The organism is Mycobacterium lehmannii (assembly GCF_001499925.1).
Taxonomy (GTDB): domain Bacteria; phylum Actinomycetota; class Actinomycetes; order Mycobacteriales; family Mycobacteriaceae; genus Mycobacterium; species Mycobacterium lehmannii.
The window spans coordinates 1-56036 of sequence record NZ_LQIR01000005.1; the positions used below are offsets into that span (position 1 = coordinate 1).

Here is a 56036-nt window from a genome sequence, read left to right on the forward strand (position 1 = left end):
GTGCGGGGGTTGTTGAGGGGGGGGGTCATGGCCTACACCGTCAGGTTGAAGTTCGGGTCGACGCCGTAGAGCGCCAACGAGGCGAACAGGACCACGCAGACGATCGCCACCAGCGAGGCGCGCATCGAGCGACCGACGGCCTCGCCGACGCCCACTGGGCCGCCGCTGGCGAAGTAGCCGTAATAGCAGTGGTTGAGCATCACGATGACCGAAATGATCACTGCCTGGATGAACGACCAGAAGACGTCGTCGGGACGCAGGAACGTTCGGAAGTAGTGCTCGTATGTGCCGATCGACTGGCCGTAGAAGATGGTCGTGGTCACCTGGGCGGACAAAAAGCTCATGATGATCGCCATCGCGTACAGCGGGATGATCACGATGAAGCCCGCCATGATCCGCGTCGACACCAGATACGAGATCGACTTGATGCCCATCACCTCGAGCGCGTCGATCTCCTCGCTGATGCGCATGGCGCCCAGCTCGGCGGTCGCGCCCGCGCCCACCGTGGCGGCCAGCGCCTGACCCGCGACGACCGGAGCGGCGATACGCACGTTGATCAATGCGGCGAAGAAGCCGGTGAACGCCTCGACACCGATGTTGCCCAGCGAGGCGAAGCCCTGGATCGCGACCAGCGACGAACCGGACAAGGTCACGAAGCCGACGATCGCGACCGTGCCGCCGATCACGGCCATCGCGCCCGTGCCCATGCCGATCTCGGCGATCAGGCGCAGTGTCTCCTTGCGGTAGTAGCGCAGTGCGTGGCCGATCGACCCGACAGAGGTGATGACGAACCACGCGACGTGCCCGACGCTGTCGAGGAACCGCGCCGGTGCACTGGCGACGCTTTGGGCACGGCTGAACCCCCGCGGAAACCGAGAACGCAGGACCGTTGTCGTCGACACGTCAGCTCCCTGTTCCGAACCGGACACCGATCGTGGTCAGGACCACGTTGACCGCGAACAGCGCGATGACGCAGAGCACCAGGGTCTCGTTGACCGCGGTGCCGACGCCCTTCGCGCCACCGGCGACCGTCAGGCCGCGGTAGCAGCCGACCAGGCCGGCGATCAGGCCGAACGTCATGGCCTTCACGATCGAGATGACGACCTCGGGCAGGCCGGTGATCAGGGTCAGCGTCGAGACGTACGCGCCCGCCGAGACGTTCTGCAGGTAGACGCCGAAGATGAAACCGCCGACCAGACCGACCGTGATCACCGCGCCGTTGAGCAACAAGGCGACGAAGGTGGAGGCGACCACGCGGGGCACCACCAGCCGGTGAATCGGGTCGATCCCGAGCACCTCGAGCGCGTCGATCTCCTCGCGGATGGTGCGCGCTCCCAGGTCCGCGCAGATGGCGGTCGAGCCCGCCCCGGCGACCACGAGCACCGTCACCAGTGGGCCGAGCTGCGTGACGGCGCCGATCGCCGCCCCCGCACCGGAGACGTCGGCGGCGCCGAACTCGGCCAAGAGAATGTTGAGCGTGAAGATCAGCAGCACGGTCAGCGGGATGGACACCGCCAGCGTCGGCAGGAACGCCACCCGCATCAAAAACCAGCTCTGCAGGATGAACTCGCGCCACTGGAACGGCGGCTTGAACAGTGCTTTACCGACGAGAACGCACATGCGCACGAAGCCGCCGACCGCCTCCAGGCCGGGTCTGACCTGATCGCGTACGTAACCGACAACGCCGGTCGACGCCGTCACCAGTGTGCTCCCGTGGCGCAACGGCGACTGTCGCGGTGCACCGGCAGCCCCTGTCGCACGACCCCTCCTTGCCCCGACCTGATCGTTGTTATCCCCGTCTCGCTACCAGTCGGTAGTAAGACAGACCACAGGAATGTACCCGATGCGATTCCCGCCGTGCAGGGCATCGGGCGGATTGTGCCCGTAACCGTTAGCAAACCCGATTCCGTTCTCTAATTCGGCTGTGGCGCAGCAGAAACCGTTCCCTCCGAGCTACTTTCAGCGGCGTCAACCGGCCTGTCGGCCCCAAACCGCGCGCGCAGTTCGGTTTTCAGGACTTTGCCGGCGGGGTTGCGCGGCAACGCATCAACGACCTCGACGGCTTTCGGATGCTTGTACCTGGCGAGCCGTTCGTCGAGGAACGCGTCGAGCTCGCGCAGGTCAAGATCGGTCTGCTCGGCCGCGCCGAGGGCGACGACCGCGACGGGGACCTCGCCCCATTTCTCGTCCGGGCGCCCGATGACGGCGACCTCCGCGATCGCCGGGTGGGCGGCGAGCGCGTTCTCGACTTCGGCGCAGTAGATGTTCTCTCCGCCGGAGATGATCATGTCCTTCTTGCGGTCGACCACCCAGACGTAACCCTCCTCGTCCTGGCGCACGAGATCGCCGGAGTGAAACCACCCGCCAGCAAACGCTTCGGCGGTGGCCTGGGGGTTGTTCCAGTAGCCGGCCATGAGAGTCGGTGCGCGGTAGACGATCTCGCCGACCTGACCGATCGGCACATCGTTCATGTCCTCGTCGACCACACGCGCCGCGACAGTGGGGATCACCTTGCCGACCGATCCGAGTTTGCGGATCGCGTCCTCGCCCAACAACATGCACGTCACCGGCGACATCTCCGTCTGCCCGAACGCGGCCAGGATCTGGGTGCCGGGGAATGTCTCGGCCATCTGGCGCAGCAGGGTGTCCGACGCCGGCGCGGCGCCCCAGGACAACACCCGCAGCCGCAGCTGACGCGGCCGTGACTTCTGCGCGGCGCACACCGCCTGCCACTGTGCGGGCACGAGGAAGATCCCGGTCACCTGCTCGGCTTCGAGGACGTCGAGCAGCTCATCGGGATTGAAGGCGCCCAGCGGATAGATGACCGTCGGTCGGCCCAGCAGCAGGCCGGGGATCATGTTGCCGATGCCGGCGATGTGGAACATGGGCACGCCGATGAACCCGACGTCGTTGTTGATGTCGGCGCCGTTGGTGAACAGGAACGTCAGCGCCTGGCCGGCGATGTTGGTGTGGGTGAGCACCGCGCCTTTGGGCCGGCCCGTCGTGCCGGAGGTGTACATGATCAGCGCAGGGGAGTCGTTGGGGATGTCGACGACCGTCGCCGGCTCACCGGGCTCGGCGATCAGGTCGTCGTAGCCGATCACGTCGTTTTCGGTGGCGCCGCCGGCCACGATGACGGTGGTCAGCGTCGAGTCGATGTCGCGGACCGCGGTGGCGACGGTGGCCAGTACCGCCTCGGTGATGACGACCGTGGCTTGGCAGTCACTGACCAGGTACGCGATCTCGGGCGGGGTCATGCGGAAGTTGACCGGTACCGCAACCGCTCCGAGCTTGTTGACCGCGAGGAACGCCTCGACGTACTCGGTGCGGTTGAGCATCAGGATCAGCACCCGGTCGCCGAAGCTCACCCCGCGGCGGCTCAATGCGCCGGCCAGCGCGTTCACCCGCTCGTCGAGCTCACGCCAGGTCGTGGTCTTGCCGAGGTGGCGCAAAGCGGTGGCGTCGGGCTGCATCAGCGCATGGCGGGCCAGCTGGTTCGTCCAGTTCTGCCTGCGGGCGAGGTACGGCTGTGTAGTGGGGTCGGGGTCCGGCGGGGGAAGGGAACTCACCTGCTGCTGCTCCATCGGATCTCGGGGTTGCGCGCGTTTGACATTTGATCAAACATGGTGTTGCCCCGGTCACACTATGGCCTCGGCCGCTCGGGTACAAGACCCCGTCATTTCCTCGTCGTTGATGGCCAGAACGCACCGGAGAACACAGTGAACGCACCCACCGCCCGGCTTCCCAGGCCGCCGCGGGGAGTGCGGCGTGAACAACTGTCCGACGAGGTCGCGGCGCGTCTGCGCGCCGACATCATGACCGGTGTGCTGCGGCCGGGCACCTTCATCAGGCTCGACGAGACCGCCGCGGCGCTCGGGGTGAGCATCACCCCGGTGCGCGAGGCGCTGCGCACGCTGCGCGGTGAGGGCATGGTGCAGCTCGAACCGCACCGCGGCCACGTGGTGGTGCCACTGACCCGCGCCGACGTCGAGGACATCTTCTGGCTGCAGGCGACGATCGCGCGGGAGCTCGCGGCCACCGCCACCGAACGCATCACCACCGACGAGATCGACGAGTTGGACCGGCTCAACGACGAGCTCGAAGCCACGGTCACCCGCCACGACATCGCCGAGATCGCCGCCGCGGAGTTCGCGTTCCACCGCGCGTTCAACCGGTCGACCGGCCGGATCAAGCTGGCCTGGTTCCTTCTGCACGTCGCGCGCTATCTGCCCGGGCAGATCTACGCGGGCGACCCGCAGTGGGGGGGTTCGGCGGTGGCGATCCACCGCGAGCTCATCGCGGCGCTGCGCCGACGCGACGTCGACACCGCCGTCGCGCTGACTGCCGGCGAGTTCACCGACGGGGCCCAGCGGCTGATCGCGCGCCTCGACGAGACGGGGTTGTGGGGCTGAGGCTAGCGGCGCTTCGCGCCGGCACCCGTTTGAAACCGACCCGCTGCCCGACCACCTGGACCGGTGCCCGGCTATCAGCGAATAATTCGCTGCCAGCGACTTTTTCGCTGCGAGGTGGGCACCTTCCCGAATGGTCGGCAGCGACGCCTGGGGCCGCCTGGGGATCGCGTGGGGCCGCCTGTGGATGATGTGACGCGGTGGACGGGAACTGTCGGATGCCCGCGGCACATTCGTCGCCATGACCAGGAAGCGACACATCTACGGCGTCGAACTGCGGTACGTGCTGACGTTCCATCTGTCCCAGCACGGCCCCACGACGATTCCCGACTTGATCGACGCACTCGACTACTACAACTTCGCACTCCCCGGACCGGCCCCCAAGTGGGTCTCCGACGCCTTGCGCTGGGAGATGGCACACGGCCGGGTGCGGCGGCTGCGGCGCGGACTTTACGGCCCGGGTGACACCCCGCGCTCAACCGCAGACCGGATTCGCAAGCGGGAGCTCGACCTGCGGGCCGAAGCCGACATGCTCGCGGGCCGCGACTTCGAAAAGTGGCTGGATGCGCTGCCCGACTGACGGACCGCCCCTACGTCGAGGCCAGCTGTTCGGCGCGAGCCTTGAGGTTGTCGGCCAGGTAGTCCAGCGTGTCCCCGATCGCCTTCTTCACCATCGGCTTCGGGATGGGCAGCTTGGTCTCGACGTCGAGGTCGACGGTCAGCAGCGAGGTGGGGCCCATCGGAACCACCGAGAACTTCTGCTCCTGCTTGTCGAAATGATCGCCCTGCTGCAGCACCGTGAAGATCTGGTTCTCGCCCGGGTAGTAGACCGCGGTGATGAACGTGCCCGCCTGCCCCTGCACGACGACGTCGAGACGTAACTGACTGGGCCGCCCGTCGTCGTACCGGGCCAGCACCCAGCACCCTTTGATTTCTTCGTTCCACTGGGGGTAGGCCTCGAAGTCGGCGACGATTCCCATGATCGCCTCGGCGGAGGCCGCCACCTCGACGGTTTTGCTCACGAGCGGCATCCGACGAGCATATCGACTACTCCTGATGGTCGAAGCGCGCCTTTTCCAGCAGCTCGCGGATCGACGCCGGGATCGGCACCGGCCGCCGGCCGTCCCGGTCCACATAGACGTGCACCCAGTGCCCGACCGCCGCGGTCGGGCCGTCGTGTTGCCACAGCCCCAGTTGGTAGGTGACGCTGCTGGTGCCGAGCCGGGTGACCGCCAGGCCGACGGTCAGCGGATCCGGGAACCGCAGTTCGGCCAGGTACCGGCATCCCGATTCCGCGACCACGCCCAGCCATGGCACGGTCAGCGGGTCGATCCCGAGACTCGTGTTGATCCAGCCGTTGATCGCCGAGTCGAACAACGCGTAGTACACCGCGTTGTTGAGGTGTCCGAACATGTCGTTGTCGGCCCACCTGGTGGTCACCGGCCAGTGCACGGGGAAGTCGGCTGCGGTCGGCACCTGCGCGCGATCGGTCATGACGGAAGTGTCTCAGTCAAGCTGGAGACCGCCGCCTGTCGCCCCGCTCGTTAGCAGGGTGAGCTCGCGTAAGCCTCGGCTGCGCGGGAGTAGTTACTGGAAGCCTGGATGGTTAGCGCGTCGTTGGGACCGTACCTCTTGTGGTAGTCCCGATAGATCCGCGCGGTCGTTTCGTAATCCTTGACTATTTTGGCGCAATATCTTTGATGTTCGCGTTCCATTGGCTTGGCGTCGGCGACGCCGACGCCGAGACCGATTCCGACCAACGTGCACGACAATGCGACTGCCGCTATCGACATTCCTTCGATTCCACGGATTTTCATGCTTACCCTTCGGACTCATGCTCGACCGATGCAGTGACGGTGCGCGTTGCACGTCCGATGGCGAGCGGGTGGACGATCGCCGGCATACCGCGCCAAACGACGTTCTGGGCCGCGACCGTGTAGCCGCAGGCGCGCAGGCGCCCGACGGTGTCGCGGTTGCAACGGCAGCCTGCTGCGAAGTGGCGCCACGGTTCGACGAGTTTGTCCTGGCACGCCGCCAGCAGCCGCGAGCTTGCGCGCACATGCTCGATGAACAGCAGCTGCCCGCCGGGCCGGAGCACACGAGCGATCTCGCGCAGTGCACGTTCGGGCTCGTCGACCGTGCACAGGGCGAGCGTCGAGACGACCGTGTCCACCGACGCGTCGGCAAGTGGCAGCCGCTCTGCTGTAGCGTCGACAATCCGTGTGGCAGACCCGCATTGGCGTACCCGACGCGAGAGCTTCTTGCGCATTCCCGGCTCGGGCTCGGTGAGCACCAGCTCCGTGACCGCCTCTGGATAGTGCGCGACGTTCAACCCCGTGCCGGCGCCGATCTCGACGACACGACCGTAGGCATCGGCCAGCAGCGCGGCGCGCCTGCGGCGCATGCCTGCGATCTCACCCAGCCACAGCAAGGGGTCGTACGCGAGAGCGAAGATCCGCAGCCACGCAGCCGATTGCGGCTTTGCGCCCGGTTCGCTGCTCGCCTTCACATCGACGATTTCGGTCATGGCGTAAACGTAGGAGTGGGCGCGGGGCACGCGCATCGCCCGATGCGGCCATCTTTCGCAGATGGCCCTTTTCGGCTATCTCACAGGAGTCCCCGTCGCGCGGCTTCGGCGACGGCGGCGGTTCGTGAGGTGCGGCCCAGCTTGCGGCGGATGTTCGCGACGTGCCGGTGCACGGTGTGCGGGCTCAGCACAAGGTCTTCGGCGATTTCGCGATCACTGAGACCTCGCGCGATACACGCCAGAATTTCATGCTCGCGCGACGACAGGACGTGCTCCTCGCCATTCGCGTGACGCGATGACCTCTGCGGCGTCGCCGCCAGCGCTTCGCGGCACGCACGAACGACCGCGTCGGCATCACCGTGCCACGGGAAGTGCGCGTCTCCTGTCAGCGGAATGAATCGGGCGCCCGGAATCGCGGCCGCGACCTCGCGCCCGAGCCGGTACGGCACGGCACGGTCGTCTCTGCGATGCACCACCAGTGTTGGGGCGCGGACGCGCTCGAGATGGTCACGAACGTCGAGGCGGTAGACGAGAGCCAACACGGCGGCGGCGGTTTCGGCCGTCGCCGCCTCACGCTGTAGCCGGGCGAAACGCTCGTGCTCGTCGGCGTCGGCCCTGCCGAGGAAGATGTCGCCGAGAAGGCGCGACCCCAGACCCCAATGTGCTTGTATCGCAGCCAATATCGCTCCACCGACACCCGGCGTCGTGAGTTCCGTTCCGTCCGCATATGACCCGTACAACACCAACCGCTCTAGACGCTCGGGGAATGCCGCGGCAAACGCCACTGCCGTGCAACTCCCCGACGAGCCGCCGATGAGCGAAACGCGTTCGAGTCCCAGCTCGTCGGCGAGCGAGCGCAGCGTCGCGACCTCGTCGTCGAGACTCAGATCGGAGTCCTGCAGCGTGCGGTCGGACATACCGACCCCGAGCCGGTCGTAGCGGATCAAGGTGTATCCGTCGGCGATTCCCTCCCAGAATCGACGGAAGTCGGGGTTCTGCCAGTCGAGTTCGAGGTGGCTGACCCACCACGCCGGAGCGATCAGCGGAGGGCCGCTGCCGCGCACCTCGTACGCGATGCGGCGTCCGCCGACGGGCAGGAACCGAATCTCGGACCTTTCCAGCACGTCAGCAGCGTAATGCGAACCCGGTCGGGGGATTGCCGCCTTGACCACGCAAGCGGATTGTCGGCGCCACCGACGGGACGGCAAGCTGTAGAGATGAGAATCCGCGGCGCCGTACTCCAACAGATCGGCCTGCCGAGGCCGTATGCGGAGTCGAAACCCTTGGCGGTCGGCGAACTCGACCTCGCCACGCCCGGCCCTGGGGAACTGCTGGTGCGGGTGGAGGCCGCGGGTCTGTGTCACTCCGACCTGTCGGTGGTCGACGGCAACCGTGTGCGGCCCGTGCCCATGCTTCTCGGCCATGAGGCGGCCGGGGTCGTCGAGGAGATCGGCGCAGGCGGCTCCGACCTGGAGGTCGGCGCCCGCGTGGTGATGACGTTCCTGCCCCGGTGCGGTGAGTGTCCGGCGTGTGCGACCGACGGTCTCACGCCCTGCGAGCCGGGTTCGGCGGCCAACGGGGCGGGCACGCTGATGACCGGTGAGCGCCGGTTGTCGCGCGACGGCGAGCCGGTCCATCACCATCTCGGCGTCTCCGGTTTCGCAACCCACGCGGTCGTCGACCGCCGTTCGGTCGTGCCGGTGCCCGACGACGTGCCCGCGGCGGTGGCGTCGCTACTGGGCTGCGCGGTGCTGACCGGGGGCGGTGCGGTGATCAACGCCGGCCGACCGCGAGCGGGCGACACCGTGGCCGTCGTCGGCCTCGGCGGTGTCGGGATGGCCGCGGTGCTCACCGCACTGGCTGCCGACGACGTCCGTGTGGTCGGCATCGACCAACTGCCCGACAAACTCGAGCGGGCCCGCGGCCTCGGGGTGCACGAGGCCTACACCCCGGAAGATGCTCAGGACAAGGGGTGCAAAGCGGCCGTCGTGATCGAGGCGGTCGGACATCCGAGCGCCCTGGAAACCGCGGTGGCGCTCACCGCCGCGGGCGGGCGCACGGTCACGGTCGGCCTGCCTCCACCCGATGCGCGGGTGTCCTTGTCGCCGTTGGGTTTTGTCGCCGAGGGGCGCTCGCTGATCGGCAGCTACCTCGGTTCGGCGGTGCCTTCGCGCGAGATCCCCCACTTCGTCGGCCTGTGGCGTGCGGGACGGTTGCCGGTCGAGTCGCTGGTGTCGTCGACGATCACGCTCGACGAAATCAATTCCGGCATGGACGAACTGGCCGATGGCCGGGCGGTACGCCAGGTCATCCGGTTCGACTAGGCGTCAGAACCAGCCGTCGCGCATCTCCAGCGTCGTGCGGTCGAGGCTGGCGAGCAGGTCGAGTTGCGGTGCGGTCTTGGGCAGTTCGTACCGGAAGAAGTAGCGGGCGGCTTGGCGCTTGCCGTCATAGAACTCCCCGCTGCGGCCGTGCGCGGCGATCTCCTGCTGCAGCCACATCCAGGCCACGACGATGTGGCCGAACGCCTCGAGGTAGATCACGCTGTTGGCCATCGCGGCCTCGACGTCGCCGGAGCCGAACATCTCGGCAGTGACGGCGGCCAGGCGCTGCCATGCGGCGTCCAACAGGCTTGCGTGTTCGGCGATCCGACCGCCGAGCGGACCGGCCTCGGTCACCGTCGCCCCGATGGCCGCACCCAGCGCCGCCAGCCCGGCACCTCCGCGCGCAGGGACCTTGCGGCCCAACAGGTCCAGGCTCTGGATGCCGTGTGTCCCTTCGTGGATCGGGTTGAGCCGGTTGTCGCGGTAGTGCTGTTCGACGTCGTATTCGCGGGTGTAGCCGTAGCCGCCGTGCACCTGAATCGCCAGGCTGTTGGCCTCCAGACACCATTGCGAGGGCCAACTCTTGCCGACCGGTGTCAGCATCTCGAGCAGCAACGTGGTGCTGTTGCGCTCCTCACCGGAGGCCGCGCTGTGCTGGAGGTCCACGAGCTTGGCGCAGTACAGCAGCAACGCCAACCCGCCTTCGGCATAGGCCTTCTGGGCCAACAGCATCCGCTTGACATCGGCGTGCTCGATGATCGGCACCTGGGGCGTCGACGGGTCCTTGTCGCTGACCGGTCGCCCCTGTGGGCGCTCGCGGGCGTATTGAACCGACTTGAGATAGCCGGTGTAACCGAGCGCCACCGCACCCATCCCGACGCCGAGGCGCGCCTCGTTCATCATCGTGAACATGTAGGCGATCCCGCGGTGCGGCTCACCGACGAGGTATCCGACCGCGCCGGATTTCCCGCCGGGTGTGTACGCGCCCTCGCCGAGGTTGAGCACCGTGTTCGTGATGCCACGTTGACCCATCTTGTGGTTCAGCCCGGCCAGCACGACGTCGTTGCGTTCACCGATCGCACCGTCGGCGCCGGGCAGGTACTTGGGCACGATGAACAACGAGATGCCCTTGGTTCCCGGTGGGCCGCCGGGGATCTTGGCGAGCACCAGGTTGACGATGTTGTCGGTCAGTTCGTGTTCGGCGCCCGAGATCCACATCTTCGATCCGAACAGCCGGTGGGTGCCGTCGTCGGCCGGTTCGGCGCGGGTGACGATGTCGGCCAGCGACGAACCCGCCTGGGTCTCCGACAACGCCATGGTGCCCGAGAACCGCCCGGCCAGCATCGGTTTGACGAACTCCTCGACCTGCTCGTCGGTGCCGAAGCGGGCCAGCAGGTTGGCGTTGGCCATCGTCAACATCAGATAGCCCGTCGTACTCAGGTTGGCCGCCGAGAACCAGGCGAACGCGGCCTGCGCCACGGCCGCGGGCAGCTGCGCGCCGCCGAGACGGTGTTCCATCGACATCGCGATGAGGTCGGCCTCGGCGAACGCATCCCAGGCCTCCTTGACCTCGGGGATGACGGTCACCTTCTCGCCGTCGAAGGTGGGCTCGTTGGCGTCGCTCTTCTTGTTGTGCGGCGCGAAGTACCGCGTCGCCAATTGCTCGCACAAGTCGAGCACCGCGTCGAAGGTCTCGCGCGAGTGTTCGGCGAACCGCTCGCGCTCGGTCAACTCCTCGACCGACAGCCACTCGTAGAGCAGGAATTCAAGGTCACGGCGGGACAGCAGAAGCGATTTCACGGTGCGGTCGCGGTGTCGGGTTCCCCGGGCAACGCGTCGACCTCGATGCCCAGCGGCGACTCGGTGCGCACGGTCTCGTCACGGATCAGACCGCGCAGCAGCGCCGTGCTGAACTCGACCGCGATCTCCTGTGCGGTGCGCCTGCCGTGCGGCCGCAGCCAGCGGTAGGCGCCCAGTGTCATGCCGATGTAGCCGAGCGCGAGGACGTGCGAATCGCAGTCGTAGAACTCGCCGCTGGCGATGCCACGATCGATGACGTCGCGGACGTGTTCGTAGACCTGCGTCTCCTTCTCCCGGATATAGGCCACCTGGTCTTCGGTGAACCACTCGCCGATGTAGGGGCCCTCCTGGAAGTAGACGGCGGCGCGTTCGATGTCGCTGGCGATGCCGACGAGCAACCGGCGGGTGAAGTGGTAGATCGTTTCGCGCGCGGACGCCGACGGGTCGTCGTGCAGCGCATCGACGGTGAAGTCGGCGGCACCCTTGTAGATGTCGTAGAGGATCAGCGACTTGCTGGCGTAGTAGTGGTAGACGGTCGCCTTGTTCAGGCCGACCGCGTCGGCGACGTCGTCCATCCGGGTGCCGTGGTAGCCGCGCGCGGCGAAGAGCTTGGTCGCGACGGCCAACAACTCGTCGCGACGGGTCCTCCCGTTCGGGGTGGCGGCGTCCACAGAGGGCATGGCGACTCACTATATGCAGGCCGGAACGTCGTCCGGGGGTCAATCAACTGGTTGGAAGTGTAGGTGTTGGGGGTGTCGCCGACCGCAGGGCGGGTCTAGACTTCGTTCATAACCGGCCCGTACTCGAGAGGTGACCCCATGGATCCGAATCCGGACTATGACGCGAGCGACGAGCTGGAATACGGCATCAACTGGTTCGCCTGGATTCTCCGCGGGGTTTACCCGCCACCGGCCTATCCGCCGGTTTAACCCGTCAACTGCCAGCGGTGCACGCCCGCGCCCTGGGCGTAGGACAGATGTCCGCCGAGCGCGCCGCCCACTGAGACCGCGGTCAACCCGAGGACGCTGAACGCGCGCGCCGCACCCACCTTCCCGCGCTTGTACTTCCGATAGGCCACCCAGAACGACACTGCCGCGACGGTGTTGCCCGCCGCGTGCAAAAGCCCGACCCGCCTCTGCCGCTTCCCGAGCGTGGGGAACTCCGCCAGCCCGGCCAGCACCGCGGGCGGTGTCGCGGCCAACCCGATCGCGATCAGCTGCCGCGCGGCGTCGCGGTCCTTGAACACCAGATCCAGCACCATCGACGACATCCACGCGCCGATCGGCAGGGTGACCATCAGCGGATGTGTGGGGTGACCCAGCCACGAGCCGCGGAGTCCCCGTGCCAACGCGCCGTCACCGAGCATCCGGTCGACGGCATCGGCCGTCCGGTCCGCGACCGCGTCGAGTGAGTCGGCCGATTCGGGCATCTGAAGAAGCGCGTGCATGTCCATGCCGTCCGGTTACCCGACCGGCGCCGGCTGAATCGCCCGCTGTCAGGCAGCGCGTGGCAGCGTGCGCAGCGCCGTGCGGATCGCGAGGCCGCCCGCACGGGCCAGCAGGACCTCGACCGGCGAACGTCGCTCCGTCACCCGCTTGAGCTTACGGCTCGCAGGTGGCGCTAGAGCGCCTTGAGTTCCTCGATCACCGAGGTGACCGACTTCTTGGCGTCGCCGAACAGCATCGAGGTCTGGTCGAGGAAGAACAGCGGGTTCTCGATACCCGCGTAGCCCGCGTTCATCGACCGCTTGAGCACGATCACCGACCGCGACTCGTCGACGTTGAGGATCGGCATACCGTGAATCGGGCTCGACGGGTCGTTACGCGCGGCCGGATTGGTGACGTCGTTGGCGCCGATGACCAAAGTGACGTCGGTGCGGCCGAATTCGCCGTTGACGTCGTCCATCTCCTTCATCGAGTCGTACTCGACATCGGCCTCGGCCAGCAGCACGTTCATGTGCCCGGGCATACGGCCCGCGACGGGATGGATGGCGTACTTCACCTCGACGCCTTTGCTTTCCAACAGGTCGGCCATCTCTTTGACGGTGTGCTGGGCCTGCGCGACGGCCAGGCCGTAACCCGGGACGACGATCACCTGGTTGGCGTAGGCCATCTGGATCGCGGCGTCCGCGGCCGAGGTGGTCTTGACCGTGCCTTGGTCGCCGCCCGGCCCGGCCACCGCCTCGGCGCCGCCGCCGAAGGAGCCGAACACGATCGCCGGGATCGACCGGTTCATCGCCACGGCCATCAGGTTGGTCAGGATCGAACCCGATGCGCCGACGATCATGCCCGCGACGATCATCGCGGTGTTGTCCAGCGCCAGACCCGCTGCGGCCGCGGACAATCCAGTCAGCGCGTTGAGCAACGAGATGACGACCGGCATGTCCGCACCGCCGATCGGGAACACCACGAACAGGCCCATCAGGCCGGCGAACACCAGGACCAACGCGATTGCCCACCCGGGGCTACCCGTGCCGGCGTTGAGCCCGATGTAGATCGCGGCGGCGGTCGCACCGAGCAGCAGCACCACATTGGCGGCCTGGAACACCTTCGCGGAAGCGACAAGTCGCTTCTCGACGTTTTTGGGGATCGACTCCTGCAGTTTGAGGAACGCCACCAGCGAACCCCAGAACGACACCGATCCGATGATCGCGGCCAGCAGCGACCCCGCCACCAACGCCACCGTCGGATGCTGGTCGGGCGTGAAATGCGCAAAGCCGTCGGTCTCGATGAACTCCGCCCACGCGATCAACGCGACCGTGCCGCCGCCGACGCCGTTGAACAGCGCCACCAACTGCGGCATCGCGGTCATCTTGGTCTTCTTGGCCGGTGGCACACCGAGAATCACACCGAGCGCCAATCCGGCCGCGATCAGCACCCAGTTGATCGGCGCGGTGTCGCGCACCTTGATCAGCGTGGCGATCACGGCGATGGCCATACCGGTCGCGGCGATCCAGTTGCCCCGCACCGCGGTCTTGGGCCCGGTCAGCCCGGACAGGCCGAGGATGAACAGGGAGAACGCGACGATATAGAGGACGGTGACGAGATAGTTCACTTGTCAGCCGCCTCAACAGCTTTGGGCTCGGTGTTCTGGGCGGGCCTCCGCCCTTTGAACATCCCCAGCATCCGGTCGGTGACCAGGAAGCCGCCGATCACGTTGAGGGTGCCGAAGATCAGCGCCACGAACGCGATCGTCCGCACACCCCATGGCGCGTCTGCGGGCAGATCACCCAGCACGATCAGCGCACCGAGCACCACGATGCCGTGGATGGCGTTGGTGCCCGACATCAGCGGTGTGTGCAAGGTGTTGGGCACCTTGGAGATCACGGCGAACCCGACGAACCCGGCGAGCACCAGGATCGCGAGATTGGCCAGCAGGTTGTCGTACATCAGTTTTCTCCCCGGGTGACGCAGGAGGCCGCCACCACCTCGTCATCGAAATCGGGCATGAGCTTGCCGTCGCTGATCAGGAGCTCCAGCAGCGAGGTCAGGTTCTTCGAGTACAGCTCGCTGGCGTGTTCGGGCATGGTGGCCGGAAGGTTCAGCGGTGCGGCGATCGTGACGCCGTGGCGGACCACGGTCTGCCCCGGCTCGGTGAGCTCGCAGTTGCCGCCCGTCTCGCCGGCGAGGTCGACGACCACGCTGCCCGGCTTCATCCCCTCGACCGCGGTGGCGGTCACCAGTCGGGGCGCCGGCCTGCCGGGCACCAGCGCGGTGGTGATCACGACGTCGAAGCCGGTGATCGCCTGCTCCAGTTCCTTCTGCTGTTGCGCGCGTTCCTCGTCGGACAGCTGGCGGGCGTAGCCGCCCTCCCCGGCCGCCTCGATGCCGAGCTCGAGCCACTGCGCGCCGACCGAGCGGACCTGATCGGCCACCTCGGGACGCACGTCGTAGCCGGTGGTGCGTGCGCCGAGCCGCTTGGCGGTGGCCAGCGCCTGCAGACCCGCCACGCCGACACCGAGCACCAGCACCGAGGCCGGTTTCACGGTGCCTGCGGCCGTGGTGAGCATCGGGAAGAACCGCGTCGACTCCGAAGCCGCCAGCAGCACGGCCTTGTAGCCCGCGACGTTGGCCTGTGACGACAGCGCGTCCATCACCTGGGCGCGCGAGATGCGCGGGATCGCCTCGACGGCGAAGGCCTGCACACCTGCGGCCTTCAGGGCGGCGATCTGGTTGTCGTCGTTGCGTGGGGCGAGGAAACCGATCAGGGTCTGCCCGCTCGTGAGCTTGGCGACCTCTTCGGCGGTCGGCGGCGCAACTTTGACCACGACGTCGGTGCTCCATGCGTCACCGATCGTCGCGCCCGCTGCGGTGTAGAGGTCGTCGGGCAGAAGGGCCCGCTCGCCCGCGCCGGATTCCACGACGACGGCCACACCACTCTTCACCAGCGACGCGACGGCCTTCGGCACCAGTGCGACGCGGCGCTCGTCGGCTTCTGATTCGCGTACCACCCCGACCGTCGGGGCTGCCCCGCCGGCGACATCAGCATGCGTCTGCTCTGTCATGACGGAACACCTTAACCGCTACCGCTGGTCACATCTAAATCGGTACGGCCAGTCGCGGATTTCCACCGGCACGGCGCACCGGAAACGGTGCCCGCGCGAACTAGCATCCCGAAGGTGCCGGAAGACTCGTCGCCGAAGTCCCGCAATCGCCGACGCGCACGGCTGGCCGACATCGCCACGGTGCTGATCATCCTGGTCGTCTACATCGCGTCGCTCGTGGGTTATCACTATCTCTCCGGTGAGCCCGTCTCCTTGGGTCCTCCCGACCTCGGCGACAGCGGCGACAACATCGTCCAGGTCACCCTGTCGGAACTGCACACGGTCGCCAACCAGATCGACGTCAAGGTCGTGGTCTTCCCGTCGGACAACCACATGAACGACGACCTCAACGTGGTCAACACCGATATCGCGGTGCGGCTGTTCATCAACGAGATCAACATCGACATCGAAGACCTGCAGACGCCGAAGGGGCAGTTGCCTGCCCAGATCAACGCCACGCTGTCCGCGAAGGGCGACCCGGACAAGTGGCCCTTCGACTCGTACACGGTCGGCGCTCTGGGGGCCGACATCATCGTCGGAAGCGGTGACGACCGCACGTTCGAGCCCGCCCGGGTGGTGGTGACCGGCGGACTCGACGGGTGGGACATCACCAGCACGCGAAGCGGGCCGGCCACCCAGTCGGCTGACGACGGCGACTACGAGACGCTGACGTTGAAGCGGGCGAAGGGACCGCTCGCCTTCGATGTGGGCCTGTGCCTGGTGTTGATCACCCTGCCCGCGCTGGCTCTCTTCGTATCGATCGAGATGCTGCGTGGGCGGCGCAACTTCCTCCCGCCCTTCGGCACGTGGTACGCCGCATCGCTGTTCGCGATCATCCCCATCCGCAACTTCATGCCCGGCGCGCCGCCGCCGGGCGCGTGGATCGACCAGATCCTCGTGCTGTGGGTGCTGCTCGCGTTGACCGGGGCGATGGTGCTGTACTTCGCCGCCTGGTGGCGACGCAGCGACTGACGGCGCGGTGGCCGCCGGCCGGGCCCGCCTATGGTGGTCTCGACCAGTACAACCACGGGAGGCCATCGGATGGCTGTCGACCGGCTGCTGCCCACCCCGGACGCCGATGATCTGATCGCGCTGACGCGCGACATCGCCGACAAGGTGCTCGACCCGATCGTCGACGACCACGAGAAGGCCGAGCGCTATCCCGAAGGCGTGATGGCGCAACTGGGTGCGGCCGGACTGCTGAGCCTGCCCCAGCCCGAGGAGTGGGGCGGCGGTGGCCAACCCTACGAGGTCTACCTGCAGGTCCTCGAGGAGCTGGCGGCTCGGTGGGCGGCTGTCGCGGTGGCGGTCAGCGTGCACAGCCTGTCGTCACATCCGCTGTTGATGTTCGGCTCCGACGAGCAGAAGCGGCGCTGGCTGCCCGGCATGCTGTCCGGTGAGCAGATCGGCGCCTACAGCCTGTCGGAGCCACAGGCCGGTTCGGATGCCGCGGCGCTGCGCTGCGCGGCGGCCAAAGCCGAAGACGGCTATGTCATCAACGGCTCCAAGTCCTGGATCACCCACGGCGGGCGTGCCGATTTCTACACGTTGTTCGCGCGCACGGGCGAAGGCTCGAAGGGCATTTCGTGCTTCCTGGTACCCGGCGGCCTGCCCGGGCTGAGCTTCGGAAAGCCCGAGGAGAAAATGGGCCTGCACGCGATCCCGACCACGTCGGCGTTCTACTCCGACGCCCACATCGACGCCGACCGGCTGATCGGAGCCGAGGGCCAAGGCCTGCAGATCGCTTTCTCCGCACTGGATTCCGGGCGGTTGGGCATCGCCGCGGTCGCCACCGGGCTGGCCCAGGCCGCGCTCGACGAGGCCGTCGCCTACGCCAACGAGCGAACGACGTTCGGGCGCAAGATCATCGACCATCAGGGGCTCGGCTTCCTGGTGGCCGACATGGCCGCCGCGGTCGCCAGTGCGCGGGCTACGTACCTGGACGCGGCGCGTCGACGCGACCAAGGCCGGCCGTACTCACAGCAGGCCAGCGTCGCCAAGCTGATCGCCACCGACGCCGCGATGAAGGTGACCACCGACGCGGTGCAGGTGTTCGGCGGTGCCGGTTACACCCGCGACTACCGCGTCGAGCGCTACATGCGGGAAGCGAAGATCACCCAGATCTTCGAGGGCACCAACCAGATTCAGCGCCTCGTCATCGCCCGCGGCCTCACGTCCTGATCTCGGCCGGTTCACCGAGCGACGGTTCGGGCGGCGAGGTGACCGTGACCCGTGTGCCATGCCCTTCCTCCGAACTCACCTCCAGCGACCCGCCCATGGCGTCGAACCGGGCCAGCAGCGAGCCCAGTCCGATATGACCGTCGGCGACGTACTGCTCGATGATCGCCGGGTCGAACCCCTTGCCGTCGTCGGAGACCGTCAGCACGACCCGGTCGTCTTCGCGCGAGAGCCCCACCCGCACCATCGTCGCGTCGGCGTGCTTGTGGATGTTGGCCAGCAGTTCGCGGGCCGCCCGGTGGAGCAACTGCTGCGATTCGGGCTTGCCGACGTCGTCGAGGTCCGCCTCGATCTCATAGTGAGTCCGAGATTCAAACTGGCGCAACAGCTCTCGTAGCGCCGGGGTGAGGCCCAGTTGAGCCAGCACCTGTGGATGCAGTTGGGTCACCGTCGAACGCAGCGCCGCGGCGGTCTGTTGCAACGCGTCGCGAAGCGCCTCCAGCGCGGGATCGTCGTTGTTCTCCTGAAGTTCGTCGAGGTCCAGACGCGCCGCGAGCAGTGTCTGCAGTGGTCCGTCGTGCAGGTTCTCGGCGACCTCCCGGTTGTGGCGCTCGTCGGCCTGCATCGCCTCGGAGACCAGTTGGCGCCGCACCGCCTGCAGCTTCGCCACCCGCGCCTGGCGACGGACCAGCACGACGCACAGTGCCGTCATCGCCACCGCACCCCACAGCAGGAAGCCGAAGTGGGTGTAGACGACATTCGGCAACCCGACCGAGTCGTCGCGTTTCGAGTACACCACCCATGCCCCGAGATAGGCCGTCGCCGTGCCGATTCCGAGCAGCGCGGTCAGCATGGGCCGGTCCTGGAACGCGACCGCGATGGGCAGCAGGAAAAAGACGGGGAGCAGCGCGGCGGTGGCGCCACCGGAGACCAGGCACAGCACCAGGATCATCAGGACGTCCACGCCGGTGGACGCCCAGCCTGCCCACCAGGGCACCGGGCCGCGCAACACCGCGACGAGCCACAGCACGGCCGCGACCGCCCATATCCCGAGCACCACCGCGTACAGCCCGGGAAGCCAGTGGTCGACCTCCCAGATCACCACCAGCACCCCGATCAGCGCGAGCAGCGGTAGCCGCAGGACCGCGGAAACGCGCACGGGCTCCGCGGCGAAGAAGCTCGCGATCCGGTTCAGCACGACGGTGTCAGTCCAGCAGCTTGCGGCGCATCGCCTCGGCGACCGCCGCGCCGCGGTCGTTGACGCCGAGCTTCTCATAGAGCCGCTGCACGTGGGTCTTCACCGTCGATGGCGCCAGGAACAGCTGCTTTGCCATCGCCGGGATGCTGGTCCCGGACGCGATCAGTCGGAGCACCTCGCGTTCCCTCGGGCTCAGCGTCGGACCGTTGGATTCAGAGCGCTTGCGGATCTCACCAGCCAGGCCGGCGGCCAGGCTCGGTGCGACGACATCTCGGCCCTTGGCGCAATCGAGCACCGCATTGACAAGCTCCGCCCGAGTGGACTCCTTGGGCAGGAATCCCGCTGCACCGTTCTGCAGTGCCTGATAGACGATCGCGGACTCGTCGTGCGCGGAGATGAGCAACACCCGCGTGGGCAGTTCGTCCCGTATGACAGCGGCCGCCACCTCGGACCCGTCCATGCCGGGCATCCGGTAGTCCAGCAGGGCCACCTGCGGGGAATGTGAGCGGATCGCTTCGAGAGCGGTCGCGCCGTCGTCGGCCTCCGCCACCACCTCGATCTGGCCGCTGGACACCAGCGCTCGGACCACTCCGTCGCGAAACATCGGATGGTCGTCTCCCACCACCACCCGGACCTTGTCACCGGTCGTACCGCTCGCCACGGGTGTCAGCTTGGCATAGCGGGGCGTCCGCTTCCCCTATTTGGGGGACACGAGATTCATCCCGATCGCCCACCGGTTTCCCGACATACAGCGCGATTGTGTTGCAGCACTCTTGAGTCATCGCCGGAACAAGCCGGTGGTCAGAACAAGAACAGCAAGGATCAAAGGAGATTCGAAATGACCACCAACACCAATCGCCGCCTCGCCCGCTTCGTCGCGCTGCCGGTCCTCGGGGCCGGAATCCTCGCCGGGGCACTCGGTTTCGCCGGAGCCGCCAGCGCGGGTACCTACTCCCCCGACAACACGCCGCGGCCGGGCATCGTCGCGACGCCCAGCGTCCACGCTCCGTCGGTTCAGAACGGAACGCACGGCCACCGGATCGACCACATCCAGGTCGAGGAGCCGGGCTACTACCGTTGAGGCGAGACACCAGAGCGGGGGCACCGAGATTCGGTGCCCCCGCTTTAATGTGTTCGATCAGACCGAGGTCAGCACCTCGGCGGTCTGCAGCGCCTGGCCCACGCCGGAGACGATCGAGGCCAACCGGATCGCCTCGAAGATGACCGTGCGGGAGACGTCAGCGTCGCGCAGGGTCTTCTCGTGCGCTGCGACGCAATGGCCGCATCCGTTCATCGCCGACACCGCCAGCGACCACAGCTCGAAGTCCTCCTTGGCCACACCGGGATTGCCGATGATGTTCATCCGCAGCCCGGCCCGCAGGTCGTCATAGGCGCCGTCGAGCTGGCCCTTGGTGCGGTAGAAGACGTTGTTCATCCCCATGATCGCGGCCGCACCGAGGGCGGCGTTGTAGGCCTCCTGGCTCAGGATGTCCAGCGCGTCCTCGGCGATCTCACGCAGCAGTCGCTCGTTCTTGGTCGCCGCGGCGGTCGCCACCAGGGCGCCCCACAACTGCTCCTCGGACAGCTCGGTCGTCTTGACGATGCTGCCGAAGTTGAGCTTCAGGTCCTTGGCGTACTCCGGAAGCGCTTCCTTGATGTTGTCGATGCTCATGGTTACACCGCCTCTGCCAGCAGCTCAGCCGGCTTGATCGTGGGATCACCCTTCTTCCAGTTGCAGGCGCACAGCTCGTCGGACTGCAGCGCATCGAGCACGCGCAGCACCTCGTCGACGTTGCGGCCCACGGACCCGGCCGTCACCGACACGAACTGGATCTCGTTGTTCGGGTCGATGATGAACGTCGCCCGGTCGGCCACGCCGTCGGCGTTGAGCACACCGGTCGCCAGCGACAACTCGCGCTTGAGGTCCGAAGCCATCGGGAACGGCAGCTTCTTGAGGTCCTCGTGCTGGGCGCGCCACTGGAAGTGGACGAACTCGTTGTCGACGGACACGCCGATGACCTTCGCGTCGCGGTCCTCGAAGTCGTCGTTGAGCTTGCCGAACGTGGCGATCTCCGTCGGGCACACGAAGGTGAAGTCCTTCGGCCAGAAGAAGACGATCCGCCACTTGCCCTCGTGGTCCTCGCTGGTCACGCGGGTGAAATAGTCGTCGGGCTGCTTGGCATCGACCTCGGAGAGGTCACCGCCGACCACCGCCGCCATGTCGTACCTGGGGAACTGGTCACCGATTGTCAACAATGCCATTCGCGAGCACCATCCTTATCGCTTAGTTTGGATTCAGTCCAGATTACGTATTCGATCCTCGGCCTTTCTCGGTGCGAAGGCAAGCTAAACGAACGTGATTGTGGCCACACCGGCGCCGTGAAATGGGTTCGCTGTCAGCATATTTCGGGGTCCAGCCAGACGGAGGCATCGGAGAGTGCGCGAACCGTCGCGCCCGCGGCGTTGCTACGGTCGTCAGATGTCGAACATCTCCGAGAACGACCGCATCGAGGACGTCACGCCCGGCGACATCGTCCTCGTCGACCGCGGCGCTGAACCCGTCCCATCCAAGGTGGTGCACAAGGACGTCAACGACGGCACGGCCGTCATCACCTACGAGCTCGACGACGGTACGACCTTCCAGGTCGAATACGCCGCGGGCGCCCGGGTGACCCGCAGCCTGCAGGCCAAGTGGGAGTCCGGGCAAAGCCCGACACAGCACAAACCCGTCTGAGGAGGTGACATATCGTGGCGGGCATGGACTTCGCGATGTCGGCCAAGGCCCAGGACTATCACCAGCGCCTGGGCGACTTCATGACGGAATTCGTCTTCCCCGCCGAAGCCGAGTACGACCGCTACCGCGAAGAGGCGGGACCCAAGGACCACACCGTCCCGCCGATCGTCGAGGACCTCAAAAAGCTCGCGAAGGAACGCGGGCTGTGGAACCTGTTTCTGCCCGCCGAGTCGGGTCTGAGCAACCTCGAGTACGCGCAGCTGGCCGAGCTGACCGGTTGGAGCATGGAGATCGCGCCCGAGGTCACCAACTGCGCGGCCCCCGACACCGGCAACATGGAAACGCTGCACCTGTTCGCCAATGAGCAGCAGCGCAAGCAATGGCTCGAACCGCTGCTGGCCGGCGAGATCCGCAGCGCCTTCGCGATGACCGAACCCGCCGTCGCCTCCAGCGACGCCCGCAACATCGAGACCACGATGCTGCGCGACGGGGACGACTACGTCATCAACGGTCGCAAGTGGTGGATCACCGGCGCGGCCGACCCGCGCTGCAAGATCATGATCGTGATGGGCCGCACGAATCCGGATGCGGCCAGCCACCAGCAGCAGTCGATGATCCTCGTGCCGACCGACACCCCGGGCGTCGACATCCAGCGTTCGCTTCCGGTGTTCGGCTACCAAGACCAGCACGGGCATTGCGAGATCGTCTTCGACAACGCGCGGGTGCCGGCCGAGAACCTGCTCCACGAAGAGGGCAGCGGGTTCGCGATCGCCCAGGCCCGCCTTGGTCCCGGCCGTATCCACCACTGCATGCGCGCGATCGGCGCCGCCGAGCGGGCGCTGGCGTTGATGATCGACCGCGTGCAGAAGCGCGTGGCGTTCGGCAAGCCGCTGTCCGAGCAGGGTGTGGTGCGCGAGTCGATCGCCAAGTCGCGCAACCAGATCGACCAGGCCCGCCTGCTGTGCCACAAGGCGGCGTGGACCATCGACGAGCAGGGCAACAAGAGCAAGGACGCTCAGGTCCTGGTCGCTCAGATCAAGGCGGTCGCCCCGCAGATGGCGTGCGACGTCATCGACCGCGCCATCCAGGTGCACGGCGGCATGGGCGTATCCGACGACGTGCCGCTGGCGCGCCTGTACGCCTGGCACCGGGCGATGCGGCTGTTCGACGGGCCGGATGAGGTGCACATGCGGACCATCGCCCGAGCCGAACTCGGCAGGGAGAAAAGCCCTTTCGCCACCGCGGCGACCGAAGGCGCGGCTGTGGCCGGAGGGGCCGGATAGGTGGCGGGCAACCCCGACGCCCTGTCAGGCGCGTGGAACTTCCGCGACATCGCCGAGGAGACCGGCATCAGACCTGGGCAGTTCTTCCGGTCCAGCGAGCTGAGCGGTCTGGACGAGGCCGGCCGGGAGCTGTTGCGCCGCTTGAATATCACCGACGTCGCCGATCTGCGCTCGGATCGTGAGGTCGAGCGGCGCGGACCGGGGCGGGTGCCCGACAGCATCGTGATACACCGGCTGCCGTTTCACGAGTTGGCCAAGCCCGGCGCGGAGGCCCCGCATGAGCAGAGTTTCCAGCGCATGATGACCGAGAAACCCGAGGACGAGGACGTCGCGGTGGCCGCGGGTCGCTTCATGACCGAGGAGTACCAGAAGTTCCCCACGCTGCCCGGTGCACATCTGGCCGTGCGCCAGGTGGTTTCGATGCTCGCCGGCCAGCGCCCGGTCATCGCCCACTGCTTCGCGGGTAAGGACCGCACGGGGTTCACGGTCGCGACGGTGCTCGAGGCGGTCGGTGTGCAGCGCGACGCCATCGTGGCCGACTTCCTGCGCAGCAATGAGGCGGTGTCACAGCTGCGCGAAAGCATCCTCGAGTCGATCCGCAACCGGTCGGAGGACACCACCGACGAGATCGTCACCTTCGCCGAGGCGCGGCTCACCGAGGAGGTGCTCGGCGTGCGCGAGGACTACCTCGAGACCGCGCGACGTTCGATTGTCGAGAATTACGGCTCGCTTCGGGGCTACCTCGCTGCCGCCGGCGTCACCGACGATCAGGTTGCGCAGTTGCGCGCCGTCCTTCTCGGCTGAAACCCCGTCAGGCCCCACCTTTTTCGGCCTCATACTTCTGCGTCATGTGCTCGATCGCGGACAGCTGCGTCTGGGCCAGGTTGTCGCGCACGTCGCGGGCCCGTGCCGCGGCGTCGAGCGTCGGCTGGGCCTGACCCTGGAAGTGCGGGATGACCTCGGCGGCGAACAGTTCCGCCGAGCGCTTGGTGGCGGCGGGATTGGCCCATTCGTGGCCCATCTGCAGCATGCAGCCGAAGCCGCCGGATTGGTCCCACAGCCGCTGCACCTGCGCGCGCGCCTGGTCGGGTGTGCCGATCACGCCGGCGCCGGCGCCGTTGATGATGTCGACGACCTCATCGAGGTTCTCGCCGGGCACCTCCATTTGCGGGAACGCCGCGACCTTCTGGAAGTAGCGGTACCAGTGCTCGAGGCCGAAGCGCACGTCGGCGCGGGCCTGCTCCTCGGTTTCGGCGATGTGCATGGGGCACACCAGCGACCAGTTGCGGCGGTCGACTGTGGTGCCGAACGCGGCCGCGCGTTCCTCGGCGATCCCCCAGTGGTGGGCGAGCGCGTCGAATCCCTCGACGACGAGCGTCGCACCGATCGACAGCAGGCCGATTCCGTGCTTGCCTGCCAGCCGCGCTCCGGTCGGCGAGGCCACCGCGGCGACGGCCAGCGGGATCCCGTCTTCCGCATAGGGCGCCAGTTGCAGTCTGGCGTCGTGGAGTTCGTGGGTGGCGGTCTTGGCCGAGACCGCCTCACCCTTGAGCAACCGCACGACGATGTCGAGGTTGGTCTCGAGCAGTTCGCGGGTGTCGGTGGGCGTCAGGCCGATCATCGCCGAGTCGGTGGGAAGCGACCCGGGCCCCATGCCGCCAATGATGCGCCCGTGGGTGAGGTGGTCGAGCAACATCAGGCGGTCGGCCGCCCACAGCGGGTTGTGATACGCCAGCGAGATGACGCCGGTGCCGAACCGGATCCGCTTGGCGCGCTGCGCGGCCGCCGCGATGAACACCTCGGGTGAGCTGATGATCTCGCTTCCCGCCGAATGGTGTTCGCCGATCCACGCCTCGTCGTAGCCGACCGCGTCGAGGTGCTCGATGAGCTCCAGATCGCGCTGCAGCGCGAGCGTCGGGTTGGTGCCGGCGCGGTGGAACGGTGCGATGAAGTATCCGAAACGCAGCTTGGCCATGCCTGCAAGCTACTGCGTCAGGTACACCCCGATGGCCCAAACGACGGTGGCGAGCAACGCGCCGGCCATTTCGACCCCGACGGACAAGGCGACGCCCTTGAGCGCATGCTTCGTCGATACCCACGCCAGGCGACGGTCGTGCCGGTTGGTCAGTTCAGCGAGATAGATGCCGAGCACGAAGCCGATCGGGAGTCCGAGCACGGGGATCGCGAAGAAGCCGACCACGCCGAGCACTCCGCCCGCGACCAGGCTCAGGGTGCGCACATCGGCCTCCCGCATCCGTCGCACCGGCCACGTGTACTTGATCAGCGCCGCAGCACCGAGCAGCACGGTCGCCACGGCCAACGTCACCCACGCGGCTGGTTCCTGCTCGACGACGGCCCACACCGCGATCGCCCCGAAGACCAGCAGGGTGCCGGGAAGCACCGGCACCACGATGCCGACGATGCCGACCGCGATAGCCAACGCGACAAGCACGATCCCGCCGGTGGTCATGTGTTGAATCTACGGGCGCTGCGCCCGCACCCACTGGATGTTGCCGATGGACTTGGTGCGCACGCTGACGAACCCGCGTTGCTCGAACATGTCGCCGAGTTCGTCTTCGGCGAAGAAGCGGGCCCCGCCGCTGGACAGGATTCGCAGCGGCGGCGGCACCTTGCCGACCGTGGGCGCCATGATCGCGATCCGGCCGCCCGGCCGCAGCACGCGGTACATCTCGGCCACCGCCGACGACGGTTCGGGGATCAGCTGCACCACCGCCAGCGACGTCACCGCGTCGAAGGTCTCGTCCCGGAACGGCAACCGCTGCGCGTCGGCCCGCAGGAATCCGACGTTGGGCCCGGCCTGCGCGCTGACCGCCCGCGCCAGCATCGGTCTCGAGATGTCGATGCCCAGCGCCAACCCGCCCGGTCCCGCCGCGCGGGCCAGCGAGGCGGTGACGTTGCCCGGCCCGCTTCCGATGTCGAGCGCGATACCGCCCTTCGGAATGGCGAGCCAGTCGATCGGCAGCTGCCACGCGCCCACGAATCTGCGGACGATGCCCTGGGTGTAGTCGTAGAACATCGACCCCGGGCCCGACGCCCACACGGCCTGAATCAGACCGCGGTTCGCCGGTGGTGCCTGGTGCGGCGATGTCGCGTCGTCGAGCAGGTCCAGGTAGCCGTCGCGGACCTGGAGACGCGCCGGCGGATCGGAGAACAGCTCGACCGCCCTGCGCAGCGCAGGCGGAAACGAAGACGTATCGGTCACGCTCCCACGCTACCCCCGCGATTCGTGAGTGGTTTCGATCGCTCAGCGATCGTTTTCACGCACAAGTCGCTGCGGTTCAGGCTCCGAGCTGGTCGGCCAGGTCGGCGAAATCGGCTGCCATCACGTCGAACTCGCCGTCTTCGATCTTCGGCGGGCGGCGGCGGCCCGCCCCGTACTCCAGCGGTCGGTCGACGTAGGCGGTCATCAGGCCCGCCCGCTTCGCGCCGCGCAGGTCGCTGGCGTGCGCGGCCACCAGCATCAGCTCACCGGGCGCGACGTCGAGCAGCTCGGCGCAGCCGAGATAGGCCTCGGGATCGGGTTTGTAGTGGCGGAACAGCTCGGCCGAGATCACACAGTCCCACGGCAGGCCCGCACGCTTGGCCATATTCGTCAGCAGCGAGACGTTCCCGTTGGACAGCGTCGTGATGACGTAGCGCGCCTTCAACCGGGTGAGGCCGTCCACGGCGTCGGGCCACGGGTCGAGGCGGTGCCAGGCCCGGTTGAGATGGTCGACGGCCGCGGCATCGACGCCCGTGACCCCCGCCGTGTCGAGCAGCTCGACGAGGATCATGCGGTGCAGGCCGTCGATCGTGGTCCACGGCAGCTCACCGCGGCGCACCCGGTCCATCGCGGGCGGGTAGCCGGCCCGCCAATCGTCGGCGAAGGCGGCCCAATCCCGTTGCACGCCATGGGCGCGACCGAACTCATCCAGTTCACGGATGACACTGGAGCGCCAGTCGACGACGGTGCCGAACACGTCGAACGCCAGCGCCTTCGCCATCTACGGCTCCAGCACGACCTTGCCGAGCACGCCGCCGTCGGCGAGTGCCTGCAACGCGTCGGCGCCCTTCGACAGTGGGTAGCGCATGGGCGGCGGCGGGCGCAATCCCGCCTCGACGAGCTGCGCGACGCCGAACTCGAAGACCGACTGCGATCCTGGCTTGCGGTTCACGTATTCGCCGTAGCCCACACCGATCACCGCCACATTGCGCAGCAACAGCCGGTTCACCTTCACCGTCGGAATCCCGCCCGCCGCAAAGCCGATCACCAGCAGCCTGCCCTCCACGGCAAGCGCTCGGATCGCATCGTCGAACGCCTCGCCGCCGATCGGGTCGACCACCAGATCGACGCCACGGCCGTCGGTCGCGTCCTTGACCGCCTGCAGCCACCCGTCGGTCAACGGCAGCACCACGTCGGCACCCAGCGACTCGACGAATTCGATCGCGTGCGGCCGGTGCACCATCGCGATAACCTTGGCGCCCAACGCCTTCGCGATCTGCACCGCCGCGGTGCCCACACCGCCCGCCGACCCGAGCACCAGCACTGTCTCGCCGGGCCGCAGCGCGCCCCGCTTGGCCAGCGCGAAGTACATCGTCTGGTAGTTGCCCAGCAGCGCAACGGCTTCCGCGTCGTCGAGGCTCTCAGGCGTCGGTGTCAGGCTCTCAGGCGACACCGCCACCCGCTCGGCCCACCCGCCGAGCATCGACAGCGCGGTCACCCGCTGCCCGGGTTTGAACTCGGACTCGTACGGCGCCGATCGCACCACCCCGGCGACCTCCATGCCGGGGACGAACGGCGGTTCGAGCCGCAGCTGGTACTCCCCGCGCAGCAGCAACAGGTCCGGAAAGCTGACCCCGGCCGCACCGACGTCGACAACGACGACGTCCTCGCCGCCGACATCGTCGACGTCGGTGTATGCAAGTCCAGCCGGTCCGGTGAGTTCCTGCGCGACAAGCGCTTTCATCGAACTCAGCCGAGGCTGAAGGTGGCCCGCTGCGCCGCCGACAGGTCGGTGATCTCGCCCCACTTCGCGGCGATGTCGTCGACAGAAGGAACCTCGGAGAAGGTGAGCCCCTCGTTCTGGAACAGCGCTACCCGTTGGACTTTGCCGCCACCGACGATGAACACCGAAGCGGTGTCGGGCAGTTCCTCGGTCATCAGGTAGGCCACCACGGGCGCAACGTATTCCGGCGTCAGCTTCTCGAAGACCTCCGGCGGCAGGATGTCCTGCGTCATCCGGGTCGCCGCGATCGGGGCGACGGCGTTGGCCTTGATGTTGTACTTCGCGCCCTCCTGGGCCAGCGTGTTGATCAGGCCGACGAGGCCGAGCTTGGCGGCGCCGTAGTTGGCCTGGCCGAAGTTGCCGAACAGACCGCTGGTCGAGGTGGCCACCACGACGCGCCCGAAGCCGTTCTCCCGGAAGTGCGGCCATGCGGCACGGATCACGTTGTAGCCGCCGTACAGGTGCACCTTGAGCACGGCGTCCCAGTTGGCGAACTCCATCTTGTGGAATGTGCCGTCGCGCAGGATGCCCGCGTTGGAGACCACACCGTCGACCTTGCCGAACTCGTCGAGCGCGGTCTTGATGATGTTCTCGGCGCCCTCGGGCTCGGCGACCGAGTCGTAGTTGGCCACGGCGCGGCCGCCGGCCTCCTTGATCTCGGCGACGACCTGGTCGGCCATGTTCTGGCCGGCGCCGGTGCCGTCTCGGGCACCACCGAGGTCGTTGACGACGACGCTGGCGCCCTCTTTGGCGAGCGTCAACGCGTATTCGCGTCCGAGTCCGCCTCCGGCCCCGGTGACGACGACGACGCGATCCTGCACTCCTGGCATGGGGTTCCTTTCCACAATCCGCGATTTCGGTGTAGTTGGTTGCGCTGGCCGCCACCAACTACACCCGAATCGCTAAAACAGACGTTTGGCGAGCTTGAGAGCCTTCTCTGTATACGGGGGATAGATGAAGGCGCCGACATCGGGTCGGGTCGGCTTGGTCATCACGGTCTTCTTGTGACTGAACTGCTCGAAGCCGTAGCGGCCGTGGTAGGCGCCCATGCCGGAGGGACCGACGCCGCCGAACGGCAGCTTGTTGGTGGCGAAGTGGAACAGCAGGTGGTTGACCACCATCCCGCCGGCCGGCACCTCCTTGATCACCCGTTCCCTGATGCTCTTGGTCTTGGTGAACAGGTAGGCCGCCAGCGGTTTCGGCCGCGAATTGACGAAACTGATTGCATCGTCAAGTGATTGGACGGTCACGACGGGCAGGATCGGGCCGAATATTTCGTCGGTCATCAACGGTTCCGCCGGGTCGGGGTCGACGACGACGGTCGGCTGGATGCTGATCTTCGACGCGTCCGAACCACCGCCGACGACCACCTCACCCTTGGTCGCGGCCAGCGCGTCGGTCAGCCGCCCGAAGTGGCGTTCGTTGACAATGCGTTTGCCGCCGGGGTTCTCCGACTCGAACGTCGTCACCGCCTCTTTGATCTTGTCGACCAGCTTGTCGCGGATCTTCGCGTCGGCGAGCACATAGTCGGGCGCGATGCAGATCTGCCCGGAGTTGATCAGCTTCGTCCACGCGATGCGCTTGGCCGCGACATCGATGTCGGCATCGGCGGAGACGATCACCGGGCTCTTCCCGCCGAGTTCGAGCGTGACCGGCGTCAGATGCGGTGCGGCGCCTTCGTAGACCTTGCGGCCGATCTCGGTGCCGCCGGTGAAGCAGATGTGGTCGAAGCCCTGCGCGATCAGCTCCTGGCTGACCGAACCGTCGCCCTCGACCACCGCGATCGCGTCGGAGTCGAGGTAGCGCGGCACCAGTTCGGCCATCAGCGCCGACGACGCCGGACAGACCTCCGAGGGCTTGAGGACCACGGTGTTGCCCGCCGCGATCGCCCCGATCGCCGGGCCGAGCGTGAGCACGAACGGGAAGTTCCACGCGCCGATGACCAGCACCGTGCCGAACGGTTCGTATTCGACCCAGCCCCGGCCGGGCAGCTGCGACATCTCGAGCAGCCGATAGCGGCGCTTGGTCCACTTCTTGACGTTCTTGGCGGCGTCCTTGGCCTCACCCGCGGTGCTCGCGATGTCGGCCAGCCACGCCTCGAAGCGGTTGCGCCCCAGATCCTGTTCGAGCGCGGCGGCGATGGCCTCCTCGTTCTCGACGGCGAGGCGTTCGATCGCCTTGAGCTGCCGTATGCGCCACTCGATGTCCCTCGTGCGGCCGGTCTTGAAGGTCTCGCGCAGGCGACGCACGATGCTGGGGATGTCTTCGGTGGCTTGTGCCGGAGTGGCGATATCGGTGGTCATGGGGAGTCCTTCCTGACCCGAGGAATGCCCCGATCCTAACCAACCGGTTGGGCCGCCCAGAAGGGCTCTCTCACTCCTTGTACGCGATGACGAACTCGGAGAACCCGTCGTCGTCGGTGTACTCCTCGGGCAGCACCCAGCGGTCCAGCCGGCGCATCTCCTGTTGGGAGGTCACCGCGGTCGACCGCCACCCGTGCGCGTCGAGCCACTCCGAGACGTCGGCGCGGTCGGGGTCGTTGTACATCAGCTCCGCGACGTCGACGGACTCCTCCATGCCGAGCTGCGCGCGCACCTTCTCGAAACGTTCCCGCATCTGCTCGCGCCGCTCCTCGGCCTGCACCCCGACCGTCTCCACCGAGACGCGGCTACCCGGCGCGCTGAGCGCGGTGATCTGCTCGAAGAGCCGGTCCTGGGCATCGGCGGGCAGGTACATCAGCAGACCCTCGGCCAGCCACGCGGTCGGGGCGTCGGGGTCCAGACCCGCCTCCCGCAGCGCACGCGGCCAGTCCTGGCGCAGGTCGACGGCCACCGCGACGCGCTTGGCGGTCGGCAACGCGCCTTGCTCTGCCAGCCGGGCGGCCTTGTACTCGAGCACCTTGGGCTGGTCGATCTCGTACACCGACGTCCCCGCCGGCCACTGCAGGCGGTACGCGCGCGAGTCCAGCCCCGACGCCAGAATGACGACCTGCCGGATACCGGCCTCGACGGCATCAGTGAAGTACTTGTCGAAGAAGTGTGTTCGAACCGCCTGGTAATTGCCCATGTGCTCGAAGATCGCGGCGACGTCTTCATCCGCGTCGGCGACCTTGACGCGGGTCTGTGGGTCGAGCATGACGTCCCAGACGCCGCCACCGGCGCCCGCGACCAGAACTTTGGCGTAGGGATCACGGATCAGCGCGTCGTCGCGTTCGGTCTCGGCGGCTCGGGCGGAGGCCACCATCACCGCGGTGGTGCCCACGCTGGTGGCGATGTCCCAGGTGTCGTCTTCAGTGCGCAGCGAACTCATCGTCCGCCATCGTAGCCGAGAACTTAGCCAAGCTACCGAGCGCGGGGACGACGGTCAGGATTGCAGGCGCCACAGGTTGTTGGACATCAGCAGCTCGAACTGGCGCACCACCGCTTTGAGCTCCTGGTGGCTGCCGACGAAGCCCGCGTAGAAACCCATCCCCCACATCACCGCGACCAGCATCTCGACCAGCGAGTCGACCTCGGTGTCGGTGGTGAGCTCGCCGCGGGCGATCGCGTCGTTGACCGCCCAGGCCACGAACTCGCGGGCGTGCTTGAGCGAGTCGTGCTCCTCGTCGCTGAGCTCCGGATGGCGCTGAGCCTCGAGTACCGACGTCACCAAAAACGCTGCGGCCGAACGATCTTCGGAATCAGCCTGCATCGCCGCCGTGAAGTACGCCGACAACCTGGCAAGCAGTTTGGTTTCATCTTGCGCGCGCGATCTCCCTGCGTTGACTATCACGGCGTTGGTCTGCTGCACGACTTCACGCCATAAAACCTGCTTATTGGCGAAATAGTGGTTGATCGCGGGGCGGGTCAGATCCGCGCGAATGGCGATCGCCTGGAAGGTCGCGGCATCGTATCCGAGTTCGCTGAAAACCTCGCGCGCCGCTCCTATGATGCGCTCACGCGTCTCGGCAGCCTTCGCTGCGGGGGGACGACCCGGACCTCTACTCGCCGTATGCGGCACGGTCAAATTGTGCCACACGTCACTTACCACTTCAGACGTCCGCTTCCCCCGAGAGCCCCGACCAGCCTTTATCAGCAAATTACAGACTTTGCGGCGGGAAATTCAGCGTAGAGAATCGGCCCAACTTAGAACTAATGTCCACGTAATGGGCAGCGTCGTATCGCGGGACGGTTACTTCGACGTGGGTATCGAGATCCTGTCCGACCTGGGATACGGCGGCCTGAAGCTCGCGGAGGTCTGTCAACGCCTCGGGGTGACGACCGGCTCGTTCTACCACTACTTCCCGAACTGGCCCGCATACACCAGGGAACTGCTCGCACACTGGACGCAGGAGCGCACCGTGCGGGTGATCGCAGCGGTGCGCGCCGAGCCCAACCCGCGGCGACGCATCGACGCCCTGTTCGAGTCGGCCTTCGACGTGCCCCACAGCGCCGAATCCGCCATTCGCGTGTGGAGTGCGCTGGACCCACACGTGCACGAGGTACAGGTGGCCGTCGACCAGCAGCGCTTCGACATCCTGTACGAGTCGGCCTTCGAGATCCTGCAGCACAAGAGGCAGGCGCAGCTCTTCGCCGAGTGTGCGGTGTACGTGTTCGTCGGTTATGAGCAGACGACGTTGCCGCGCGACCCCGAGGGGTTGCGGTGGATCTCCGGGGAATTGCGCGAAGCCCTCGACGACGGTCGGTTCGCGACGGTTCCCGACGGTGACTAGCGCGGGCATCGGGGTTGTCGCTCACTGAAGTCGTCGCCCCGGTGTGGCGCCACGCGGAGAACCGACTGCGACGGCGCGATCCCGAACTCGACGCGCTGCGCCGTGCGGTCCGGGCGGCGATCGTGCTGCCGATCGCCGCCGCGGTGAGCTTCGCGGTCGGCGGTGGGACCCAGACGCCGATGATCACGATCTTCGGTTCGGTCGCGCTGCTGATCCTGGTCGACTTTCCGGGGAACCGGCCGGCTCGCGCGCTGGCCTACCTCTGGCTCGCCTTCAACGGCGCCGTCCTGATCACGCTCGGCACCCTGGTGGCTCCGCATCCGTGGCTCGCCGTCGCGGCGATGTTCGTGCTCGGGGTGGTGGTCACGTTCTCCGGGGTGCTCAGCGAGATCATCGCCGCCGGGCAGCGCGCCACGCTGATGACGTTCGTGTTGCCCGCGTGCACTCCCCCCGGGCCCATACCCGACCGGCTGCTCGGCTGGTTCATAGCTCTGGCGTTCTGTGTGCCCGCCGCGCTGTTCCTCCTGCCGCCGCGCCACCACGACGAGCTGCGCAGCGGTGCCGCGCGTGTGTGCGACCGGTTGGCCGACTGTCTGCAGGGCACCACCCCGGCCAGGAACGTGACCCGGGCGATGAACCAACTGTGGGAGACGTTCCTGGGTGCCGACTACCGACCCGTCGCGCTCACCGCGGGCAGCCGCGCCCTGGTCCGGGTGGTCGACGACCTCGGTTGGCTGTCGGACCGGATCACCGACGGCACAGGCCAACTCCTCGGCGAGATGAAATACCCGCTGATCCGGGTGCTGCGCGATTCGGCCGCAGTACTGCAGATCTCCGACGTCTCGACCCGCGCCGCCCGCACCGCGGACCTCGACGCGGCGCTCACCGAACTGCGCGAGATCGCCCAGGGCCACTACCGCGAGGACATCCTCGAAATCCTCGCATCGTCGGACGAGGCAGACGCGATCACCGTCGGCCGCCATCTGCTTGCGCGACGCACCTTCTCGGCGACGGTAGGCGTCACCGGCCGAATCATCCGCAACGCCGCCGCCGCCGACGCGCGCCCGGTGTGGGCGCGGGTGCTGGGCCGTGGCCTGCCCGAGACCGGCACCGCCGACTGGGTGATGCCTGAGACGACGGCCGTCGCAGCGATCACCCGCGGGTTCCTCGCCACTCGAGCGGTGGTGTTGCGCAACAGTATTCGCACGGGGCTCGGCTTGGCGCTGGCGGTCGCCGTCACTCACCTCTTCCCGCTCGAGCACGGCTTCTGGGTCGTGCTCGGAGCGATGTCGGTGCTGCGCAGCAGCGCGCTGACCACCGGCACTCGGATGTTACGGGCGGTCGCCGGTACCGCGATCGGATTTCTGTTGGGCGTCGGGCTCATCGAACTCGTCGGCGTCGATCCGGTCGTCATGTGGATGCTCCTGCCGACGGTGGCCTTCGGGTCCGCCTTCGTTCCGGAGGTCGCGTCCTTCATCGCCGGCCAGGCCGCGTTCACGATGATGGTGCTGATCATCTTCAACCTGATCGCGCCGACGGGGTGGAGCGTCGGGCTGATCCGCGTGGAGGATGTCGTGGTCGGCGCACTCGTCGGGGTGGTGGTGTCGGTCCTGTTGTGGCCACGAGGGGTGGGTAACCGGTTGGGACGGGCCATCGACGACGCGTTCGCCGTCGGCGCGACGTTCCTCAAGGCCGCAGTGCTGAGGGTCACCCGCGGGGCGTCGGAGGAGGCCGCCGATCGGGTGATCACGCTGAGCCAGCAGGCGCTACGGGCGACGCGGACCGTGGACGACGCAGTGCGACAGTTCCTGTCGGAGAGCAGCGGGCCCACCGATATCCGCGGGCCCGCGGTCCGATCGGCGAACCGGGCCATCAGGCTGCGCGCAGCCGCCGAACTGATCGCCGATGTCGTTCCCCCGCCGCACGGAATCTATCCCCGGACAAGGGAGGTTCTCGAAACCCACGCCGAGGCGATCTGCGCGAGGGTCACCGGCGGCACGGTCGATCCGCCGCCACCACTCAGCGACGACTTCGTGACGGCGCTGCGCGCCGAGGCCACCGACGACGACCTCGCGGTCCCCGCGGCGCTGCCTTTGGTGGCCGTCGCGGCCCATCTCGGGGCGCTGAACCTGCTGTACCCCAAGAGTGCACCGGCACGGTCGATCAACGGCGGTGAGGCATAAGGGCGTTCGGAGGAATCTGTCCGAACCTGCCTGCCTGGTAGTCCTCGAGCGCCTCGATGAGTTCGGGCTTGCTGTTCATCACGAACGGGCCGTACTGGAACACGGGTTCGCGAATGGGGAGGCCGCCGAGGATCAGTACTTCAAGCGCGGGACGGAGGGCGTCCTGGCTCCGGTGTGCTTCCACCTTGATCCGGTCGCCGGGGCCCAGTACCGCAAGCTGGCCCTGGTGGATCGGGTGTGCGACGGGGCCGACCGTACCGCGCCCGGACAGCACATAGACCAGGGCGTTGAAATCGCGTCTCCAGGGCAGATGGAGTTGGGCACCCGGTTGAATCGTGGTATGTGCCAATGTAATCGGGGTATGCGTCGCACCAGGGCCGACGTGGCCGTCGACGTCGCCGGCGACGATTCGGACCAGCGCGCCACCGTCGTCGGACGACAGCAGCTTGACCTGGCCGCCCTCGATGGCCTGGTATCTCGGCGTCGTGAACTTGTCCTTGCGGGGTAGGTTGACCCAGAGCTGGATGCCGTGGAACATGCCGCCACTTTCGACGAGTTCGGCGGGTGGCGTCTCGATGTGCAGAATGCCCGAACCGGCGGTCATCCACTGAGTGGCGCCATCGGTGATCAGCCCGCCGCCACCGTGGGAGTCCTGGTGCGCGAAGCGGCCGTCGATCATGTAGGTGACGGTTTCGAACCCGCGGTGCGGATGCCAGTCGGTGCCTCGCGGCTCTCCCGGCTCGTACTCCACCTCGCCCATCTGGTCCATGTGAACGAACGGATCGAGCTCGGCGGCAGAGACTCCGGCGAACGCGCGGACGACAGGGAAACCCTCGCCTTCGAAGCCGCGCGGCCCGGTGGTGATCGACCGCACGGGGCGGTCGGTGTCCGACGGTCCGGCTGTGGTGATACGGGGAAGGGTGAGCGTATCGGCGGAAACTGCAGGCATGTACGGTATAACCGGACTGCAGTCCGATCCATTCCCTGCCTGTGGATAATGTGTCGCGGGTTGTCGCACCCCGCAGCTAGGCTCTCGCACATGCGTTCGAATCAAGTATCCGATGTACTCACCACGCTGGAGTCGCTGTACCGAGAGCTTGCGGGTCTCCGGCTCGACGGGTTGACGCGCACCGAGCTTTACGCGCTGATCGAACAGCTCGACAAGCTCGACAATCAGGTAGCGGAACTCGAGCAGCGACTGTTCGGCCGCCTGCTTCTCGACCGGAGCGCGACTCCGCGGGATGTGGCCAGGCGCTTGCGTATTTCTGCAGGAGAGGCACAGCGGCGGCTGGGTCAGGCGGCTTCTTAGCCATGAGTGGGAGCGCGGTCAGTCCGCCTTGGGCTTGAGCGTCCATGCAGGAATCCAGTGCGTGACGGGTTTCCGGCGCGCGCCGTAGGCGATTTCGTAGGTCACCAGCCCCCACCAGTAGCCCTGCTCGCACAAACCCCAGCACGTCAGTCGCCCTTCAACGACCGCGTGCATCTGTAGACCGGCCGGGTTGTAGCCGCCGACGGCATGCGGTTCGCGCGGAAAGACCGCAGCCAGATCGACGAGCACGGCGATCGGCGGATCGACACGACGGAAGGCTTGCTGAACGGGCTGGCCGTTGTACCCGATGCCCTTCAGCTCGCCCATCGCTCGATCATACGTTCGAACAGCTGGTTGCTGGACGCGAACCCTCCCGTGACCGCGCGCGTGGCGGCCGGCACCATTGCTCACCGCTCCGGCAGTGGGCCAGATCGGACGTCCGAACATGGGCACTCGGCTGCCCCGCAGCACTATTCCTGCCATCCGGCAATCAATTTCTGCCATCGGAATTAAAGCCTCTGACCACGTGGTTTCCAAGATCAGCTGCAGCTACGAACCGCGACACATGCCACGGCTCGGATACGAAACGAACAAAAGAAGAAGGCTCGAAAATGAAGAAGTTTGGTATCGCTACCGTCGCCGCTAGCGCCCTTGCCGCCGCTCTGATCGGACTGGCCGCACCCGTCCAGGCCGCACCATCCGGACCCGGGAGTGCGCAGCAGACCATCAGCGAGCTGGAATCGCAGGGCTACCACGTGATCGTGAACCGCATCGGTAACGCCCCGCTGGACAAGGCGTCCGTGGTGGCGGTGCGCCCCGGTCAGACCTATACCCAGACCGACAGCCTGGGCGTCGGTGGTGACCGCAACACCCGGGTGATCAACAAGACGATCTATGTAGACGTCAAGTAGCTACCCCGCGAGACAGGCCCCCGGATGCACCCCCTGGCATCCGGGGGCCGTCCATTTCAGCGAACAAGTGTTTCGGAATGCGCAGGCGTGGCTAACACACTGTCGTGGCCTTCGACCTGACGCCCACCGAGGCGCAGCACGACCTGGCGCGACGGACCCACGAGTTCGCCGAAGAGGTGGTCCGGCCCGTCGCGCTCGAGTACGACCAACGCCAGGAGTTCCCCTGGCCGGTCCTCGAGGAAGCCGCCACGCGGGGCTTCTACAGTCCCCTGTTCTATCGCGACCTCATCGGCGACCCGACCGGGCTTTCCCTGCCGATGTTCATGGAGGAGCTCTTCTGGGGATGCGCCGGCATCGGCCTGGCCGTGGTCATGCCCGCGCTCGCGCTGTCGGCCATCGGCCAGGCCGCCTCGCCCGAACAGATGCTTCAGTGGGCACCCGAATGCTTCGGCACCCCAGGCGATCTCAAGCTGGCGGCGCTGGCGATCTCCGAACCCGAGGGCGGCAGCGACGTCCGCAACCTGCGCACCACGGCCCGGCGCGACGGCAACGACTGGATCATCGACGGCCACAAGATGTGGATCGGCAACGGCGGCATCGCCAACGTGCACGTGGTCAACGCCGTCGTCGACCAGGAACTCGGACACAAGGGCCAAGCGCTCTTCATCGTCCCCGGTGGCACCCCGGGTCTGGAGATGGTCCGCAAGCTCGACAAGCTCGGCTGCCGCGCCTCGCACACCGCGGAGCTGAAGTTCAACGGCGTGCGCGTCCCCGCCGACAACCTGCTCGGCGGCCAAGAGAAACTCGACTACAAGCTGGCCAAAGCCCGCGAAGCCGTCGAAGGCGCCAAGCACTCCGGCTCGGCGACGCTCGGCACCTTCGAACAGACGCGGCCGATGGTCGCCGCCCAAGCCCTCGGAATCGCCCGGGCCGCGCTCGAATACGCCACGGAGTACGCCAATCGGCGAGAAGCGTTCGGCGCCCCCATCATCGACAACCAAGGCATCGCGTTCCCACTCGCCGAACTGGCGACCACGCTCGACGGTGCCCGCCTGCTCACCTGGCGCGCGTCGTGGATGGCCGCCAGCGGCGTCCCGTTCGAACGCGGCGAGGGCTCGATGTCCAAGCTCGCGGCCAGCGAGGTCGCGGTCCGCGCCACCGAACGCGCCATCCAGACAATGGGCGGCTGGGGCTACATCACCGACCATCCCGTCGAGAAGTGGTACCGGGATGCCAAGCTGTACACCATCTTCGAGGGCACCAGCGAGATTCAGCGGGTCGTGATCGCCAATGCGCTCGGCGCCGCCGACGGGAAGCCCCCGCTGCACTTCGACCTCGAACCGAGCGGCGGACCGTTCAACCGCATGTTCGGTCGCGGTACTCCGCTACGCGGTCGGGCCGCCGATGCCGCGCTTTCGGCCAAGGATCGGGTGCCCGCGCCGATAATGCGGTTGGCGATGAACGTGTTGCGCCCGCCTCGCAAATGACTCGCGGATAAGCAGACAAGGGGTGCCCGATGGCCGTTCGGATGGCCGACCTGCTGCGCGGAAACCTCGACGCCCTGCGGTACGAACCGACGCCGAAGCGGATTCGCGTGGCCCTTGCCGGTGAACCGCTCGTCGACACCTGCGACGCCGTGTTGGTGTGGGAACCACGCCGGATCCTGCCGACGTACGCGGTTCCGGTCGCCGACCTCGCCGGGCAGCTGGTGCCCGCGGGCGCCGAATCCGGCGACGACGACGCGGATCGCCCCGGCGTCGACCGCGCGGTGCTCGATCCCACGGTCCCGTTCGGCACCCACTCCTGTCCCGGCGCCGAGTTCGACGTCATCGCCGGCGAGGAAACGGCACCCGCAGCGGCCTTCCAGCCTGAGGACCCCGACCTCGCCGACTACCTGGTTCTGGACTTCGGCGCGTTCGAATGGCGCGAAGAAGACGAGCCGATCGTCAGCCACCCGCACGACCCGTATCACCGCATCGACATCCTCACGAGCAGCCGCCACGTCCGCATTGAATCCGGCGGCCGCCTGCTCGCGGAGTCGAAACGCCCGCTGCTGCTGTTCGAGACGCATCTGCCGGTGCGGTACTACCTGCCGCGCGAGGACGTCGTCGCCGACCTCGACGACAGCGACACCATCTCCTACTGCGCGTACAAGGGGCGGGCGTCGTACTTCTCGGTGCCCGACGGGTCGCGCGACGTCGCGTGGACTTACCGCGATCCCCTGCCCGACGGCGAGCGCGTCCGCGACCACATCTGCTTCTTCGACGAGCGCGTCGACGTCACCGTCGACGGTGAGCGCGGGGAGCGCCCCGTGACGCAGTGGAGCTAGAACCGCAAGTTGCGCAGCAGGTCGTAGACGCCGGCGATCCACAGCAGCATCGGGATCACCGCGGCGATCGCGGCGCCGTCGAGCAGCTCGAGGATCCGCTTCGTCACCGGTGAGATCCGGCGGACGCTCGCCGTGGCACCGACGGCGGTCAATGCGACGACGCCCGCGAGCGCGTAGATCGCAAGGACCAACCAGGCCCTGTCCGGGTACCACAGGCACAGCCGAACCATCACGCCCGTCGGGATGGCGACGGTAGCTGTCAACAGCGCCCAGGCACACCATCTTTCGGCATACAACCGGGACCGGAATCCACAGATCACCGCGGTCACGCCCGCGACGATCATGCTGTGCACGAAGAAGTGGCCCTGCGTCACGACCGCGATCGCGCCGACCGACAGCACGAGGGCACCCGCCGTGACGAATCCGATCAACAGCCGCCTGGCCAACTGGCTGCGCTCGTGCAGGCGCGCCGCCGACTCCGGAACAGAGGCGATGATCGCCTGCCAGGTCGGCGTCTCCTCGTCGCTGTGCGATGTCGCGACGGGATCGAGCAGTTCGTCGTTGGACACCGTCTCCCCCGGGGCCGGGATCGGCGGCAACGCGATGCGGGCGACCGCGACGGTCAGTTTGGCGGCATTGGTGACGACGATCAGACCGAACGCGATCGCTCCGGTGGGCACCCAGTGCTGCCATCCGTAGCCGAAGGCCACCGCCGCAGCCGTCGCCGCGATCGACGCGATCGCCAGGAACGACGCCAACTCCGCTCTGCGGCGGGGCCCGCCACGCGTGGCCAACGTCAACAACAACACCACCGCGGAGGCGCCCGCGATCTGCGGTGCGCCCAGCGAGTCGACGCCCCGGGGAAGGGGGACGGCCAGGGCCACCGCACCCGCGAGCGTCGGCAGCGCCGCCGTCAACAGGCTCTCGGCCAGGTCGACGTTGCGGTAGCGGTTGTTGGCCACCGCGCTACCGCCGAGCAGACCCAACCCCAGCACTGCGAGAGCGGCCGCCCACCACCAGTCGTGCCCGGCGCGCGACCACGCCAGCATCGCCATCGCCGTGACGACCACCGACACCAGCGGAATCGACACTCCGACAAACCGGTTCAGAGCCGAGCGGTCGAACTCCGGCGACTCGTCCAGTACGGCGATCGCGTCGATGACATCCTCGACGAGCGGCCGATAGCGTTCGGTGCGGCTGACCGAGACCAACGTCAACAGCGATCCGTCGACGACCCCCGCCTCATCAAGCGACTCGCTGAATCTCAGCGGCGGCGCACCCGGCCTGGCGAAAGCCCACACGCCCTGCGCCTTGAAGTCGAAACCCGCCAGCACATCCTTGGGTGTGTCCTCGAGAAGCTCGGCGAGCACCGAGACGGTCTCGTCGATGTAGGTTTCGATCGGCGCCGCCGCAGGCAAGACCAGATCGGTCATGCGCCGTCCGGTGAGGATGGTGACCCGGGTGGTCGACGGCCGCCCGGGCGTGACGCTCGAGGCGGATGTCGCTGCGGCGGTTGAGGTCACCGACGTTCGAGCCTGTCGAAGTCGTCGGACAGGGCGGCGGCCAGCTCGACGATCCGGCGCCGGAACGTCTTGCCGAGCAGATCCAACTGGATCTCGGTGCCCGCTGCGATGTGCTTGTCGTACGGCAGCACGATGACCCGCCCCGGCGGTACGTGGCGCTCGAACTGCGCGACGAGATCTTCGACGTCGATGTTCGGCTTGCCCGACACGATGTGGTTGATCACCACGCACGAGCGGCTGAGCAGATCCTGATATCCGTTCTGCCGCAACCAGTCCATGGTCATCGCGGCCTGGCGGGCGCCGTCGATCGACGCGCTCGCCACGATGACCAGGCCCGAGACGGTCGACAGCACACCGCGTGCGGCGGGCTGGAACAGTCCGGCTCCGCAGTCGGCGAGCACGAGGTTGTAGTAGCGCGACACGATGTTCGTCACGCCCTTCCAGTCCTCGTCGTTGAACTCGCGCCGGGCTCCGCTGTACTCCTCGCTCGAGAGCACCTCGAGGTTCGCGCCGTTCATGCTCGTGTAGGCGCGAATGTCGTTGTAGCGCTGCAGCTCTTTGTCGGCGAGCAGATCGGCGATGGTGGCCGCGGACTGGCGGCCGGCCCGATCGGCGAGGTTACCCCCGTCGGGGTCTGCGTCGACGGCCAGGATCCGGTCTCCGCGCACCTTGCTCATGGCGGAGCCGAGCGCGACGGTCACCGCGGTCTTGCCGACACCGCCCTTGAGCCCGAACACACCGATCTGGTACGAGTCCCTGGCATTTCGGCGGATCCGGGTGTGCAGTTCCATCTCGTAGAGCTCGTCCGGTGACAAGCCCAGGTTGATCCGCGTCAGCATGTAGAGCACGTGGCGCCAGCCCCGCTGCGAGGGCATCTTCACCGCCGACTTCACCCCGACATGCGACAGCGCGTCGATTGCGCGGTGATTGCCGATGGTGGCCGCCGACGTCTGCGCGGGCGGGGCGCTGGAGAAGGCGCCGTTCTTCTCCGATTCGGCGAAGTGCTGGCTCGGCGCCGGAGCGGGCGCAGGCCGCGGCGCCGGTGCGGGCGCCGAGCGTGGCTGCTCGAAACGTGCGCCGGCCGGTGCACCGCTCATCGGCACCCGCATCATTGAATTCGCTTGCGGCGGCGGTGGTGTCGACCGCGCGGGCGGCATCTGCGTGGTGATCTCGTTCTGCTGCGGCGGCGGCGCCTGTTTGGTCTGTCCGACCGGCACCGTCGGCCCCGTCATCTCGACAGGGACGTGGCCACTGGGCATGGGTGCGGGCGGGCGCGTGGCCGCACTGGTGGTGTCGCGATCCACTGCGTCGTCGTCGGCTGTTTGGACAGCGTCTCCCGCGGAGTGGAAAAGCCGGTCATAGTCTGCCGACATGGGAACCTCTCTGTGTAGTCGCTAAGCGAGGACACACACGCGGTGGGCAAGACCCCCCGAAGGATGAAACCTGCCCACCCGCGTGCAGTTCCTATCCGCCGAACGAGCTCTCGATCATCTTGTCGGCCTGGAACATGGTCCCCCCGCTTCCGCCTGCCTCCTGAATGGTGGCGGCGAGTTGCCGGAGGGCGGCGTTGAGCTCGGCCGAAGCGGTGTCCCAGCGCATCTGCACGGCCTGGTAGGCCTCCGAGCTGGTGCCGCCCCAGACTCCGGCGAGAGCGGTGAGAGAGGCCTTGCCCTCCTCGAGCAGACCCTCGGTCCGGCCGACGGCGGTGTTGATCTCGGCCGACGACCCGTCGATCGCCGCGTAGTTGTAAACCTTTTCGCTCATGGTGTGTTCTCCGTTCGTCGGGTTGGGTTCAGAACTGCATCGCGGTCGACAGCGCCGCGGACTGGTCGCTATCCGTCGCGGCGTACTGCGCGCCGGCGGAGTGGATGTTGGCCGAGATGTCGTTGAGCGCCTGGACCTGACGAACGGCGGCTTCGTGGAAGCGCATCAGGGCGGCTTGTGCGGCCGAGCCGGCCTCGCCGATCAGCTGCGCGGACAGGGCGCCTGCCGTGGACTCCACCTGTCCGATGACGGCCTGCAGCTCTCCACCGATCCGTTCGAAGTTGGCTGCCTCCTTGGCGAGGACAGCAACATCGGTATTCATTGCCATGCTGGATACTCTTTCTCTCTTCCTCTGTCCTCACCATCGCTGGCGAGTCTTTCCGGTCGGGTGACCGGGAAGTCGTGGTGGACGATCACCAGTCGTCGTCCTCGTCTTCGCCGAGGTCCTGGGGTAGGACCCGCGGCGCCGTCAATCCGTGCTTGCTTCCCCCGCTGGTCGCTCGCTGGCCCATCTGGCCCATCGGTCCGGCACCGCCTCCCGCGCCGACCGGTGCCAGCCCGGCACCGCCTGCGCCGGCTGCCGCGCCCGGCCCGCCGGACATCGCGGTCGGCTGACCGATCAGGTCGGCCATCAACGGGGTGCGGGCCATCGTCCCGCCCGCACCGGGCAGCGACGCGGCCCGCACGAGGCCCGCGCCAGAGGTCGCCCCGGAGCCACCTGCCAGCGGGTGATTCGACAGCGGGCTGGCCCCGACCAGTCCCACCTGCATCTTCTCGCTGCCCAAGCTGCTGCCGAGCTGGGTGAACAGCGAGGTGACCTGTTGCAACGGCTGAGTCATCTGCTGCACCGGCTGCATCACCATCTGCATGCCCTGCTGCGGCACCTGCGCCAGCGTCGAGCCCAGTTGCGACGCCATCTGCATGCCCATCTGCATGCCCTGCTGGGTCATCTGGTTCGGGCTCGCCGCCCGCTGGGCGAGGTTCTCGGATTTCTGCACCTGCCCCTGGGCCTGCTGGGCCGACATGCCGATCTGTGCTGTCGCGCGTCCTCCCTGCAGTACCGCCGACTCCATCGAGGCCTGCGTGCTCACCTGCGCGATCACGGCGTTGCGCATGGCCGTCATCGGCGCCGACGCCGCGGCGTACCCAGCCGCGACCGCCGTCGCGCCGGTGGCCACACCGGGTATCACGATCGGCTTGGGCGGCATGATCGGTTCGAACAGGAGGTTCACGGCGGTCTCGGCCTGGTAGACGTCCATCGCGCCGGCCGCTTGGTTCCACATGCGGACGAAGTAGTCGAACTCGTTGATCCCGATGGGTACCGTGTTGACGCCCAGGAAATTGGTGGCTTCGAGCACCGCGTGGGTGATGTGGTTCTGCTCGATCTCCGGCAGAGGCGGCGTGGTGGCCATCGCCAGGCTGTAGGAGTTCGCCTGCGCGGTGGCCTGCAACGCTCGCTTCTGGGCCTGCGCGGACACGGTCCGCAGCCACGCCACCATCGGCATCGTCGCGGCCACGACCCGCTCACTGGCCGTACCACTCCACACCGCCGTCAGGGACGCCAGGCTCGCGGCCAACTCGTCGGCCTGCGTTTCCAACGAGATCGCCAACGCCTCCCAGCCCGCGGCGGCCTGCAGCATCGGCGCCGCGCCCGCGCCGGCCATCAGCCGGGCGGTATTGAATTCTGGCGGCATGGCGTGCCAGAACATCGTCTAGGTCTTCCCTGGTCCGTCGAGTGAGAGTGTGCGGTGGTCCGCGCTCAGAACGTCGTGGCGTTCGCGCCGTCCACGGCGGTGTAGATCCCGGCACTTTCGATCACGGCCGCGCCCATCCGGGCCAACTCCTGCTGGGCGAAAGTGTTCATCGCGAGCGTTTCCACGCCCTCGGCCGCGAAAGCGACCGCCGCCTGCGCCGACACCTCATCGGCACCGGCCGGAACCAGTGCGGTGACCGCCGCACCGGCCGTCGTACCCGCAGCGAGGCCACGGGTGCCGTTAGCCACGACCTGGGTGCCGACTCCGACCGCACCCGGATTGTGCATCAACGGTTCCATCTGTTTGTCTCCTCGTGGGTCATGAATTCAATGCGTATGAACTTGTGCACGCTCGGACGCCGCTGTCCCCCAGCCAGGAACCGTTCCCCGACCTCTTTGCTAAGGCCTCGCCACTGAATTTGCTGGCGTGTCTCGACCAATCTTAACCGCGGCCCAGGGGTGCTCATTACACAACTTCTTCTGGGGGGTCCACATACGCCGCCTGGATGACCTCCTTCCCCTCCGGCGAGACCAGAAATCCCTGGCCGGGGGGACGACGCTTGAGCCGGACCTCACTGGAAGGAAACTCCTGTTTCTCCCCCGAGAGGAACAGCGTCGGAGAACCGGCGCCGTACGCGGCGCCCACGAACTTGTCCATGGTGGCGCGGTGCGCCTGGCTCATCTGACAGGTGACGATGATGTGCAGGCCGATGTCGGCGGCCGCGGGCAGCAGCGGAAACAGTGGAGCCATCGGCGGCACCACACCACTGGCGGCCACGATCATGTGCCAGTCGTCGACGAGCAGCACCACATCCGGCCCGCTCCACCAGGACCGGGCACGCAGCTGGGCTGTGGTGAGGTCCGCGGGCGGGAGCCGCCTCTGAAGGTTGATGGCGAACGCCTTGATCGCCTCTTCCAGGCTCGCGTTGTTGCGGTTGATGGCGCCCGCCGCCAGAAGATGTGTCGCCGGAACCGCGTCCAGCAGGCCGGACCGGTAGTCAGCCAGCATGAACCGCACCTGGTCAGGGCTGTTGCGTGCGCAAATCGCTTGCGCGACAGCGTGTGCGATTCGCGTCTTGCCCGACTTGGGCCCACCGAAGATCAACATGTGCGGTGTGGCGTGCATGTGGTTGTAGGCCACGGCCATGTCGGATTCGCGCAGACCCAGCGGCACCGTCCACCGGGTGCGGTAGTCGGCATCCGGGCCGGGCGGGTTGGGGTCCAGGTGGTGCAGGTAGATGCGTTCGGGCAGGACACGCACCTTGGGAGCCTGGTCGGTGTGCCGCGCCGCGATCACCTGGACCGCGTCGGACATCGCGGTGACGAGGTTGTCAGCGCTGTGCACGCCGTCGAGCCGCGGCACTCCGATCATCAAGTGGTGCTTCTCCATCGACACCGCGCGGCCGGGCCGATTGGCCGGGATCTCGCGGGTGATGCGGTCGATCTGCGTCTCATTGACGTCGCCCAGCCGGAACTCGACCTTCGTGCCGAGGTAGTCGCGCACGCGGGCCTTGAGCTCGGTCCAACGCGGCGTCGAGATCACCGTGTGCACACCGAACTGCAGGCCCTGGCCGGCAAGATCCTGCACGACGGGCTCGAGGTCAGCGAACTCCGCGACGAACGCCGGCCATCCGTCGATGACCAGGAACACGTCGCCGAACGGGTCGGCGGCCAGCGGATGATTCGCGTCGTCGCGCATCTCACGATAGGCGGCCATCGATCCGACGCGGTACTGTTTGAACATCGCCTCGCGTTGCCGCAGAACGCCTTTCATCTCCGCGACGACGCGGTTGACCCGGTCCGGCTCGGAGCGCGTGGCGACACCGCCGACGTGCGGTAGGTCCTCGAGGTACAGCAGGCCGCCGCCGCCGAGGTCGACACAGTAGAACTGGACCTGCCGGGGCGTGTGGGAAGCGGCCGCCGACAGGATCAACGTCTGCAGGAAGGTGGACTTGCCGGTCTGTGGTGCGCCGCCGACGGCGATGTTGCCGCCTGCCGACGACGTGTCGATGCCCCACACCTCCTGGCGGTGCCGGCGCGGTTCGTCCATGATGCCGAGGCCGAAGCGCAGCGGCTGACGCTGCCGGTCGCTGGCGATCAGTTCGTTGACCGGTGTCGGGTCGGCCAACGGCGGCAACCACATCCGATAGGCCCGCGTCTCGCCGGTGGTCAGCTGGTCGAGGACCACCTCGCGGAGCACCCGCTGGTCCGGTTCGATGCTCATGAGGTCACCGCCGTCTCCGGAATCGGTGCCGCGGTGAACGGCCGGATTCGCAGCCGCGTCTGACCGTTGGTCTGGGGTCGCGCTTCCCCGTTGTCCTGCCGCGCGGCGGTCGGCACATAGTTCACACCGGTGTAGACGCTGTGGAACTTGACCGGATCCTCCATGCCGACGCGAAGGAAGCCGACACCGCTTTCCTTGTTCGTGATGTACTGCGCCTCAGGGGTTCCGATCACGGCCTTGGATTCGGCGGAACTGGTGGTGCGCAACGCGATCCGGTAGGTCAGGTTCGGCTCGAGCTTGTCGATGCGCACACCGCCGGTGTTCAGTGACTGTGTCGCCAGCAGCAGGTGCACCCGCAGCGAGCGGCCCACCCGGCAGATCCGGTCGAACAACGCGATGAAGTCCGGGTGGTTCTGCAGGAGTTCGGCGAACTCGTCGACCACGACGAAAAGCGTTGGCAGCGGCGGCAGGTCGGCCCCGCGTTCGCGATGCTTCTCGTATTCGGCGACGCCGGACAGCGCGCCCGCCGCGCCAACCTGCATACCGGCCTGCCGCAGGATGGACTGCCTGCGGTCGAGTTCACCGCTGAGTACCTCGCCCATGCGGCTGACCAGTTCGGCTTCCTCTTCCATGTTGGTGACGACGGCGGCGGTGTGGGGCAGCTTCTCCATACCCAGAAACGTCGAGCCACCCTTGAAGTCGGTGAGCAGTAGGTTGACCTGGTCGGGGTGGTGGGTGGCCGCCAGCGAGAGGATCAGGGTCCGGAGAAACTCCGACTTACCCGAACCCGTTGTGCCGATGAGCATTCCGTGCGGACCCGCACCGAACTCGGCGCCTTCCTTGATGTCGAGGTGCATGATGTCGCCGGTCTTGAGCTCGTGGCCGAACGGGATTCGCAGGCGATCGCGGTCGGTGTCGCTGAACATGCGCCACCGCGCCGGGGTCACCTCCTCGATCGTCTGCGCCCCGACCAGTTGATGCCATTCGGTGGCGACCTTCTTGTGCACCCGCACGCTCTTGTCGATGATCGTGCCGGTGATCGACCAACCCGCCAGCTTGCGCGCGATGCGGGCGGCCTGCCCCGGTGTCATCTGGTCGACCGTCGACGTGATGAGCCGGAAGGTCTGGTTGGGCAGCCGATCGTCGGCGGTGCCGTCGTCCGCCACCCGGATCCGGTAGGCCGAGCCACGGTGATTGCCGAGCGTGATGACCGTGACGCCCGCCCGGCCGTCCACCGGGAACCCGGCCTTACCACCGGTCAGATCGAACACGACGACGTACGGTCCGCTGGGCGCCGCGTCCGCGGTGTGGGGGCCGCGCGCAGTCAGGTCGCTCAGGCCGTCGGGGCGGGTGAAGATCATCCGGGTGGGTCCCGCCGCGTCCGTGTCGGTCTGGTGCTGCACATGCGGTAACCACTTGAGCCAGGCCCAGTTCGGGTCCTCGGGGTTATCGATGAGCACCCGCATCTGAAGCAGGTCCGGCGGGTGGAACACCGCGAGGTGACAGATCATGGCGGTGAGCAGCCCCGCCGCGCCGTCCGGGTCACCGCCGATCGCGATGGTCGGAAAGGTACGCAGCTGCAGGAGTTTCGGGCAGTCATGGATGAGCCCGTGGGTGCGCAGGAACTTCGTCACCCACATATGGCTCACCGGTTCCAGGTGCGGTTGCGGTGCGCCCTGCGGACCGGCCAGCTCACCGCCGACCGCCGGCTTCAACAGCCGGTCGACCGCGGGTTCGGTGCCCAGCCCGATCCGGGTCGCGGCGTAGAAGTCGGCGTTGGTCTGCCGGGACCACTGGCGGTTGGTGCCGATGATCGACAACAGGTCGTGCGGGTGTGGCGCGTGGTAGTTGAAGAATGTCACCTGAGCGGCCGCCGACGACGTGACGCGGGTGCGGAGCCCGGCCAGGTAGCGGAGATATTCCTTACGGTCGGCGTTGATCTCGGGGACACGCTTGCCGCCGGGGCCGCCTCCCGCCATGAATCCGACGGTCGCCATGATCATCATCAACGGCATCATCAGCATGTAGGGCGACAGTTGCCGGATACCAGTGAAGATCATGATCGCGATCATGCCGAGCATGCCGCCGCCCATCACCCACGGCAGCGCCTTCTGGATGCCCGACGGCGGGATCTCGACTCCGAGGTCTTCCGGCGGTGCGACGTTGATCTCACCGGGCGTCAACCTCGGTCCACGCTTGATGATCGGGGTGAACTTCTTGGTCGTCATCGGCCGCCTCCGGACTGCGCTGCGGCCGGCTCGGCGGCAGAGGTCCCACCGACCCTGCGCGGGTTGGGATCCGGTGGCAAGGTGTCGTGCTCGATGAGCGCCGCCTCTTTCGACAGCACCGGGCCGTCCATCAGAAGTCCGACCACCTGCCACGGCGCGGTCGTCGGACCGGTGAGCCCGAGTGTCTTGCCGGTGTCGGCGTTGGGCAGCCCGTACCGGACGCCCTGCGGATCGATGTAGTAGAGGCTCTCGCCGTACCGCGGATCGGGCGACTGCAACTGGATGTACTGTCCGCCGTCGATGTAAACCGTTGCATCACCCCCGATCTGCTCGATGCCGGTACCCATCGCCGACGGTGCGATCGGCAGGTGCCGTCCCGCGATCACCGTCGTCTTCGGCGCCTGATCCCCCGGCTCGCGCTGCCACGCCCAGCACAACGTCGGGGTGTCCTCGCGCAGCAGGATCTCCAACGGCTTGTCGGGCAGCGGTGAGGCGAAGACATGTTCGGCGATCCGGGCGACCACGCTGGCCTCCACCGACGGCGGCGTGACCAGACCGAACGAGTTGGTCGCGCGCAGCGCGGCGGCGGTGGTGTCGTTGATCCTCGCGACACCGTCGGGCAGCACCACGAAATGCTGTTCGCCGTCCTCGGTCAGCGCCTTGAACACCGAGCCGATGACGAGATTGAGCGGCAGCCCAACCGAATTGGGAGCTCCGAAGGCCGGGATGTCGGGAAGACGCCATGGGCCCGCGTTGGGAAGCGCGTTGAACAACCCCTGCGAAATCGGCGTCGCCCGCGCTGTCACCGGGACTCCGACCGCCGAGGTGACCGCGCGATCGGCGAGATCGATGTCGTGCCTGCCGCTTTCGGTCACCAGCCAGATGTCGTTTTCGTAGGAGACCAACATGCCCTGATCGGGGCGCATCGGCCCGACCGAGGCGTCGGTGACCAGGGGCCGGACGATGATCGACGATTCCAGGTTCGGCGCCACGCTTTCGGGCTTGGTGACGGTGTCACACAGCGTCCACATCGAGTTCGCGCCGCCGACCGGCGTCGCGTAAGGCGCCCCGGGGATTCCGATCGACTGACCCTTCGGCATGCGGTTCAACTCGTCGGACTTGACCGCCACCGGCGTCCCGGCGTTACCGAGCACGAGCCGCGCCGAGGTCAGGTTGTACACCGGCCGCAACTGACCGCTGCCGGGCAGCACCACATAGAGCTGATTGGTGTTGCGATCGACGACAAGTGTGTCGTCGCCGCGCTTTCCGAGCGGTTTGAAGTAGGCCAGCAGCGCCGCACCAAGGCATACCGCCACCGCGATGACCACACCCGCGGAGACGGCGCGGCTGTAGAACTGCAGCGGGTCGTCGAACATCCGGGTGTCGCGGCGCACGATCGCGTGCTCGACGCGTCGCAGCAGGAAGCGCCAACCGCTGACCTGCACCTTGGTGGTGAGCCGAAATCCCATGGCTAATCGCCGATGCTCAGGCGTGCGTGGACCGCGCCGATCGCGGCGGCCATGTCCTCACCGTTGATCTCGCTGAGCTGTTCGTCGCCGAGGCTGTCGATGTCGAGCGAACGGGCCAGCCGCATGTCGCGGTTCTGTTCGCCTGCCTCGACCAGTTGGCGGGCATAGCGGCCGTTGCCTGCGATGTCGAGCGCGGGTTTGCCGTTGAGTGTGCGGCTGCTCAACAGGGTGGCGGCCTCGAGCACCTGCTTGGCGGCCTGCTCGTCCAGCGACGAGTCATTGGCACGGGCAATGACTTCGGCGATCTCGACGATCTCGCCGGGGGTGTAGGAGTCGAACTCGATGCGGGTGGCGAACCGCGACCGCAGGCCGTCGTTCGATTCCAGCAGCCGGTCGATGTCGGCGCTGTAGCCGGCGATGATCACCACCAGCCTGTCGCGGTCGTTCTCCATCCGGGCGAGCAGCGTGTCCAGCGCCTCGGTGCCGAACGGGTCGGCGCGGCCGTCGCGTTCCTGCACCAAGGTGTAGGCCTCGTCTATGAACAGCACCCCGCCGAGGGCGCGGTCGATCGTGCGGCTGGTCTTGACGGCCGACTGCCCCTCGTACTCGGCGACGAAGTCCTTGCGGGAGGACTCGACGAGCTTCGGCTCGGTGATGACGCCGAGGCCCGCCAGGATATTGGCGACGACACGGGCGATCGTCGTCTTGCCCGTGCCGGGCGGACCGGCGAAGATCATGTGCTTGGACGTCTGTGCGACCTTCATCCCGCGCGCCGCGCGGATCTTGGCCATCTGCGTCGCCGCACGGTAGGCCTCGATCTGCTCCTTCACCCGCGTCAGCCCGATCTGTCGGTCGAGTTCGGCCTGCGCCTCGGCGAGGAGCCGATCGCGCCCGGAGGTGTCGGCCTCGACACTGTTCGGGTCCCACGGATCCTTACGCGCCGCGATCTGCTCCGCGGTCGTGGTCGTGAGCCGGTATGACGGGTCGCGGAGTGCTTCAACGACTTTCGGAGCGGGATGGGTGGCCTGCAACCACTCCAGCAGGGCGACCGCCGACTCTTCGTTGCCCTGGCTGCGGCGCGTCATCGCCAGGTACCACGCGATGGCCGGGGCGCACGCCTCCCCGGCAGGTGAGGAGTTGGACTCGGTGAGCCGTCGTTCGGCCTCGGTGAAAAGCCCGAGGTTGGCCGCCGCGACGCCGTGCGCCACACCTGCGGCCGCGGCGAGGAACTTGTCCGGCCAGGCGGCGGCGCCGCGGACCTGGTCGATCACATCGGTCCAGCGCTCGCCGGCGGCGTAGATCACGGCCTTGATCCAGGCCACCAGGTGCTCGGCCCCGGCGGCCGGGGCGTCGTCGAGGGCCTCCATCGCGTCGGCGTAGTTGCCGATCGACGCCTCGTTGGCGGCGAAACCCATGGTGATGGCCAGCGGCGAATTCACCGGGTAGGTGATGTCGCCGAACCCCCCGCCGATCGGCACCCGAGCGTTGAGGCTGTTCATCGAGATCTCGGCCGAACCGGCGAGCTGACCGAAGTTGGCGCGGGAGTACCAGGCGCGGAACAGCGTGACCCTGTCGGTGTCACCGCAACGGATGCGGCCCACCCACGCGTCGCAGGCCGATTCGTCGAAAGTGGTGATCTCCGTGAAGATCTCGAATGAGCGCGCGGGTGTGCTGGCCAGCATGCCGACCGCGCTTCCGAACAGGCTGGCGAGATGCTCAGTCATGGCCACCGGCATATCTTGTCGTGAACACGCGGGTGCGCTCGGCGCGGGCTTGTTCCGGGCTGGGAAGGCCGAGATCGCGGGTGAGGAAGTCGCGGGTTGCCGCGTCGTCGTGGCCCTGTTGGCGCATGCCGTCGAGCATGCTGACGTACTGCGTCGACTTCGCGTCTTGGCTGGCGAGCCCGGCGACGACGAGGACCTCTTCGGCGAGCCTGGTCTCTGTGAGCCCACTTGCTTTGGGAGATAGCTTGATTCGACTGATCCGGCCGTCGGACAAGGCGCTGATGGAGACGGTGCCGGGCGGGTTGGTAACAGTGGCGACGGGGACCGGCGGTTCGGTGTCGCCGGTTGCACCCGGGCCGTAGACATCCAGTGCGTCGAGCACGGAGTCGTCGGAGACCTCGGGTGGGCTGAAATCGAGCGCGGCCATGTCGTCGCGCTCGTCGTCGGAATCGTGTTGGGACCGCTCAACCACCATGCGAGGCCTCTGCTGGGTCGAGCGTGGCGTGCTCGAACCACGTTCTGGACGGCAGGAATTCGATCAATCCGTCCAGCGCGCGCTGCAGGTTCTCGGTGCTGCCGGGCAGGAAACTGCCGTACAGTTCACCGCTCACCCGCCGGGGAATCGACACGATCCGTCCGTACTTCGAGTCGAGCACGCCCGCGGCGACGTCGGCTTGGGTGAACGTCCCGCCAGGGTGCCGTTCGATCGCAGTGATCTCCGCCCAGCTCTCCGGGTCAGCGATGATGTCGGCGTAGGCGCGCGCTGACGACGGGCCGATTCCGTAGGCCACGATCTCGTTTGCGTCGCGGCATGCGGCGAGTTTGCTCGCCACGCCCGTCAGCGGTTCGACGTCGGCCGGTGTCGCGGTGCCCAGCACCGTCATGACCATGGCCGCCAAACCGACCTGGGGGGCCACCCGCTGCAACACGAGCATGTCGCCGTCACGGGCCGCGACGACGTGGCGGTCACCTTTGCGGCAGACCACGAAGCGGATCAGCTTGCCGCCGACGTCACGCCGCCACCATCGGGCTTCCAACGTGCGGTCCGCCCGGCTCAACGTGTCGACCATCGCCGCCACCTCGGAGTGCGGGTGGCCGAAGACGTCGAGGACGCCCTGTGCGGTCAGATCGCGAGCGACCTGGTCCCACACGCGGTCGCGCAGTTCGGGCTGGGGGATGTTCTGCCGGATGCCCAAGGCGGTGGGGAATTCCATCAGGCCGAGCCGGTCGGCGATGACCAGCATGCCGTCGATGGTGACCTCGACGCCCACGACGTCGTCGATGTGCGTGGCGTCCGTGCTCACGGCTGATCCGTCTGCATCTGGGCCGTTAATTCCGAGGCCGCCGCCTCATCGGTCCTGCCATAGAGCGCGGCCGCGTCGGTCAGTTCGTCGGAGAGGGCGACCGACGATTCCGCGGCCGCGACGCCTGCGTGGTCTCGCGACGTGAGCACGGCATCCAGCGCATCGGCGGTCGGCGCCGCGATGGTCCCGTGGGTGTTCTCGACCCCTGCCTGGATGTCGTCGCTAGCACGGCTCATCGCTCGGGTGTCCGCGGCCGCGCGGTCGTGCCGAGCAGCCAGATCGCCGAGGTGAGCGGCGGAGACACGCACATCGTCCGACATCGCCGTTCACCCCTTCCCTTCGTCGTGCGGTGGCGCCCTCTGTCGGCGCCGCGCGTTTGCGCACGGACCTCGAGTCTTTTGCCGCGGACCCCTTCACACGGCCGGGACCGAGTACGCAGGTCTGGTCGCCGCGAGCTAGCGTACCAGCGGTTGAACACCCCCGATGTCACCAATTTTGGGCCCCCGCGGCGCCCGCCCATCGTCCCGCACAGGCAATTCCCAGTTAATTTGCAGGATGCCATCTCAGCGGCATAACCGCGCCTATGCCCGCTGTAGCAAACTCTATTGATGCACTTGTCCACTGTCTTAGTGTGCGCAAGCCGCTGACGGCTGCTTCCGCTGGCAAGCATGCCCGCCGACGGTTCCAGCCAGCTGAACGTCGGCTCGCGGCGGCTCACGTCGTCCCCGAGATCTCTCGCTCGGTGTTAGCTGGGAATGCTGGCCGGGGGAAGGTGGGACCGTGGTTGATACTTGAGCCCGGGGACCGATAGACGACATTCGGAGGAGATCGCATTGAGCGACCGCGATGACGCGTTGCGCAAAGAACTCGGCTGGACGAGCCCCGAAGAACCCGAACAGGAGCCGCCACCGCCCTCCGAACCGGAGCCGGTGCAACCGCCGCCACCGGGTTTCCCGGATCCGGACGCACCGCGCGCCAGTTTCCGCGAGCAGCCGACCCGATTCGGCCCACCTCCGGACTCTCTTCACGACACTGGACCGGTACCGGCACCCCGTCCCGATCCGCGGATGTGGGGCCACCCCAACAGGCAACAGCCACCGCCTCGTCCTCCGCAGCAGCCCGGCCCGCCGGCCGGACCGTGGCCGGGTCCCGGACCTCAGGGCCAAGCCGCACCGCCGCAACCGGGCTCCTACGCAGAACGGATCAGGCCCGACGAACTGGTGCCTCCGCGCAGGGCCGCGCCCACCCGCGGTTGGCGGTACGCCTTGTATCGAGCCACCTTCGGATATGTGAACCTCGGCCCGGGGCCGGACGAGATCCGGCAGGCCGAGCTGGAAGCGAAGATCCGGGGCGCGCTGCGGGGTCATTACAAGATCGGCGTTATGGGCAAGGGCGGGGTCGGCAAGACGACCGTCTCGGCCAGCATCGGCTCGGTATTCGCCGAGATACGTCAGGACGACCGGGTCGTCGCGATCGACGCGGATACCGCGTTCGGCAAGCTGGGCAGCCGGGTCGACCCCAAGGCCCAGGGCTCGTACTGGGAACTGGCCTCCGACCAGCACCTGGAAACCTTCGCCGACGTCCGCAGCCGTGTCGGAAACAACGCCGCCGGACTGTTCGTGCTCGCCGGTGAAGGCACTCCCGCGCGTCGCCGCGTGCTCGACCCGGCCATCTACCGGGAAGCCACGTCTCGACTGGATCGCTACTTCACGATCTCGATCATCGACTGCAGTTCGACGATGGACTCCCCGGTCACCCAGGAGGTGCTTCGGGACTTGGACGCGATGGTCGTGGTGTCCTCACCGTGGGTCGACGGCGCCGCTGTGGCCGGCCAGACACTGGACTGGCTGGCTGCGCGCGGGCTGACGAGGCTGCTTCAGCGCACGGTCATCGTGCTCAACGACTCCGACGGGCACGCCGACAAGCGCACGCGTTCGATTCTGGCCCAGCAGTTTTCGGGTCAGGGCCAGACGGTCATCGAGGTGCCGTTCGACGGGCACCTGCGTCCGGGCGGCGTCATCAACGGGACGTCGGAGATGTCCGCGAAGACCCGTCGGCGGTTCCTCGAGATCGCCGCCGCGCTGGCCGACCACTTCCCCGCCAGCGACGACCGCAGCCGCGAGCGCTATTGATTCTGATGCCTCAACCGAGTTCGTCGACGAGTGCGGCTATCGCCTCGACAGCCTGCACCGGCACCTGCTCTTCTGCCTCGGCGTGCGCAATGTCGTCATCGGAAACCCCGGCCGCCTGGGCGGTTTCGGCGATGGTGAGGTTCGCCCGGCGCCGCGCCGCGTAGAGGCGCTGACCCAACGTCGCGCCCGGGGATCGCGCCGCGCGCAACATCAGCTCGTCATACCGCGTCCGCACGGCGCTCAACGCCTTGATGAGGGGCGGGGTCACCCTGCTGATCCGCGCCGCCCGCGCCGCGACGGCTTCCAGCTGACGAAGGTCGGCCAGGATCTTGGCCGCCTTCGCGCCGAACTCCGGGTCCTCGGCTGCGGGTAGCGCCGCGATGGCCGAGTCGAAGGTCCTCGCGGCGGTGATCACCGCCTCGGCGATCAACGGCACCTCGTCACTGCGCGGCGCCGCCGCGGGGCGGTCG

Annotated in this window: 58 protein-coding genes and 1 pseudogene (1 of these 59 running past the window's edge); 17 read left to right on the forward strand and 42 right to left on the reverse strand. The window is 67.4% G+C overall.

From position 1 onward, the window contains the following. Nucleotides 1-32: 32 nt before the first annotated feature. From AU192_RS04555 to fadD5, 3 genes are all read right to left on the reverse strand, one after another. Nucleotides 33-902 (reverse strand): MlaE family ABC transporter permease, encoded by an 870-nt coding sequence (locus AU192_RS04555; RefSeq protein ID WP_064394607.1) that lies wholly within the window; start codon nucleotides 900-902, stop codon nucleotides 33-35. Between the two features lies 1 nt (nucleotide 903). Continuing rightward, on the reverse strand, nucleotides 904-1701 hold the full coding sequence (locus AU192_RS04560; RefSeq protein WP_064394608.1) for an MlaE family ABC transporter permease: 798 nt from the start codon (nucleotides 1699-1701) through the stop codon (nucleotides 904-906). Between the two features lie 212 nt (nucleotides 1702-1913). Next, a complete protein-coding gene (gene fadD5, locus AU192_RS04565) occupies nucleotides 1914-3569 on the reverse strand; it encodes a fatty-acid--CoA ligase FadD5 (protein WP_423202668.1) in 1656 nt (551 codons plus the stop codon). A gap of 150 nt (nucleotides 3570-3719) precedes the next feature. On the opposite strand from fadD5, the gene AU192_RS04570 reads away from it, so the two are divergent. Continuing rightward, nucleotides 3720-4412: a GntR family transcriptional regulator gene (locus AU192_RS04570; protein ID WP_064394610.1), complete on the forward strand. Its 693-nt coding sequence runs from the start codon at nucleotides 3720-3722 to the stop codon at nucleotides 4410-4412. A gap of 238 nt (nucleotides 4413-4650) precedes the next feature. Next, nucleotides 4651-4989, forward strand: a complete 339-nt coding sequence (locus AU192_RS04575; protein WP_064394611.1) for a hypothetical protein — start codon at nucleotides 4651-4653, stop codon at nucleotides 4987-4989. Between the two features lie 10 nt (nucleotides 4990-4999). Here AU192_RS04575 and AU192_RS04580 read toward each other — a convergent pair whose 3' ends face one another. The 4 genes from AU192_RS04580 to AU192_RS04600 form a co-directional block, all read right to left on the reverse strand. Continuing rightward, nucleotides 5000-5440 carry an SRPBCC family protein gene (locus AU192_RS04580; protein ID WP_064394612.1) on the reverse strand — a complete coding sequence of 147 codons (441 nt, stop codon included), beginning with the start codon at nucleotides 5438-5440 and terminating at the stop codon, nucleotides 5000-5002. Between the two features lie 16 nt (nucleotides 5441-5456). Continuing rightward, nucleotides 5457-5903, reverse strand: coding sequence for an acyl-CoA thioesterase (locus AU192_RS04585; RefSeq protein ID WP_064394613.1), 447 nt, complete (start codon nucleotides 5901-5903; stop codon nucleotides 5457-5459). A 325-nt stretch (nucleotides 5904-6228) separates the two neighbouring features. Further along, nucleotides 6229-6936: a class I SAM-dependent methyltransferase gene (locus AU192_RS04595; RefSeq protein ID WP_120275432.1), complete on the reverse strand. Its 708-nt coding sequence runs from the start codon at nucleotides 6934-6936 to the stop codon at nucleotides 6229-6231. A gap of 80 nt (nucleotides 6937-7016) precedes the next feature. Beyond that, nucleotides 7017-8060, reverse strand: a complete 1044-nt coding sequence (locus AU192_RS04600) for an alpha/beta fold hydrolase (protein WP_064394616.1) — start codon at nucleotides 8058-8060, stop codon at nucleotides 7017-7019. Nucleotides 8061-8153: 93 nt separating this feature from the next. Here AU192_RS04600 and AU192_RS04605 point away from each other — a divergent pair, with 93 nt between their 5' ends. Further along, nucleotides 8154-9260, forward strand: a complete 1107-nt coding sequence (locus AU192_RS04605; RefSeq protein ID WP_064394617.1) for an alcohol dehydrogenase catalytic domain-containing protein — start codon at nucleotides 8154-8156, stop codon at nucleotides 9258-9260. A 3-nt stretch (nucleotides 9261-9263) separates the two neighbouring features. Here the strand turns inward: AU192_RS04605 and AU192_RS04610 are convergent, their stop codons facing one another. Both AU192_RS04610 and AU192_RS04615 read right to left on the reverse strand, forming a co-directional pair. After that, nucleotides 9264-11060, reverse strand: coding sequence for an acyl-CoA dehydrogenase (locus AU192_RS04610; RefSeq protein ID WP_064394618.1), 1797 nt, complete (start codon nucleotides 11058-11060; stop codon nucleotides 9264-9266). Further along, the gene (locus tag AU192_RS04615; protein WP_064394619.1) at nucleotides 11057-11740 is read right to left on the reverse strand and encodes a TetR/AcrR family transcriptional regulator; all 684 of its coding nucleotides are present in this window, start codon (nucleotides 11738-11740) and stop codon (nucleotides 11057-11059) included. Before AU192_RS04615 ends, AU192_RS04610 begins: the two co-directional genes overlap by 4 nt. Before the next feature lie 108 nt (nucleotides 11741-11848). Here AU192_RS04615 and AU192_RS25770 point away from each other — a divergent pair. Then, nucleotides 11849-11989, forward strand: a pseudogene (locus AU192_RS25770) (CAP domain-containing protein); the annotation flags it as partial. Here AU192_RS25770 and AU192_RS04620 read toward each other — a convergent pair. The 4 genes from AU192_RS04620 to AU192_RS04635 form a co-directional block, all read right to left on the reverse strand. Then, nucleotides 11986-12513, reverse strand: coding sequence for a DUF2231 domain-containing protein (locus AU192_RS04620; protein WP_064394620.1), 528 nt, complete (start codon nucleotides 12511-12513; stop codon nucleotides 11986-11988). The pseudogene AU192_RS25770 and the gene AU192_RS04620 sit on opposite strands and share 4 nt — an antisense overlap. 167 nt (nucleotides 12514-12680) lie before the next feature. Next, nucleotides 12681-14114, reverse strand: coding sequence for an NAD(P)(+) transhydrogenase (Re/Si-specific) subunit beta (locus AU192_RS04625; RefSeq protein ID WP_064394621.1), 1434 nt, complete (start codon nucleotides 14112-14114; stop codon nucleotides 12681-12683). Then, nucleotides 14111-14449, reverse strand: a complete 339-nt coding sequence (locus tag AU192_RS04630; RefSeq protein ID WP_064394622.1) for an NAD(P) transhydrogenase subunit alpha part 2 — start codon at nucleotides 14447-14449, stop codon at nucleotides 14111-14113. The genes AU192_RS04625 and AU192_RS04630 overlap by 4 nt, the downstream gene beginning before the upstream one ends. After that, the gene (locus AU192_RS04635) at nucleotides 14449-15564 is read right to left on the reverse strand and encodes a Re/Si-specific NAD(P)(+) transhydrogenase subunit alpha (RefSeq protein ID WP_064394623.1); all 1116 of its coding nucleotides are present in this window, start codon (nucleotides 15562-15564) and stop codon (nucleotides 14449-14451) included. The genes AU192_RS04630 and AU192_RS04635 overlap by 1 nt, the downstream gene beginning before the upstream one ends. Nucleotides 15565-15678: 114 nt before the next feature. Between AU192_RS04635 and AU192_RS04640 the strand changes: the two genes are divergently transcribed. Then, on the forward strand, nucleotides 15679-16575 hold the full coding sequence (locus tag AU192_RS04640; RefSeq protein ID WP_198957199.1) for a DUF4436 domain-containing protein: 897 nt from the start codon (nucleotides 15679-15681) through the stop codon (nucleotides 16573-16575). Nucleotides 16576-16644: 69 nt separating this feature from the next. Continuing rightward, entirely contained in the window at nucleotides 16645-17784 is a 1140-nt protein-coding gene (locus AU192_RS04645) for an acyl-CoA dehydrogenase family protein (protein WP_064394625.1), read from the forward strand. Here the strand turns inward: AU192_RS04645 and AU192_RS04650 are convergent. Both AU192_RS04650 and AU192_RS04655 read right to left on the reverse strand, forming a co-directional pair. Further along, nucleotides 17774-18979: a sensor histidine kinase gene (locus tag AU192_RS04650; protein WP_064394626.1), complete on the reverse strand. Its 1206-nt coding sequence runs from the start codon at nucleotides 18977-18979 to the stop codon at nucleotides 17774-17776. The genes AU192_RS04645 and AU192_RS04650 overlap by 11 nt on opposite strands. 7 nt (nucleotides 18980-18986) lie before the next feature. Next, nucleotides 18987-19640 (reverse strand): response regulator, encoded by a 654-nt coding sequence (locus AU192_RS04655; RefSeq protein WP_082693599.1) that lies wholly within the window; start codon nucleotides 19638-19640, stop codon nucleotides 18987-18989. 177 nt (nucleotides 19641-19817) lie between these two features. On the opposite strand from AU192_RS04655, the gene AU192_RS04660 reads away from it, so the two are divergent. Then, nucleotides 19818-20060 carry a hypothetical protein gene (locus AU192_RS04660; RefSeq protein ID WP_064394627.1) on the forward strand — a complete coding sequence of 81 codons (243 nt, stop codon included), beginning with the start codon at nucleotides 19818-19820 and terminating at the stop codon, nucleotides 20058-20060. 57 nt (nucleotides 20061-20117) lie between these two features. On the opposite strand, the gene ahpD is transcribed toward AU192_RS04660, so the two are convergent. Next, on the reverse strand, nucleotides 20118-20651 hold the full coding sequence (gene ahpD, locus AU192_RS04665; protein ID WP_064394628.1) for an alkyl hydroperoxide reductase AhpD: 534 nt from the start codon (nucleotides 20649-20651) through the stop codon (nucleotides 20118-20120). 2 nt (nucleotides 20652-20653) lie between these two features. After that, nucleotides 20654-21241 (reverse strand): peroxiredoxin, encoded by a 588-nt coding sequence (locus AU192_RS04670; protein ID WP_064394629.1) that lies wholly within the window; start codon nucleotides 21239-21241, stop codon nucleotides 20654-20656. Between the two features lie 217 nt (nucleotides 21242-21458). Between AU192_RS04670 and AU192_RS04675 the strand changes: the two genes are divergently transcribed. Genes AU192_RS04675 through AU192_RS04685 form a run of 3 tightly spaced genes read left to right on the forward strand, consistent with a single transcriptional unit; the run spans nucleotide 21459 to nucleotide 23800 of the window. Then, the gene (locus tag AU192_RS04675; protein ID WP_064394630.1) at nucleotides 21459-21713 is read left to right on the forward strand and encodes a hypothetical protein; all 255 of its coding nucleotides are present in this window, start codon (nucleotides 21459-21461) and stop codon (nucleotides 21711-21713) included. Nucleotides 21714-21748: 35 nt separating this feature from the next. Continuing rightward, a complete protein-coding gene (locus AU192_RS04680; RefSeq protein ID WP_165593264.1) occupies nucleotides 21749-22996 on the forward strand; it encodes an acyl-CoA dehydrogenase family protein in 1248 nt (415 codons plus the stop codon). Further along, nucleotides 22997-23800, forward strand: a complete 804-nt coding sequence (locus tag AU192_RS04685; RefSeq protein ID WP_064394632.1) for a tyrosine-protein phosphatase — start codon at nucleotides 22997-22999, stop codon at nucleotides 23798-23800. A gap of 7 nt (nucleotides 23801-23807) precedes the next feature. On the opposite strand, the gene AU192_RS04690 is transcribed toward AU192_RS04685, so the two are convergent. The 9 genes from AU192_RS04690 to AU192_RS04730 form a co-directional block, all read right to left on the reverse strand. Continuing rightward, nucleotides 23808-24971, reverse strand: a complete 1164-nt coding sequence (locus AU192_RS04690; RefSeq protein ID WP_064394633.1) for an LLM class flavin-dependent oxidoreductase — start codon at nucleotides 24969-24971, stop codon at nucleotides 23808-23810. 9 nt (nucleotides 24972-24980) lie between these two features. Continuing rightward, nucleotides 24981-25466 carry a DUF456 domain-containing protein gene (locus tag AU192_RS04695; RefSeq protein ID WP_064394634.1) on the reverse strand — a complete coding sequence of 162 codons (486 nt, stop codon included), beginning with the start codon at nucleotides 25464-25466 and terminating at the stop codon, nucleotides 24981-24983. Nucleotides 25467-25475: 9 nt separating this feature from the next. Then, a complete protein-coding gene (locus AU192_RS04700; protein ID WP_064394635.1) occupies nucleotides 25476-26219 on the reverse strand; it encodes a methyltransferase domain-containing protein in 744 nt (247 codons plus the stop codon). Nucleotides 26220-26295: 76 nt separating this feature from the next. Beyond that, a complete protein-coding gene (locus AU192_RS04705; RefSeq protein WP_064394636.1) occupies nucleotides 26296-27000 on the reverse strand; it encodes a haloacid dehalogenase type II in 705 nt (234 codons plus the stop codon). Then, nucleotides 27001-27963 carry an NADPH:quinone oxidoreductase family protein gene (locus AU192_RS04710; protein WP_064394637.1) on the reverse strand — a complete coding sequence of 321 codons (963 nt, stop codon included), beginning with the start codon at nucleotides 27961-27963 and terminating at the stop codon, nucleotides 27001-27003. A 5-nt stretch (nucleotides 27964-27968) separates the two neighbouring features. Then, entirely contained in the window at nucleotides 27969-28832 is an 864-nt protein-coding gene (locus AU192_RS04715; RefSeq protein WP_064394638.1) for an SDR family NAD(P)-dependent oxidoreductase, read from the reverse strand. A 72-nt stretch (nucleotides 28833-28904) separates the two neighbouring features. Then, nucleotides 28905-30305 (reverse strand): aldehyde dehydrogenase family protein, encoded by a 1401-nt coding sequence (locus tag AU192_RS04720; protein WP_064394639.1) that lies wholly within the window; start codon nucleotides 30303-30305, stop codon nucleotides 28905-28907. A 70-nt stretch (nucleotides 30306-30375) separates the two neighbouring features. After that, the gene (locus tag AU192_RS04725; RefSeq protein WP_064394640.1) at nucleotides 30376-31311 is read right to left on the reverse strand and encodes a class I SAM-dependent methyltransferase; all 936 of its coding nucleotides are present in this window, start codon (nucleotides 31309-31311) and stop codon (nucleotides 30376-30378) included. 54 nt (nucleotides 31312-31365) lie between these two features. Beyond that, nucleotides 31366-32001, reverse strand: coding sequence for a TetR/AcrR family transcriptional regulator (locus AU192_RS04730; protein WP_064394706.1), 636 nt, complete (start codon nucleotides 31999-32001; stop codon nucleotides 31366-31368). Between the two features lie 145 nt (nucleotides 32002-32146). Between AU192_RS04730 and AU192_RS04735 the strand changes: the two genes are divergently transcribed. Continuing rightward, complete coding sequence (locus AU192_RS04735; RefSeq protein WP_064394641.1) at nucleotides 32147-32713, forward strand: TetR/AcrR family transcriptional regulator; 567 nt, start codon at nucleotides 32147-32149, stop codon at nucleotides 32711-32713. 14 nt (nucleotides 32714-32727) lie between these two features. Next, a complete protein-coding gene (locus AU192_RS04740; protein WP_064394642.1) occupies nucleotides 32728-34896 on the forward strand; it encodes an FUSC family protein in 2169 nt (722 codons plus the stop codon). Here the strand turns inward: AU192_RS04740 and AU192_RS04745 are convergent. Next, the gene (locus AU192_RS04745) at nucleotides 34877-35845 is read right to left on the reverse strand and encodes a pirin family protein (RefSeq protein WP_064394643.1); all 969 of its coding nucleotides are present in this window, start codon (nucleotides 35843-35845) and stop codon (nucleotides 34877-34879) included. The genes AU192_RS04740 and AU192_RS04745 overlap by 20 nt on opposite strands. Nucleotides 35846-35935: 90 nt before the next feature. On the opposite strand from AU192_RS04745, the gene AU192_RS04750 reads away from it, so the two are divergent. Then, nucleotides 35936-36205 (forward strand): hypothetical protein, encoded by a 270-nt coding sequence (locus tag AU192_RS04750; protein ID WP_064394644.1) that lies wholly within the window; start codon nucleotides 35936-35938, stop codon nucleotides 36203-36205. Between the two features lie 18 nt (nucleotides 36206-36223). Here AU192_RS04750 and AU192_RS04755 read toward each other — a convergent pair whose 3' ends face one another. After that, the gene (locus AU192_RS04755; protein ID WP_064394645.1) at nucleotides 36224-36532 is read right to left on the reverse strand and encodes a hypothetical protein; all 309 of its coding nucleotides are present in this window, start codon (nucleotides 36530-36532) and stop codon (nucleotides 36224-36226) included. Nucleotides 36533-36816: 284 nt separating this feature from the next. Here AU192_RS04755 and AU192_RS04760 point away from each other — a divergent pair, with 284 nt between their 5' ends. From AU192_RS04760 to AU192_RS04770, 3 genes are all read left to right on the forward strand, one after another. Further along, on the forward strand, nucleotides 36817-37116 hold the full coding sequence (locus AU192_RS04760; RefSeq protein ID WP_064394646.1) for a hypothetical protein: 300 nt from the start codon (nucleotides 36817-36819) through the stop codon (nucleotides 37114-37116). Between the two features lie 104 nt (nucleotides 37117-37220). Beyond that, a complete protein-coding gene (locus AU192_RS04765; protein ID WP_064394647.1) occupies nucleotides 37221-38603 on the forward strand; it encodes an acyl-CoA dehydrogenase family protein in 1383 nt (460 codons plus the stop codon). Between the two features lie 29 nt (nucleotides 38604-38632). Beyond that, nucleotides 38633-39445, forward strand: a complete 813-nt coding sequence (locus AU192_RS04770; RefSeq protein ID WP_064394648.1) for a DUF427 domain-containing protein — start codon at nucleotides 38633-38635, stop codon at nucleotides 39443-39445. Here the strand turns inward: AU192_RS04770 and eccD are convergent. The 13 genes from eccD to AU192_RS04835 form a co-directional block, all read right to left on the reverse strand. Further along, entirely contained in the window at nucleotides 39442-40968 is a 1527-nt protein-coding gene (gene eccD, locus AU192_RS04775) for a type VII secretion integral membrane protein EccD (RefSeq protein WP_064394649.1), read from the reverse strand. The two genes, AU192_RS04770 and eccD, sit on opposite strands and share 4 nt — an antisense overlap. Then, nucleotides 40965-42341 carry a MinD/ParA family ATP-binding protein gene (locus AU192_RS04780; protein WP_064394650.1) on the reverse strand — a complete coding sequence of 459 codons (1377 nt, stop codon included), beginning with the start codon at nucleotides 42339-42341 and terminating at the stop codon, nucleotides 40965-40967. The genes eccD and AU192_RS04780 overlap by 4 nt, the downstream gene beginning before the upstream one ends. Nucleotides 42342-42432: 91 nt before the next feature. Next, nucleotides 42433-42732: a WXG100 family type VII secretion target gene (locus AU192_RS04785; protein WP_064394651.1), complete on the reverse strand. Its 300-nt coding sequence runs from the start codon at nucleotides 42730-42732 to the stop codon at nucleotides 42433-42435. Nucleotides 42733-42760: 28 nt separating this feature from the next. Then, on the reverse strand, nucleotides 42761-43060 hold the full coding sequence (locus AU192_RS04790; RefSeq protein ID WP_064394652.1) for a WXG100 family type VII secretion target: 300 nt from the start codon (nucleotides 43058-43060) through the stop codon (nucleotides 42761-42763). A gap of 85 nt (nucleotides 43061-43145) precedes the next feature. Next, the gene (locus AU192_RS04795; RefSeq protein WP_064394653.1) at nucleotides 43146-44441 is read right to left on the reverse strand and encodes a PPE family protein; all 1296 of its coding nucleotides are present in this window, start codon (nucleotides 44439-44441) and stop codon (nucleotides 43146-43148) included. A gap of 50 nt (nucleotides 44442-44491) precedes the next feature. Continuing rightward, nucleotides 44492-44785 (reverse strand): PE family protein, encoded by a 294-nt coding sequence (locus AU192_RS04800; RefSeq protein WP_064394654.1) that lies wholly within the window; start codon nucleotides 44783-44785, stop codon nucleotides 44492-44494. A 166-nt stretch (nucleotides 44786-44951) separates the two neighbouring features. Beyond that, nucleotides 44952-46709, reverse strand: a complete 1758-nt coding sequence (gene eccCb / locus AU192_RS04805) for a type VII secretion protein EccCb (protein ID WP_064394655.1) — start codon at nucleotides 46707-46709, stop codon at nucleotides 44952-44954. Continuing rightward, nucleotides 46706-48937: a type VII secretion protein EccCa gene (eccCa, locus tag AU192_RS04810; protein WP_064394656.1), complete on the reverse strand. Its 2232-nt coding sequence runs from the start codon at nucleotides 48935-48937 to the stop codon at nucleotides 46706-46708. The genes eccCb and eccCa overlap by 4 nt, the downstream gene beginning before the upstream one ends. Then, nucleotides 48934-50406, reverse strand: a complete 1473-nt coding sequence (eccB, locus tag AU192_RS04815; RefSeq protein WP_064394657.1) for a type VII secretion protein EccB — start codon at nucleotides 50404-50406, stop codon at nucleotides 48934-48936. Before eccB ends, eccCa begins: the two co-directional genes overlap by 4 nt. A gap of 2 nt (nucleotides 50407-50408) precedes the next feature. Beyond that, the gene (gene eccA, locus AU192_RS04820) at nucleotides 50409-52130 is read right to left on the reverse strand and encodes a type VII secretion AAA-ATPase EccA (RefSeq protein ID WP_064394707.1); all 1722 of its coding nucleotides are present in this window, start codon (nucleotides 52128-52130) and stop codon (nucleotides 50409-50411) included. After that, the gene (locus tag AU192_RS04825; RefSeq protein ID WP_064394658.1) at nucleotides 52123-52605 is read right to left on the reverse strand and encodes a hypothetical protein; all 483 of its coding nucleotides are present in this window, start codon (nucleotides 52603-52605) and stop codon (nucleotides 52123-52125) included. Before AU192_RS04825 ends, eccA begins: the two co-directional genes overlap by 8 nt. Beyond that, on the reverse strand, nucleotides 52595-53374 hold the full coding sequence (locus AU192_RS04830; RefSeq protein WP_165593265.1) for an ESX secretion-associated protein EspG: 780 nt from the start codon (nucleotides 53372-53374) through the stop codon (nucleotides 52595-52597). The genes AU192_RS04825 and AU192_RS04830 overlap by 11 nt, the downstream gene beginning before the upstream one ends. 56 nt (nucleotides 53375-53430) lie before the next feature. Continuing rightward, nucleotides 53431-53754, reverse strand: coding sequence for a type VII secretion target (locus AU192_RS04835; RefSeq protein ID WP_064394660.1), 324 nt, complete (start codon nucleotides 53752-53754; stop codon nucleotides 53431-53433). A 513-nt stretch (nucleotides 53755-54267) separates the two neighbouring features. On the opposite strand from AU192_RS04835, the gene AU192_RS04840 reads away from it, so the two are divergent. Then, on the forward strand, nucleotides 54268-55566 hold the full coding sequence (locus tag AU192_RS04840; protein ID WP_064394661.1) for a MinD/ParA family ATP-binding protein: 1299 nt from the start codon (nucleotides 54268-54270) through the stop codon (nucleotides 55564-55566). A gap of 10 nt (nucleotides 55567-55576) precedes the next feature. Here the strand turns inward: AU192_RS04840 and AU192_RS04845 are convergent, their stop codons facing one another. Then, a protein-coding gene (locus tag AU192_RS04845; RefSeq protein WP_064394662.1) for a helix-turn-helix domain-containing protein crosses the window boundary here: on the reverse strand, nucleotides 55577-56036 show its 3' portion. 266 nt of this gene lie beyond the right edge of the window; 460 of the gene's 726 nt are visible here — the last part of the coding sequence; the start codon falls outside the window, past its right edge; it ends in the stop codon at nucleotides 55577-55579.

Bases quoted from the DNA above. Each gene is read 5' to 3' on its own strand.
- AU192_RS04575 (WP_064394611.1), top strand. From the start codon at position 4,651: ATGACCAGGAAGCGACACATCTACGGCGTCGAACTGCGGTACGTGCTG.
- AU192_RS04580 (WP_064394612.1), bottom strand. From the start codon at position 5,440: ATGCCGCTCGTGAGCAAAACCGTCGAGGTGGCGGCCTCCGCCGAGGCG.
- AU192_RS04585 (WP_064394613.1), bottom strand. From the start codon at position 5,903: ATGACCGATCGCGCGCAGGTGCCGACCGCAGCCGACTTCCCCGTGCAC.
- AU192_RS04595 (WP_120275432.1), bottom strand. From the start codon at position 6,936: ATGACCGAAATCGTCGATGTGAAGGCGAGCAGCGAACCGGGCGCAAAG.
- AU192_RS04605 (WP_064394617.1), top strand. From the start codon at position 8,154: ATGAGAATCCGCGGCGCCGTACTCCAACAGATCGGCCTGCCGAGGCCG.
- AU192_RS04615 (WP_064394619.1), bottom strand. From the start codon at position 11,740: ATGCCCTCTGTGGACGCCGCCACCCCGAACGGGAGGACCCGTCGCGAC.
- AU192_RS04620 (WP_064394620.1), bottom strand. From the start codon at position 12,513: ATGGACATGCACGCGCTTCTTCAGATGCCCGAATCGGCCGACTCACTC.
- AU192_RS04630 (WP_064394622.1), bottom strand. From the start codon at position 14,449: ATGTACGACAACCTGCTGGCCAATCTCGCGATCCTGGTGCTCGCCGGG.
- AU192_RS04635 (WP_064394623.1), bottom strand. From the start codon at position 15,564: ATGACAGAGCAGACGCATGCTGATGTCGCCGGCGGGGCAGCCCCGACG.
- AU192_RS04645 (WP_064394625.1), top strand. From the start codon at position 16,645: ATGGCTGTCGACCGGCTGCTGCCCACCCCGGACGCCGATGATCTGATC.
- AU192_RS04660 (WP_064394627.1), top strand. From the start codon at position 19,818: ATGACCACCAACACCAATCGCCGCCTCGCCCGCTTCGTCGCGCTGCCG.
- ahpD (WP_064394628.1), bottom strand. From the start codon at position 20,651: ATGAGCATCGACAACATCAAGGAAGCGCTTCCGGAGTACGCCAAGGAC.
- AU192_RS04670 (WP_064394629.1), bottom strand. From the start codon at position 21,241: ATGGCATTGTTGACAATCGGTGACCAGTTCCCCAGGTACGACATGGCG.
- AU192_RS04675 (WP_064394630.1), top strand. From the start codon at position 21,459: ATGTCGAACATCTCCGAGAACGACCGCATCGAGGACGTCACGCCCGGC.
- AU192_RS04680 (WP_165593264.1), top strand. From the start codon at position 21,749: ATGTCGGCCAAGGCCCAGGACTATCACCAGCGCCTGGGCGACTTCATG.
- AU192_RS04690 (WP_064394633.1), bottom strand. From the start codon at position 24,971: ATGGCCAAGCTGCGTTTCGGATACTTCATCGCACCGTTCCACCGCGCC.
- AU192_RS04695 (WP_064394634.1), bottom strand. From the start codon at position 25,466: ATGACCACCGGCGGGATCGTGCTTGTCGCGTTGGCTATCGCGGTCGGC.
- AU192_RS04705 (WP_064394636.1), bottom strand. From the start codon at position 27,000: ATGGCGAAGGCGCTGGCGTTCGACGTGTTCGGCACCGTCGTCGACTGG.
- AU192_RS04710 (WP_064394637.1), bottom strand. From the start codon at position 27,963: ATGAAAGCGCTTGTCGCGCAGGAACTCACCGGACCGGCTGGACTTGCA.
- AU192_RS04715 (WP_064394638.1), bottom strand. From the start codon at position 28,832: ATGCCAGGAGTGCAGGATCGCGTCGTCGTCGTCACCGGGGCCGGAGGC.
- AU192_RS04720 (WP_064394639.1), bottom strand. From the start codon at position 30,305: ATGACCACCGATATCGCCACTCCGGCACAAGCCACCGAAGACATCCCC.
- AU192_RS04725 (WP_064394640.1), bottom strand. From the start codon at position 31,311: ATGAGTTCGCTGCGCACTGAAGACGACACCTGGGACATCGCCACCAGC.
- AU192_RS04735 (WP_064394641.1), top strand. From the start codon at position 32,147: ATGGGCAGCGTCGTATCGCGGGACGGTTACTTCGACGTGGGTATCGAG.
- AU192_RS04745 (WP_064394643.1), bottom strand. From the start codon at position 35,845: ATGCCTGCAGTTTCCGCCGATACGCTCACCCTTCCCCGTATCACCACA.
- AU192_RS04750 (WP_064394644.1), top strand. From the start codon at position 35,936: ATGCGTTCGAATCAAGTATCCGATGTACTCACCACGCTGGAGTCGCTG.
- AU192_RS04755 (WP_064394645.1), bottom strand. From the start codon at position 36,532: ATGGGCGAGCTGAAGGGCATCGGGTACAACGGCCAGCCCGTTCAGCAA.
- AU192_RS04760 (WP_064394646.1), top strand. From the start codon at position 36,817: ATGAAGAAGTTTGGTATCGCTACCGTCGCCGCTAGCGCCCTTGCCGCC.
- AU192_RS04770 (WP_064394648.1), top strand. From the start codon at position 38,633: ATGGCCGTTCGGATGGCCGACCTGCTGCGCGGAAACCTCGACGCCCTG.
- AU192_RS04780 (WP_064394650.1), bottom strand. From the start codon at position 42,341: ATGTCGGCAGACTATGACCGGCTTTTCCACTCCGCGGGAGACGCTGTC.
- AU192_RS04785 (WP_064394651.1), bottom strand. From the start codon at position 42,732: ATGAGCGAAAAGGTTTACAACTACGCGGCGATCGACGGGTCGTCGGCC.
- AU192_RS04790 (WP_064394652.1), bottom strand. From the start codon at position 43,060: ATGGCAATGAATACCGATGTTGCTGTCCTCGCCAAGGAGGCAGCCAAC.
- AU192_RS04795 (WP_064394653.1), bottom strand. From the start codon at position 44,441: ATGTTCTGGCACGCCATGCCGCCAGAATTCAATACCGCCCGGCTGATG.
- AU192_RS04800 (WP_064394654.1), bottom strand. From the start codon at position 44,785: ATGGAACCGTTGATGCACAATCCGGGTGCGGTCGGAGTCGGCACCCAG.
- eccCb (WP_064394655.1), bottom strand. From the start codon at position 46,709: ATGAGCATCGAACCGGACCAGCGGGTGCTCCGCGAGGTGGTCCTCGAC.
- eccCa (WP_064394656.1), bottom strand. From the start codon at position 48,937: ATGACGACCAAGAAGTTCACCCCGATCATCAAGCGTGGACCGAGGTTG.
- eccB (WP_064394657.1), bottom strand. From the start codon at position 50,406: ATGGGATTTCGGCTCACCACCAAGGTGCAGGTCAGCGGTTGGCGCTTC.
- eccA (WP_064394707.1), bottom strand. From the start codon at position 52,130: ATGACTGAGCATCTCGCCAGCCTGTTCGGAAGCGCGGTCGGCATGCTG.
- AU192_RS04825 (WP_064394658.1), bottom strand. From the start codon at position 52,605: ATGGTGGTTGAGCGGTCCCAACACGATTCCGACGACGAGCGCGACGAC.
- AU192_RS04830 (WP_165593265.1), bottom strand. From the start codon at position 53,374: ATGCTGGTCATCGCCGACCGGCTCGGCCTGATGGAATTCCCCACCGCC.
- AU192_RS04835 (WP_064394660.1), bottom strand. From the start codon at position 53,754: ATGTCGGACGATGTGCGTGTCTCCGCCGCTCACCTCGGCGATCTGGCT.